This is a genomic window from Methanoregula boonei 6A8 (genome assembly GCF_000017625.1).
Classification (GTDB): domain Archaea; phylum Halobacteriota; class Methanomicrobia; order Methanomicrobiales; family Methanospirillaceae; genus Methanoregula; species Methanoregula boonei.
This window is the reverse complement of record NC_009712.1, coordinates 612108-668178: the sequence shown is the minus strand read 5'-3', so window position 1 is coordinate 668178 and position 56071 is coordinate 612108. Positions and strand designations below refer to the sequence as shown.

Annotated in this window: 61 protein-coding genes and 1 tRNA gene (2 of these 62 only partly in view); 38 read left to right on the top strand and 24 right to left on the bottom strand. The window is 54.3% G+C overall.

Features of this window, described 5'->3' with window-relative positions; genetic code table 11:
- Positions 1–264 carry the 5' portion of a GMP synthase subunit A gene (locus tag MBOO_RS03650; RefSeq protein ID WP_012106244.1) on the bottom strand. The gene continues 291 nt to the left of window position 1, outside the view, so the window shows 264 of its 555 coding nt (coding positions 1–264); its start codon is at positions 262–264; its stop codon lies off the left edge, out of view.
- Between the two features lie 39 nt (positions 265–303).
- Positions 304–1332, bottom strand: coding sequence for a nicotinate mononucleotide-dependent phosphoribosyltransferase CobT (gene cobT, locus MBOO_RS03645; protein WP_012106243.1), 1029 nt, complete (start codon positions 1330–1332; stop codon positions 304–306).
- 82 nt (positions 1333–1414) lie between these two features.
- Here cobT and MBOO_RS03640 point away from each other — a divergent pair, with 82 nt between their 5' ends.
- Together MBOO_RS03640 and cobS are read left to right on the top strand one after the other, a co-directional pair.
- Positions 1415–1849: a phosphatidylglycerophosphatase A gene (locus tag MBOO_RS03640; RefSeq protein ID WP_012106242.1), complete on the top strand. Its 435-nt coding sequence runs from the start codon at positions 1415–1417 to the stop codon at positions 1847–1849.
- Positions 1846–2556 carry an adenosylcobinamide-GDP ribazoletransferase gene (gene cobS, locus MBOO_RS03635; protein WP_012106241.1) on the top strand — a complete coding sequence of 237 codons (711 nt, stop codon included), beginning with the start codon at positions 1846–1848 and terminating at the stop codon, positions 2554–2556. The genes MBOO_RS03640 and cobS overlap by 4 nt, the downstream gene beginning before the upstream one ends.
- 207 nt (positions 2557–2763) lie before the next feature.
- Here the strand turns inward: cobS and MBOO_RS03630 are convergent, their stop codons facing one another.
- Positions 2764–3060, bottom strand: coding sequence for a hypothetical protein (locus tag MBOO_RS03630; RefSeq protein ID WP_048068581.1), 297 nt, complete (start codon positions 3058–3060; stop codon positions 2764–2766).
- A 164-nt stretch (positions 3061–3224) separates the two neighbouring features.
- Between MBOO_RS03630 and tuf the strand changes: the two genes are divergently transcribed.
- From tuf to MBOO_RS03615, 3 genes are read left to right on the top strand one after another with little or no spacing between them, the layout of a single operon-like run.
- The gene (gene tuf / locus MBOO_RS03625; RefSeq protein WP_012106239.1) at positions 3225–4502 is read left to right on the top strand and encodes a translation elongation factor EF-1 subunit alpha; all 1278 of its coding nucleotides are present in this window, start codon (positions 3225–3227) and stop codon (positions 4500–4502) included.
- Positions 4503–4520: 18 nt separating this feature from the next.
- The gene (gene rpsJ / locus MBOO_RS03620; RefSeq protein ID WP_012106238.1) at positions 4521–4829 is read left to right on the top strand and encodes a 30S ribosomal protein S10; all 309 of its coding nucleotides are present in this window, start codon (positions 4521–4523) and stop codon (positions 4827–4829) included.
- An 11-nt stretch (positions 4830–4840) separates the two neighbouring features.
- The gene (locus MBOO_RS03615) at positions 4841–6472 is read left to right on the top strand and encodes a flippase activity-associated protein Agl23 (RefSeq protein WP_012106237.1); all 1632 of its coding nucleotides are present in this window, start codon (positions 4841–4843) and stop codon (positions 6470–6472) included.
- Between the two features lie 455 nt (positions 6473–6927).
- Here the strand turns inward: MBOO_RS03615 and MBOO_RS03610 are convergent, their stop codons facing one another.
- Positions 6928–8079: a hypothetical protein gene (locus tag MBOO_RS03610; protein ID WP_048068252.1), complete on the bottom strand. Its 1152-nt coding sequence runs from the start codon at positions 8077–8079 to the stop codon at positions 6928–6930.
- Positions 8080–8088: 9 nt separating this feature from the next.
- On the bottom strand, positions 8089–9279 hold the full coding sequence (locus MBOO_RS03605; RefSeq protein WP_012106235.1) for a tubulin/FtsZ family protein: 1191 nt from the start codon (positions 9277–9279) through the stop codon (positions 8089–8091).
- Between the two features lie 196 nt (positions 9280–9475).
- Here MBOO_RS03605 and MBOO_RS03600 point away from each other — a divergent pair, with 196 nt between their 5' ends.
- From MBOO_RS03600 to MBOO_RS03535, 14 genes are all read left to right on the top strand, one after another.
- Positions 9476–10705, top strand: a complete 1230-nt coding sequence (locus tag MBOO_RS03600) for an NAD(P)/FAD-dependent oxidoreductase (protein ID WP_012106234.1) — start codon at positions 9476–9478, stop codon at positions 10703–10705.
- On the top strand, positions 10702–11418 hold the full coding sequence (locus tag MBOO_RS03595; RefSeq protein ID WP_012106233.1) for a glycosyltransferase: 717 nt from the start codon (positions 10702–10704) through the stop codon (positions 11416–11418). The genes MBOO_RS03600 and MBOO_RS03595 overlap by 4 nt, the downstream gene beginning before the upstream one ends.
- Positions 11402–12382, top strand: a complete 981-nt coding sequence (locus MBOO_RS03590) for a lysylphosphatidylglycerol synthase transmembrane domain-containing protein (RefSeq protein WP_012106232.1) — start codon at positions 11402–11404, stop codon at positions 12380–12382. Before MBOO_RS03595 ends, MBOO_RS03590 begins: the two co-directional genes overlap by 17 nt.
- Positions 12372–14372 (top strand): DUF2298 domain-containing protein, encoded by a 2001-nt coding sequence (locus MBOO_RS03585; protein ID WP_048068251.1) that lies wholly within the window; start codon positions 12372–12374, stop codon positions 14370–14372. The genes MBOO_RS03590 and MBOO_RS03585 overlap by 11 nt, the downstream gene beginning before the upstream one ends.
- A gap of 152 nt (positions 14373–14524) precedes the next feature.
- Positions 14525–14893 carry a 50S ribosomal protein L7Ae gene (rpl7ae, locus tag MBOO_RS03580; protein ID WP_012106230.1) on the top strand — a complete coding sequence of 123 codons (369 nt, stop codon included), beginning with the start codon at positions 14525–14527 and terminating at the stop codon, positions 14891–14893.
- Positions 14894–14902: 9 nt separating this feature from the next.
- Positions 14903–15112 (top strand): 30S ribosomal protein S28e, encoded by a 210-nt coding sequence (locus tag MBOO_RS03575; RefSeq protein ID WP_012106229.1) that lies wholly within the window; start codon positions 14903–14905, stop codon positions 15110–15112.
- Positions 15113–15117: 5 nt separating this feature from the next.
- Positions 15118–15309, top strand: a complete 192-nt coding sequence (locus MBOO_RS03570; protein WP_012106228.1) for a 50S ribosomal protein L24e — start codon at positions 15118–15120, stop codon at positions 15307–15309.
- Between the two features lie 8 nt (positions 15310–15317).
- Positions 15318–15770, top strand: a complete 453-nt coding sequence (gene ndk / locus MBOO_RS03565) for a nucleoside-diphosphate kinase (RefSeq protein WP_012106227.1) — start codon at positions 15318–15320, stop codon at positions 15768–15770.
- A gap of 51 nt (positions 15771–15821) precedes the next feature.
- Positions 15822–16472 carry a MarC family protein gene (locus MBOO_RS03560; protein WP_012106226.1) on the top strand — a complete coding sequence of 217 codons (651 nt, stop codon included), beginning with the start codon at positions 15822–15824 and terminating at the stop codon, positions 16470–16472.
- Positions 16472–16672: a hypothetical protein gene (locus MBOO_RS03555; protein WP_012106225.1), complete on the top strand. Its 201-nt coding sequence runs from the start codon at positions 16472–16474 to the stop codon at positions 16670–16672. The genes MBOO_RS03560 and MBOO_RS03555 overlap by 1 nt, the downstream gene beginning before the upstream one ends.
- Before the next feature lie 24 nt (positions 16673–16696).
- Positions 16697–17494: a nitrilase-related carbon-nitrogen hydrolase gene (locus MBOO_RS03550; RefSeq protein ID WP_012106224.1), complete on the top strand. Its 798-nt coding sequence runs from the start codon at positions 16697–16699 to the stop codon at positions 17492–17494.
- 54 nt (positions 17495–17548) lie between these two features.
- Positions 17549–18754, top strand: coding sequence for a threonine synthase (gene thrC, locus MBOO_RS03545; protein ID WP_012106223.1), 1206 nt, complete (start codon positions 17549–17551; stop codon positions 18752–18754).
- Positions 18691–19329 carry a DUF5803 family protein gene (locus MBOO_RS03540; RefSeq protein ID WP_232385624.1) on the top strand — a complete coding sequence of 213 codons (639 nt, stop codon included), beginning with the start codon at positions 18691–18693 and terminating at the stop codon, positions 19327–19329. The genes thrC and MBOO_RS03540 overlap by 64 nt, the downstream gene beginning before the upstream one ends.
- Positions 19330–19459: 130 nt before the next feature.
- Positions 19460–19735: an acylphosphatase gene (locus MBOO_RS03535; protein ID WP_012106221.1), complete on the top strand. Its 276-nt coding sequence runs from the start codon at positions 19460–19462 to the stop codon at positions 19733–19735.
- 78 nt (positions 19736–19813) lie between these two features.
- Here the strand turns inward: MBOO_RS03535 and mch are convergent, their stop codons facing one another.
- From mch to MBOO_RS03515, 4 genes are all read right to left on the bottom strand, one after another.
- Positions 19814–20758: a methenyltetrahydromethanopterin cyclohydrolase gene (gene mch, locus MBOO_RS03530; protein ID WP_012106220.1), complete on the bottom strand. Its 945-nt coding sequence runs from the start codon at positions 20756–20758 to the stop codon at positions 19814–19816.
- 69 nt (positions 20759–20827) lie between these two features.
- A complete protein-coding gene (locus MBOO_RS03525) occupies positions 20828–21952 on the bottom strand; it encodes an ORC1-type DNA replication protein (RefSeq protein WP_012106219.1) in 1125 nt (374 codons plus the stop codon).
- Between the two features lie 185 nt (positions 21953–22137).
- Positions 22138–23289, bottom strand: coding sequence for a cofactor-independent phosphoglycerate mutase (locus tag MBOO_RS03520; RefSeq protein ID WP_012106218.1), 1152 nt, complete (start codon positions 23287–23289; stop codon positions 22138–22140).
- Between the two features lie 10 nt (positions 23290–23299).
- Positions 23300–24232: an NAD-dependent epimerase/dehydratase family protein gene (locus tag MBOO_RS03515; RefSeq protein WP_012106217.1), complete on the bottom strand. Its 933-nt coding sequence runs from the start codon at positions 24230–24232 to the stop codon at positions 23300–23302.
- Positions 24233–24271: 39 nt separating this feature from the next.
- On the opposite strand from MBOO_RS03515, the gene MBOO_RS03510 reads away from it, so the two are divergent.
- Genes MBOO_RS03510 through MBOO_RS03490 form a run of 5 tightly spaced genes read left to right on the top strand, consistent with a single transcriptional unit; the run spans position 24272 to position 28057 of the window.
- Entirely contained in the window at positions 24272–25150 is an 879-nt protein-coding gene (locus MBOO_RS03510; RefSeq protein ID WP_012106216.1) for a methanogenesis marker 12 protein, read from the top strand.
- A 43-nt stretch (positions 25151–25193) separates the two neighbouring features.
- The gene (locus MBOO_RS03505; RefSeq protein ID WP_012106215.1) at positions 25194–25739 is read left to right on the top strand and encodes a pyruvate ferredoxin oxidoreductase subunit gamma; all 546 of its coding nucleotides are present in this window, start codon (positions 25194–25196) and stop codon (positions 25737–25739) included.
- Positions 25739–25999, top strand: coding sequence for a 4Fe-4S binding protein (locus MBOO_RS03500; RefSeq protein WP_012106214.1), 261 nt, complete (start codon positions 25739–25741; stop codon positions 25997–25999). The genes MBOO_RS03505 and MBOO_RS03500 overlap by 1 nt, the downstream gene beginning before the upstream one ends.
- On the top strand, positions 26000–27154 hold the full coding sequence (gene porA / locus MBOO_RS03495; RefSeq protein ID WP_012106213.1) for a pyruvate synthase subunit PorA: 1155 nt from the start codon (positions 26000–26002) through the stop codon (positions 27152–27154). It begins immediately after the preceding gene.
- A gap of 3 nt (positions 27155–27157) precedes the next feature.
- On the top strand, positions 27158–28057 hold the full coding sequence (locus MBOO_RS03490; protein ID WP_012106212.1) for a thiamine pyrophosphate-dependent enzyme: 900 nt from the start codon (positions 27158–27160) through the stop codon (positions 28055–28057).
- Between the two features lie 135 nt (positions 28058–28192).
- On the opposite strand, the gene MBOO_RS03485 is transcribed toward MBOO_RS03490, so the two are convergent.
- From MBOO_RS03485 to MBOO_RS03475, 3 genes are all read right to left on the bottom strand, one after another.
- Complete coding sequence (locus tag MBOO_RS03485) at positions 28193–29509, bottom strand: C45 family autoproteolytic acyltransferase/hydolase (RefSeq protein ID WP_012106211.1); 1317 nt, start codon at positions 29507–29509, stop codon at positions 28193–28195.
- Between the two features lie 329 nt (positions 29510–29838).
- Positions 29839–30075, bottom strand: a complete 237-nt coding sequence (locus MBOO_RS03480; RefSeq protein ID WP_012106210.1) for a type II toxin-antitoxin system HicB family antitoxin — start codon at positions 30073–30075, stop codon at positions 29839–29841.
- Between the two features lie 55 nt (positions 30076–30130).
- Positions 30131–30418, bottom strand: a complete 288-nt coding sequence (locus tag MBOO_RS03475; RefSeq protein ID WP_012106209.1) for a nucleotidyltransferase domain-containing protein — start codon at positions 30416–30418, stop codon at positions 30131–30133.
- 223 nt (positions 30419–30641) lie between these two features.
- On the opposite strand from MBOO_RS03475, the gene MBOO_RS03465 reads away from it, so the two are divergent.
- Together MBOO_RS03465 and MBOO_RS03460 are read left to right on the top strand one after the other, a co-directional pair.
- Positions 30642–31019, top strand: coding sequence for a hypothetical protein (locus MBOO_RS03465; protein WP_012106208.1), 378 nt, complete (start codon positions 30642–30644; stop codon positions 31017–31019).
- Between the two features lie 94 nt (positions 31020–31113).
- Positions 31114–31185 (top strand) — tRNA-Val (locus MBOO_RS03460).
- Positions 31186–32441: 1256 nt separating this feature from the next.
- On the opposite strand, the gene MBOO_RS03450 is transcribed toward MBOO_RS03460, so the two are convergent.
- The gene (locus tag MBOO_RS03450) at positions 32442–33047 is read right to left on the bottom strand and encodes an FKBP-type peptidyl-prolyl cis-trans isomerase (protein WP_157677582.1); all 606 of its coding nucleotides are present in this window, start codon (positions 33045–33047) and stop codon (positions 32442–32444) included.
- Positions 33048–33166: 119 nt separating this feature from the next.
- Between MBOO_RS03450 and MBOO_RS03445 the strand changes: the two genes are divergently transcribed.
- Together MBOO_RS03445 and nifB are read left to right on the top strand one after the other, a co-directional pair.
- Entirely contained in the window at positions 33167–34273 is a 1107-nt protein-coding gene (locus MBOO_RS03445) for a hypothetical protein (protein ID WP_012106206.1), read from the top strand.
- Positions 34274–34371: 98 nt separating this feature from the next.
- Positions 34372–35265 (top strand): nitrogenase cofactor biosynthesis protein NifB, encoded by an 894-nt coding sequence (gene nifB / locus MBOO_RS03440; protein WP_012106205.1) that lies wholly within the window; start codon positions 34372–34374, stop codon positions 35263–35265.
- 190 nt (positions 35266–35455) lie between these two features.
- Here the strand turns inward: nifB and MBOO_RS03435 are convergent, their stop codons facing one another.
- Both MBOO_RS03435 and MBOO_RS03430 read right to left on the bottom strand, forming a co-directional pair.
- The gene (locus tag MBOO_RS03435; protein WP_012106204.1) at positions 35456–35953 is read right to left on the bottom strand and encodes a hypothetical protein; all 498 of its coding nucleotides are present in this window, start codon (positions 35951–35953) and stop codon (positions 35456–35458) included.
- A 27-nt stretch (positions 35954–35980) separates the two neighbouring features.
- Positions 35981–36310 carry a hypothetical protein gene (locus tag MBOO_RS03430; protein ID WP_048068580.1) on the bottom strand — a complete coding sequence of 110 codons (330 nt, stop codon included), beginning with the start codon at positions 36308–36310 and terminating at the stop codon, positions 35981–35983.
- A gap of 115 nt (positions 36311–36425) precedes the next feature.
- Between MBOO_RS03430 and MBOO_RS03425 the strand changes: the two genes are divergently transcribed.
- Both MBOO_RS03425 and MBOO_RS03420 read left to right on the top strand, forming a co-directional pair.
- On the top strand, positions 36426–37286 hold the full coding sequence (locus MBOO_RS03425; protein WP_012106202.1) for a DNA-3-methyladenine glycosylase family protein: 861 nt from the start codon (positions 36426–36428) through the stop codon (positions 37284–37286).
- 66 nt (positions 37287–37352) lie between these two features.
- Complete coding sequence (locus MBOO_RS03420) at positions 37353–38291, top strand: DMT family transporter (protein ID WP_012106201.1); 939 nt, start codon at positions 37353–37355, stop codon at positions 38289–38291.
- Positions 38292–38357: 66 nt separating this feature from the next.
- Here MBOO_RS03420 and MBOO_RS03415 read toward each other — a convergent pair whose 3' ends face one another.
- A complete protein-coding gene (locus tag MBOO_RS03415) occupies positions 38358–39584 on the bottom strand; it encodes an adenosylhomocysteinase (protein ID WP_012106200.1) in 1227 nt (408 codons plus the stop codon).
- Between the two features lie 161 nt (positions 39585–39745).
- On the opposite strand from MBOO_RS03415, the gene hisF reads away from it, so the two are divergent.
- Positions 39746–40552 carry an imidazole glycerol phosphate synthase subunit HisF gene (hisF, locus tag MBOO_RS03410; RefSeq protein ID WP_048068248.1) on the top strand — a complete coding sequence of 269 codons (807 nt, stop codon included), beginning with the start codon at positions 39746–39748 and terminating at the stop codon, positions 40550–40552.
- On the opposite strand, the gene pheT is transcribed toward hisF, so the two are convergent.
- The 6 genes from pheT to MBOO_RS03380 form a co-directional block, all read right to left on the bottom strand.
- On the bottom strand, positions 40521–42149 hold the full coding sequence (gene pheT / locus MBOO_RS03405) for a phenylalanine--tRNA ligase subunit beta (protein WP_012106198.1): 1629 nt from the start codon (positions 42147–42149) through the stop codon (positions 40521–40523). The two genes, hisF and pheT, sit on opposite strands and share 32 nt — an antisense overlap.
- A 1-nt stretch (position 42150) precedes the next feature.
- Complete coding sequence (pheS, locus tag MBOO_RS03400) at positions 42151–43647, bottom strand: phenylalanine--tRNA ligase subunit alpha (RefSeq protein WP_012106197.1); 1497 nt, start codon at positions 43645–43647, stop codon at positions 42151–42153.
- A gap of 6 nt (positions 43648–43653) precedes the next feature.
- The gene (locus MBOO_RS03395) at positions 43654–44910 is read right to left on the bottom strand and encodes a tryptophan--tRNA ligase (RefSeq protein ID WP_012106196.1); all 1257 of its coding nucleotides are present in this window, start codon (positions 44908–44910) and stop codon (positions 43654–43656) included.
- A gap of 39 nt (positions 44911–44949) precedes the next feature.
- Positions 44950–45960 carry a tRNA-intron lyase gene (endA, locus tag MBOO_RS03390; RefSeq protein WP_048068247.1) on the bottom strand — a complete coding sequence of 337 codons (1011 nt, stop codon included), beginning with the start codon at positions 45958–45960 and terminating at the stop codon, positions 44950–44952.
- Positions 45961–46258: 298 nt separating this feature from the next.
- Entirely contained in the window at positions 46259–47104 is an 846-nt protein-coding gene (locus MBOO_RS03385) for a deoxyribonuclease IV (RefSeq protein WP_012106194.1), read from the bottom strand.
- A gap of 111 nt (positions 47105–47215) precedes the next feature.
- Positions 47216–48088, bottom strand: a complete 873-nt coding sequence (locus MBOO_RS03380; protein WP_157677581.1) for a hypothetical protein — start codon at positions 48086–48088, stop codon at positions 47216–47218.
- A gap of 136 nt (positions 48089–48224) precedes the next feature.
- On the opposite strand from MBOO_RS03380, the gene MBOO_RS03375 reads away from it, so the two are divergent.
- Both MBOO_RS03375 and MBOO_RS03370 read left to right on the top strand, forming a co-directional pair.
- Complete coding sequence (locus MBOO_RS03375; RefSeq protein WP_012106192.1) at positions 48225–48968, top strand: MBL fold metallo-hydrolase; 744 nt, start codon at positions 48225–48227, stop codon at positions 48966–48968.
- A gap of 144 nt (positions 48969–49112) precedes the next feature.
- Positions 49113–50558, top strand: a complete 1446-nt coding sequence (locus MBOO_RS03370) for an amino acid permease (protein WP_012106191.1) — start codon at positions 49113–49115, stop codon at positions 50556–50558.
- A gap of 38 nt (positions 50559–50596) precedes the next feature.
- Here the strand turns inward: MBOO_RS03370 and MBOO_RS03365 are convergent, their stop codons facing one another.
- A complete protein-coding gene (locus MBOO_RS03365) occupies positions 50597–51169 on the bottom strand; it encodes a flavodoxin family protein (protein ID WP_012106190.1) in 573 nt (190 codons plus the stop codon).
- Between the two features lie 215 nt (positions 51170–51384).
- Between MBOO_RS03365 and MBOO_RS03360 the strand changes: the two genes are divergently transcribed.
- A complete protein-coding gene (locus MBOO_RS03360) occupies positions 51385–52983 on the top strand; it encodes a DEAD/DEAH box helicase (RefSeq protein WP_012106189.1) in 1599 nt (532 codons plus the stop codon).
- Positions 52984–53066: 83 nt separating this feature from the next.
- Entirely contained in the window at positions 53067–53564 is a 498-nt protein-coding gene (locus MBOO_RS03355) for a hypothetical protein (protein WP_012106188.1), read from the top strand.
- Between the two features lie 168 nt (positions 53565–53732).
- Here the strand turns inward: MBOO_RS03355 and MBOO_RS03350 are convergent, their stop codons facing one another.
- The gene (locus tag MBOO_RS03350; RefSeq protein WP_012106187.1) at positions 53733–54188 is read right to left on the bottom strand and encodes a Holliday junction resolvase-like protein; all 456 of its coding nucleotides are present in this window, start codon (positions 54186–54188) and stop codon (positions 53733–53735) included.
- A gap of 228 nt (positions 54189–54416) precedes the next feature.
- On the opposite strand from MBOO_RS03350, the gene MBOO_RS03345 reads away from it, so the two are divergent.
- From MBOO_RS03345 to MBOO_RS03335, 3 genes are all read left to right on the top strand, one after another.
- Positions 54417–54881: a hypothetical protein gene (locus tag MBOO_RS03345; RefSeq protein WP_012106186.1), complete on the top strand. Its 465-nt coding sequence runs from the start codon at positions 54417–54419 to the stop codon at positions 54879–54881.
- Positions 54882–55036: 155 nt separating this feature from the next.
- Positions 55037–55396, top strand: a complete 360-nt coding sequence (locus tag MBOO_RS03340) for a hypothetical protein (RefSeq protein ID WP_232385623.1) — start codon at positions 55037–55039, stop codon at positions 55394–55396.
- 259 nt (positions 55397–55655) lie between these two features.
- On the top strand, positions 55656–56071 hold the 5' portion of the coding sequence (locus tag MBOO_RS03335; RefSeq protein WP_012106184.1) for a YkgJ family cysteine cluster protein. Its footprint extends 316 nt past the window's final position; only the first 416 of its 732 coding nucleotides appear in the window; its start codon is at positions 55656–55658; its stop codon lies off the right edge, out of view.

Genomic DNA, 56071 nt, shown 5'->3' with positions numbered 1-56071 from the left:
CACCCCACCAAATTTTCTCGCAATTATGTGAAGCCCAAGGCATATCCCCAGTACCGGGATTCCAAGATCCAGATACTCCGCACATACCCCTGCCCGCGCAATATCCGGCCCACCTCCAAGGATAATACCCCGGTACTGAGAGGCAATCTCCTCCCTTGGAGTAGTATTGGGGATCAGCACCGCATCGATGTCAAGATCCCGCAGGGCGCGGTGAATCAGATGGTTAAACTGCCCGTAATTATTGACTACACAGATAGGAAGCATTGTTACAGATCCATTGGATAACCGGGGTCTTAAGTCTGTTCAGCGGTAAGCCAGCACAGTATTATAGATCTTATCCTTGATCTGCTCCGGGGTAAATCCCATCACTGAGGCCATGAACATAGCTCCCCCTGCACCGGTCCCTTCTTTGACTTCCCCGGTGCAGTAGCGTGCGAGTCCATCGTGACCAAGCTCACCAAATGTGGGATCAACATAGTAAACGGTTACACCCATCATATCGGCAAGTTCCTGCACGTTTGCCGAACCGTCGTCACGAACATAAACAGTCGTGGCCACAGAAGGCAGGCGACCGTTCATTGCCTTGATCACACCACACACGGCAAGCATCTGGGTTCCTCCGGCGAGCACCAGGGTTCCGGAGTATGTGCTGGCAATACCTACCGCGACCGGGATCATTGGATCGCCGACACGCTGGACAATGGCCAAGGGATCGCGCCGCATTTCCGGGGTGAGGCCGGTAAGGACCTCCCGGCATATCCTCTCTTTTTGGTCACGGGGATTGTCGACAAAACTGCTGCTTACAGCGGCAGGATACCCGAGTGCCCGGAGAACGCAGAGCGCTGTTGTGGTTCCACCGGGCACGCACTCTCCCAGAATCAGCAGGTCTCCCATTCCTGACAGGATCTTCCCAATATTCCTGCCTTGGGAAAAAATCTGGTGGGCCCGGGGGATGGCATCACCGGTCCGGGGATCGTTTCCCACGCTTCCCAAGGCATCCAGGTACGGGACGGTCAGAGGATTATGCAAACCTGCATTGATAAAGACCGGGGCAATACCGGTCAGTTCTATCATAGCACGGGTGATTGTAGCAGGAGTTGGACACCCGGTGGGGGTATTTGGCTTAATATCCGGGTTTGCAATCCGACCGTTTGTGACCAATTCAGCATCAAGATTCGGGGTGAGCAGGGTTTGTTCCGGTGTCGGACCGGCACCGGAAATACCGGGGATGGTTGAGAGCAGTGTATTTCCCAGAATGACACAAAATGCAGGTCTTTTCCCGGAGAAATTGGGTACACCGGTGAGGAATGCCATGGATACTGATAGAATCATCTCTTATCCATCTGCTTTGAAGATATCGTCATCCTGTTTCACAATCCTATAATAGGATCGTACCCCCAGTACATGGCAAGGCATGTTTGAGATCGAAACCCGGCTGGAAAAAAAGGGGATTACCCTTGATGCAATCGTGGATGCTGCCATGGGGCTCTATGTCTCTCATGGGATGCCGGAGGAGCAGGCCGCGGAAGATATCAGGAAAAAAATCCTGAAATACCTTGCAGACCCAAACGTCGCCTCTTTGCTCCTTGGTGCCGTGTTGCTCGAAGAAGAACTCTATGAACACCGGAAAGATTCCGAAATTGCCGAAGATCCGGTTTTTTTATTAAGCGACGAGATCATCGGCATGGCCATTGCCGAATGCATCGGAGGAACCTACGCACGGTTCGAGTTTACACGGTACGACCAGAAGAAACCCGGGATCCTTGCCACGCTCGGACCGTTTCTCGATGATGCCGTGGCAGGCCTGATCGCCGGATGTACCTCCCGCCTGTACAGTGAGTGCGTATGAGGCCGGTTCTTTCGCTTTTGCAGTTTACTACGCTTCTTCCTGTGGGAAAGCCGCTAGATTTTGATCTTTTTGCACGTCACTCATGGATATTTCCGATTGCCGGCTACGTAATTGCCCTTCTGGTTGCCATACCGGTATTTTTCATAAGGGACACGGTGCTTGCCGCGGCAGTAGCCGTTGCCGGGGTGATTCTCTTGTCGGGGGCCCACCATTTTGACGGCCTGCTCGATCTCGGTGACGGACTCATGGCGCAGGGTGACCGCGAAAAACGGACGCGCGCGCTCACAGACCGGTGTGTAGGAGCAGGGGGAATTGCCGCGGGTATTGTCGTCACTCTTCTTCTTTTTGCCGGTCTCCATGCAGCGACGTCCCTGATTTCTGCCCTTATCATAGGCGAGGTTGCGGCAAAATTCTCCATGGCGTTTCTTACAACCTACGGGGCGCCGTTCAAGGAAGGAATGCACAGTTATCTCCACCGGTTTTCAAAGCCTTGGTTTCCCTTCCTTTCACTCTTGCTCTGTATCCCTCTGGTGCTTCTCCCAGTATCTCCCTTCCGGCTCGCAGTTGCCGCTCTCATGATGATCCTCTGCCCGGTCGTGCTTCTTACCATTTCAGAAAGAATTTTCGGCGGAGTCAATGGCGATGTGGTCGGGGCATCAAACGAGATCACCCGGGCACTGGTTGTTGTTGCACTGGCACTGGTCTGAATGTTTTTTCTGATATACGCTGCCCTGCTTGTGCCTTTCCTCTAATGAAACAAAAAAGAGTTATTGGGGGGGGGATAACGTGAAACAACCAAGTAAAACCCGTTACGGTACCCGCTGCAAAATTGTGACTGTGGGCACACAACTACACGGATGAAGAATATCAATACCCGCCTCACTGTTCTGCCCCATAAATAAGGGTGAAAAAGTTCAGTACAGTTTTTCAAAACCCTGACTTGTATCATCATCGCACTCAACGGCAGATCCATCCCTCACCAGTGCATTGAACATCATCCCGGCGGTCATGAGGGTTTCATCGGCAGCACCCTGATGACGCAAATTCCTGAGTGCCTGGATCTGTGGGGATGGCAAGAAGCGTTCGCCCACCTTGATCGCTTGACAATGCCTGCAGTACGCGCATGAACTGTACACTGAGACGCTGCCCATGGCACAGGCAACGGTAACCCGGTTTTTTGCAGTATCGCGCTGGAAAGCAAGGGTTTTCATACCCATGAAAATACTCGGACAAACGATATGAGAATATCGATAAGAATTCTCACCTGAAGAAAGGTGTGCGGAATCGAAATACTTTAAATAGATGCGTCTCATATATGTAATACTCGCATAGACAGACGGTATGCGTATTACCCCATTTTGGGAGGAACAATCAAATGGCAGCTGATAAGCCCCATATGAACCTGGCCGTTATCGGACACATTGACCACGGGAAGTCAACCACCGTTGGCCGCATGATGTTCGAGACGGGTGCAGTACCTGCACACATTATCGAAGCCTACCGCAAGGAGGCTGAATCGAAGGGTAAGGCGACTTTTGAATTTGCATGGGTCATGGATAACCTCAAGGAAGAGCGTGAGAGAGGTATCACCATCGATATCGCACACAAGCGGTTCGACACCCCCAAGTATTATTTCACGGTCGTAGACTGCCCGGGACACAGAGACTTCGTCAAGAACATGATCACCGGCGCGTCACAGGCCGATGCAGCAATTCTTGTCGTTGCAGCCCCTGATGGCGTCATGGAGCAGACCAAGGAACATGTGTTCCTTGCCCGTACTCTTGGCATCACGCAGATTATCATCGCCATCAACAAGATGGATGCAGTCAAATTCGATGAAAAGCGCTTCAACGAAGTCAAGAAGGAACTCTCCGACCTTATCAAGATGGTAGGGTATAAACCGGAAGAGACGCTCTTTATCCCGATAAGCTCGCTTCAGGGTATCAACATCAAGGCAAACAGCCCCGAAACCCCATGGTACAAGGGCCCGGCACTGATTCCTGCACTCGACACATTCAAGGAACCCTCAAAGCCCACCGACAAGCCGCTCCGCTTACCTATCCAGGACAGTTACAGTATCAGCGGTATCGGAACCGTACCGGTCGGCCGTGTTGAGACCGGTATCATGAAAAAGGGCATGAAGGTCTCATTCATGCCGGCAAACAAGGATGGCGAAATCAAGTCCATCGAGATGCACCACGAAGAGATCCCCCAGGCAGTCCCCGGTGACAACGTCGGGTTCAACGTCCGTGGTATCGCAAAGGGTGACATCCGCCGCGGCGATGTCTGTGGCCCTGCCGAGCAGCCCCCGACCGTTGCAGATGAGTTCACGGCGCAGGTCGTTGTTCTCCAGCACCCCAGCGCAATTACCGTTGGTTACACGCCGGTTTTCCACTGCCACACCACCCAGACAGCCTGCACGTTCATCGAGCTCAAGAAGAAACTCGACCCGCGCTCCGGCCAGACCAAGGAAGAAAACCCCACGTTCTTAAAGACCGGAGACGCAGCCATCGTCCAGATCAAGCCCACAAAACCCATGGTCATAGAGAACGTCAAGGAACTCCCACAGCTGGGCAGGTTTGCCGTCCGTGATATGGGCTCAACGATTGCTGCCGGAATGTGCATTGCGATTCAGCCGAAACAGATGAGATAATATTTTTTGGTGATTGTGATGCAAAAAGCCAGAATTCGCCTGACAGGAACAGATTTCAATAAAGTAGAGACGGTCTGTGACAGGATCCGAGAAATAGCCGAACGCACAGGAGTAAATCTGGCTGGACCCATACCACTCCCGACAAAAAGACTCGTTGTACCCATCCGCAAAAGCCCCGATGGGGAGGGGACCGCAACTTTTGACCGCTGGCAGATGCGCGTGCACAAGAGACTGATTGATATTGATGCAGATGAGCGTGCACTCCGCCAGCTGATGCGGATTCAGGTGCCAAAAGATATCGGAATTGAAATTGTACTGGAAAGTTGAAGGGGCGGCACATGGAAAAGGCCGCTTTCTTTTCCGATAAGATAAAACACATTTTTACTTTCGAGAGACTTTTCCTTCTTGTTTTTCTAGTAGCCATAGTCCTCCGGTTCTGGCACTTGGATCTCAAATTGTTCCATCATGATGAGGCCATCCACTCGTGGTTTTCTTTTACCCTCTTGACCAAAGGGACATGGATCTACGATCCCAGCTACCACGGCCCGTTCCTTTACTACATCACCGCCGGGATGTTTTCCCTCTTTGGTGCATCTGATCTGGTGGCAAGGCTTGCCCCGGCACTATTCGGCACCCTGCTCATTCCGCTGGTGTACTGCATTTACCGGCTGGGGTATATCACTAAAGCACAGACACTGGTTGTTGCACTGTTCCTTGCCATATCTCCCGACATGGTCTATTTCTCCCGGTTCCTGCGCCATGATATCTTCATGCTGTTCTTTACGATGCTGCTCCTTGTCGCCCTGCTCTATTATTTCGAGCGGGGACAGTTGAGGTATGTGCTCATCGGGGCGCTTGCTGCAGGAGGGGCACTGTGCTGCAAGGAAGAAATGCCGTTTATCCTGTTGATATTTATCACATTCTTCGGATTTGCCATCTGGAGAAAACGGATCAGCCTGCCACCGCAATGGAAATACGATCTCCTGATCGGACTGCTGGTGATCACAGCGGTACTGGTAGCTTTTTATTCGGCATTCGGGATGCATCCGGAAACGCTGGTCGGGCAGAACTTCCAGGTAAATACCACTGGCTGGTACCAGGCAGTCGATCACTGGGTGTCGATGTCCGATGAACAGCGTCTGGGTGGGCCGTTTTATTTCTATATCCCCCTCTATTTGCTCTACGAAGTACCAATATTCCTTCTGGCAATAGTGGGAACCCTTCAGTTTATCGTAACGGACTCCGGCCTAATCCTCGCAGGAAGACGTCTGAAAAACTGGATTTCGACGCGCCAGTTCGAATTGTCAGTAGGTGATCTTGCTGCAACGAGCCGTGACCAGCTGAAATGTTCCAGAACGGCCTCATATAAATCCGACTTTTTCTTCCAGCTCTGTATCTACTGGATGATCCTGACCATGGCCTTTTATGCCTACGTCGGGGAAAAGGTGCCATGGCTTATCATCCACCAGCTCCTCCCGATGTCTTTTGTTGCTGTGTACAAACTGAACTGGCAGAAGGTTGCCTTTGCGCTTATCGGCTGTCTGTTCCTAGCCCTGATGACCTGGCATGTAGCATTTATTCCAGCAGATATTAATGAGCCCATTGTCCAGGTCCAGAATTCAGAAGATCTAAGAAGCGTCATGGGCATTATTGACAATTCGAGCCATGTAGTTCTCGCATCACAGGATTACTGGCCACTGCCCTGGTATTACCGGGGTGATCGGTGGAACAAGATAACTTTCTACGGCCAGAAAGAAGATATCGCAACTCTTACTGCGGAGCATCCGGACACCATCATCCTCCACGATGCCGAGAGTTATGATTCGATACCGGGGTATGATAAACAGACCTACAAGCTGGATTACTGGTTCTCCTTTTATGATAACCAGGATCGGTTGCTTGACTACTATTTCCACCGGGACGGCACCATGGGGAGCATTAACCTTGACGTGTTCACCCGGGATCGTTAATTTTTACTCGGTTGAAATCCTGACCCCCATATGATATATTTATCCTGTTTTCGATCGGTTTTTTGCAAAAAAAGTGCATATTTACCCTTTTTCCGGATACACCATTTTCAAGATATGCACGCTACCAAATGCTAATATCGGATTTTTGAAGTTAAAAAATGGAAGTGAACGGGAAAACAAGTTGCTACCGGGTAAGATAAAGGATCCGGGGTGCGTGGGAAGATGCAATATGAGAAGGGCTCGGCATTTAATGCAGGTATCTTACGGTCTCCATCTTTACGCATACCATAACTACTTCGATAAGAAAGTGACGCGAAAACGAGGTGTTGCCACCCAAGTCACGGAAAAATTCTTACAGCCTTCCACGATGTAAAGAAATCACTAAAAGTCCCAAGCCAACGGGAGTTTACCTGCTACATAAAAAAAGGGAGTGAGATTGGGGATTTTCACAATCTTCAACCCAGTTCATCCCACCGGGAGCGTTTGCGGTAGATGATAATCCCAACAACAATCAATACCACAACAACTACCCCAACCCCTATGATCAGAACACCTGAGCTGAACACAGAACCAACGCTGGTACCTAGGCCTCCCAAAAGATTAGAGAATGGATTTGCAGCTAATGCTGCCTGAAACGCAAGAGCATCGTTGTAGGACTGGTTTCCCTCGGTATATGCCTGTTCAGCCTTCGAGCGGGCCGATGCATAGTTACCGTTGGTCACAAAGTCATTTGCTGCCGAAATATAACTGACCGCAATTTCCCTTTCAGTTATAACCGTCGACAAACGGGCATCATTCGCCGTACTTGTGTTGCTCTGGAAAAACGCAATCAGTTGATCAACGTTATTAATGGGACCCTGCGCATTTGAGATCTCAGATTCAGCCCAAGATTTATCAAGAAGAGTTTCTCCGTTAGTGATTGCAGATGTGGCCGAATTAATCGCGTTCAACGCATCTGTGTACTGGCTTGATGGCATTGCCTGAGCCTGAGAGATCTGGCTCTGGGCAGAGTTGTACTGAGCCTGTGCTGCAGACGTATCAATACCAAGTGCTGATTTCTCATCGATATCTGCCTTGAGCTGAGCAAGTTGGGTGTTCGCATTTGCAATCGCGGTTGTTACATCATTAGTATTGACGATAAGTGCGGTCTGGGTATAGGGAGTCGCAACCTGATTACCATTTGAATCCTCCTCCCATATAGAGATTAAAGTTTGATTAGAGGTTTGGGTCACTGAGGGAGCAGTACCGGACAATGTCACACCGACTGTGACATCATCTGATGATTTATACTCTAGTAAAAAGCTACTGATGTCAACAGTAGCAGATCCTGACTGGGTAGGTGAAGTCGGGTTTCCGTTTACATTGATGATATAAGACCATTGGGGGTTTTTCAATGCAGTATTCAATATGAGATCGTTCATTGTCGATGAACCACTGGGTTCTTGTACCGTGAATGAAAGACTCACTGCCGTTCCCGGAGTCAATGCACCAGTACTTGGGTTTATCGTCATTGAATTTACTGTATATGCCTCGGATACTGCAGGCAGCAGGAGAACCAGCAGGGCCAAAATGATAATTAACCGTTTCAATCCCATTCCCTTCATCATCAACCTCACTCATTCGAACAACGGTTCGATACCTTCCTCAAACATAGTGGATTTCTTCTCCTTGGATTTAATAACCTCTTCTTTTGTTTCCTTGGCAATATCCAGGAGTTCCTTGATACGGGGTGCATTACCTACGGTTGCAAGCATCACAACTGCAGCAACGTACTCGCTGTTGACCGGATAGTCCCCACCTCTCACTTCAACACCGGCAATATTCTCTTCAACCCAGCTCTTGGCCTTTTCGACACCTTTCCGGTCCATCTCGTCCGGCGGGCCTGCCAAGAGAACAAGTGCACGTTCCGCGGTTGAATAGTCGCAGGGCAGGGTGAGGCGGCCAAGCATCGCCCGCCGGACAAGACCGACAATCTTTGCCGACCGGTCCTCACCCATAAGCACTTCCTCGTTTGCTTCCTTCTTACCCCCGAAGGTATCCTTGATGTTCTTCTGGATACCTCCGAGAAGCCCCCGCTGCTGCTTGGTGCGGGTACTGATCACTTCGCTGATTGCGTACCCCACGGAAGTGATGCCGCCGCCGCGGAGGGTGTTGATGATCTCACTTGAGTCAACGACCATCTCACCAACACCCATCCGGCCAACTTCACCGGCGCGGAAGAGAATAGCAAATCTCCGGACAACTTCGTTATTAAGACGCTCGAATGCACTCTTGACGCTCTCGCCCTCGTTTTTCCATGCACTGTTATCGAAGATGAATGTGTTATCAGCCTCATTAACAAGCGTGGTCAGGCTGCGGGCTGCGTTATAAGAGTAGAGCCGGCCCTCTTCCGGTGCCGGAATAATGCCCAATGCATAGACAGGTTCCCGGTAGATCCGTTTGAGGTGGCGGGCAAGTACCGGGGAACCACCGGATCCGGTTCCTCCCCCCAGTCCTGCGACAATCACAAAAGCATCGATATCATGGGTTCCGCGTGAGTCAACAGCAGAGATGATGCTGTCAATCTCATCAGCAGTAACCCGGGCGCCGGTCACGTTATCAGTACCGACACCGTGGCCTTTGACCATGGTCTGCCCGATGAGGATGCGATCTTTCAATTCAATATGTTTAAGCCCCATCAGATCTGTCCGTGCGGTGTTTACGGCAATCCCCCGGAAACTGTGGGTCCCGAGCTTTTTGTCCTGTTCAATGAACATGTCGACAATTTTGCCCCCCGCTTGACCAAATCCGATGAAAAAGACCCGCATCTCGCTACACCATCCAATGGGCTGACGAGTTAATATTTTCTCTTAATTCTTTTAAGTTCTTTCTCTGTTTTAAGAACTTTAAATTCATCAATACAAAAACTTTCTTACAAATATCGTCACAATTCGTCGCATTTTCTCAGAACGGTTCCGGAGCCTTTTTCACGTGATCCCGAATAAATAATACCGGTATCCCAGCATGAAGATAGGTATACTCGGAGGAGGCCTGACCGGGCTGGTTGCTGCTCATGCGTTAGCCGGAGAGCATGATGTTCTCCTTTTCGAACAGATGCCGTATCTGGGCGGTTGTCTCTCCTCATACCACATCGATGATTACTGGATTGAGCGATATTACCACCATTGCTTTTCCGGCGATAAACAACTGTTTAGTCTCCTTGGAGAACTTGGCCTGCTGGAAAAACTGGAATGGTGGTCAGGGAGTACCGGTTACTTTTCGGGAGACACTCTCTACCCACTCACGACGCCATTACAAATCCTGCGCTGGCCGGAACTTTCCCTCATCGATAAAACAAAACTGGCCCTGTTAACGCACCGTGCAGGGAAAATGGATCCTCTCGCACTCGATGATATCCCGGCTGAAACATTTATCATTGATAATCTGGGCCACCGCATCTATACCTCGTTTTTTGAACCGCTCCTGCGAAGCAAATTCGGAAAGAACCGGAGCAAGGTATCTGCAGCCTGGTTGATCAGCCGTATCGCCATCAGGTCGAACAGGGGAGTACATGGGGAACGTCTTGGCTACCTGAACGGGGGGTTTCACCAGATTATTGACCAATTGGAAAAATCTATCGGAAGTAAAAGAGGGAAGATCAATCTGCAGACCCCGGTCACGTCCCTTTCGAAAAATGGCAACCGATGGAATGTCAATGATGAAATCGTGGATGCAGTCGTTTCCACGATCCCCCCTCAGGAGCTGGGATCCTTGTCCGGCCTTACCCTTCCGGAGATTCCCTATCAGGGCGCGGCCTGTATGACCTTAGGATTCGAACGTGATGTGTGCAGGGGCGTGTATTGGACCAACATGAAAGATGAAGGCCCGTACGGAGCGGTAGTTGCACATACCAATCTGATCCCGCATGAACGGTACGGTGAGCATATCGCGTATCTGGCATCGTATTTCAGTGGCAGTGTTCCTGCGCGGCTCGACCAGAAGATGAAAGAGGATTTCTGTTTGAGATTTGGCCTTGCAGAAAGGGAAATCCACTGGAGCCGGATGGCCATCGATCCCTGGGCGGGCCCGGTGTATACGACGGGATACCGATCCCTGATCCCTGCCTGCGAAAAGCATGGTATCTTCCTTGCAGGCATGTTTTCGGAAGAGAATTATCCGGAACGAAGCATTGAAGGATCTGTCCGGGCAGGCAACCGGATTGCAAAATGCATTCAGGAGAGAACGCACCGATGACAACATCTGAAGTTACCGCAATCATCCCGGTGTTCAATGACCGCACCGCGCTTGAACGTGCAATTCCGGAATCTCTGGCAGTCCTTTCTACGATCACGGATCAGTTCGAAGTGATCGTTGCTGAAGACGGGAGTACCGATGGCAGTGCGGAACTGGTCCGGGAGTATGAAGTACGAGATATACACGTGAAACTCCTGCATTCCCGTGAACGGCTGGGACGGGGAACTGCACTCAACCGGGCAATCAGCCAGGCAAATGGCCCTATTGTCTGTTACTATGATGTCGATCTGGCCACAGACATGCAACACCTCCCACAACTTATCGATGAAATACGAAAAGGTGCAGACATTGCCACGGGATCCCGCCTGCTCCCGGAAAGTGATATTCGCCGGACTGAAAGTCGCGAGATCGCCAGCAGATCCTATAATTTCCTTGTACGGTCTATCCTTGGAAGTAGCCTCTGCGATCACCAATGCGGGTTCAAGGCATTTAATAAGGCTAAAATTCTCCCCGTCCTCCCGAAAATACGGTCGAACCACTGGTTCTGGGATACCGAACTCCTGGTGCGGGCACAGAGGGCAGGATTTAAGGTAACGGAATTTCCTGTCCGATGGCGGGCAGGCAGGGGAACAACGGTACGGGTAAAGGATGTTTTCGGGATGGGCTCATCCATCCTGCGCCTCTGGTGGCAGATCCATGTATCGAAAGATTAGCGCAATCCTGATCCCCACCCTGATCGCTGTCGGGATCATTGCCTATATGCTCTACCATGTCTGGGACGAACTGATCACCGCACTTCAGCACATCGTTCCGGTTTACCTGGTGATTGCAATCCTTGTCTGCCTTACTGCATGGTGGCTGCGTGGCTGGAGATACCACCGGATCCTTCTTGGCCTTAATTACCGGATCGGGGTCACCTTCTCAATGGCGTGTGTCTTTGTCAGCCAGACGGTCAACCTTATTGTCCCCGCGCGCCTGGGGGATTTTGTCAGAATATTTATCCTGAAACACGATTACCAGACTACCTACTCGGAAGGTATCTCATCTATCGTGGTGGAGCGGGTCTTTGATATCATTGCCATAGCGATTCTGGGAGCTGCATCCCTGTTCTTTATCCCCAATCTCCCAAGCTGGCTCAACCTCTATATCTATATCATGATCGCTATCCTTGCGGTTGGATTTGCATTCTTTATCTTCCTGATATTTGTGGGGGAGCTGACCTCCACGAACAAGTACGTCAGATATATCCTGACCATGCTCGATGAGATCAGGAGAGCCTCGCTCTCTCTCAGTTCAATCCTGATTCTCGGAATTTCATCCATGGTGATCTGGATGCTTGACATTCTTGTCTGCAATTCGGTTGCAATGATGTTTGAACAGCAGATACCTTTTGCGGTGATCATCCTTGCTATTGTCCTTGGAAACCTGGTCAAGGCGGTACCCATTACTCCCGGGGGAATCGGGACCTACGAGCTTATCGTATCGGCAACGTTTGCTATTACCGGTGTCTCTCCCGGGGTGGCGTTCCTGATTGCCGTGATCGATGACCTGATCAAGAACCTAGTCACTCTTGCCGGGGGGATTGTTTCCATCTATTACCTCGGGGACTGGGTGATCCCAACCATCAAATCGGCACTCTGGACAAAACTGGACGGAGGGGAAAAACCTGACACCTGAATTCCAGGCCCTGTCCGTTGCAAGCTGGCTCCTTGTCGTAACATTTTTGCAGCTTGCGCTCTACCCCTCCCTGAAAAATAGTCTGCGGCAATACGCCTTCCCGGTTTCTTTTGGCGCGTCACTTGTCCTGTTTACCCTCCTCACCTGGTACTGCGGCCTTGCCAGTCTCCCGGTGCAGATTGGGCTTGTTCCCTTTGCCCTGCTGTTCGGGTATCATCTCTACCGGCGGGATTATGCGTGGAGTGAACTGAAAAAAGAATGGCACTGGGAGCTCATCTTCCTCATCTTCTTCTTTTTGATGCTCACAGTCAGGTTTGTCAACCCGACCATATCCTATGCAGAGAAGTTCATGGACCACGCATTCCTTGCATCCATTATGCGCAGCCCGGTCGTGCCCCCTCTCGATCCCTGGTTTTCCGGGGGGACGATGGATGTCTATTATTATCTGGGTTACTGGATATTCGGCTGCCTGGGGATTGTAAGCGGGGTGCCGTCGAATATTGCGTTTAACCTCTCCCTTCCAACGGTCCTTGGGGTTGCAGCGGTCACGGTGTACGCAATCGGTACGCTCGTGCTCGACCGGTTCCGCTGGCTACCGCTCCTTCTCTTCTTTCTGCCCAATCCCTCATTTATCTACCAGCTTAGTATTGGGAGCAGTATCAGCTCGGCGCTCTGGAACAGTACCCGCACGATCACTAATACCATCAATGAATATCCGCTCTTCTCCTTTACTTGGGGAGATCTCCATGCGCATGTCATCTCCATCTTCAACCAGGTACTGCTGATCTTCCTGCTCCTCTACCTCTATAAATTCTGGGATTCTCTGGAATCGCGGGGAAGATGGCTGCTCTGCGGGCTTGCGGCACTCAGTCTTGGTTCCATGCCCCTAATCAATACCTGGGATGTCCTGATCTATGCCCCGATCACGGTACTGGTTGCAGCGCTGATCATGCGGAAGGGCTGGAGAAAGGGACAAGGGATCCGGACATGGAGTCCGCTTGCCGCAGTTCCACCCCTTGCCATCATCATCTACCTTCCCTTTTACCTGATGCTCAAGACTAACACCGGGGGATTTGCCCTTGTAAGGACACCGTCCGATCCCTTCCAGTTCCTGCTGGTAAATGGCTGGTTTATCGCCATCTTCCTCCTGTTCCTGGTAAAAGAGATCCGGGATCGCCCGTACCTCCTGCTTGTTGCGGCTCCCTTTATCCTGGCCGGGTATACGGCTGCCGCGATTGCCGTTATCCCTCTTATCTATCTCATTGCAAAAAAGGAGCGCAGCATCCCCGATCTTCTGGCCATCTTCGGGCTGGGAATCCTTCTCGTTGTGGAACTGTTCTATCTCAAGGATAACATGGGTGACACGTATTTCCGGATGAACACGGTCTTTAAGTGTTATGTTCCGGCGTGGATCCTTCTGGGGATCAGTTCCCTTGCAATGGTGGGGGGATGGCTTGCCCGGCCGGGACGCATACCAATACTGCCGGTAAGAAAAGGCGCGGCCCTTGCCGTGCTGGTTATCGGGTTCCTCTTTATCGTCCCGTTCCTGGTGCCCCTCGATCTCAGCTATGGGGGCCGGACACTTGACGGGCTGGCCTACCTTGATTCCACACACCCGGGGGACGCCGGGGGAGTTGCATATCTCAGGAACCTGACCGGTAATGAGATCATTGTCGAGGCTGTCGGTGGGGACTACACGTATTACTCCCGGATCTCGTCGTTCACTGGCATCCCAGCGATCCTGGGCCAGCCTTTCCACGAATATATGTGGAGGCAAGATACGACAGGATGGTACAGCACCCGGCCCGGGGATGTCAGGGCAATCTACGAGAATCCCGATCAGACTGTGGCGCTCATGAAAAAATACAATGCGACCCTTCTCTATGTCGGGGACACCGAGAGGGAAACCTATAATGTAAGTCTTCCTTCCACCGGTTTGGAACAAGTGTACTCCGGGGAAGGTACCGAGATTTACCGGCTTAGTGGGTGATGCGTGGCAGCCCGGTTTGATTCCCTGCCGGGCAGTGGTCTCCCCTCACGCTCACAAACCTTTATTTCTCCTCCTGATGAAATGATATGGCTGCATCACTGCTGACTGATGAGTAATGAAGGGGCAAATCGGCTCCTGAATGAGGTGAGTTTATGGCAAAAGGCTACGTAAAAACCGAGGCTCCTGAGGAGCTCCAGAACAAGGCGCTTGAAGCCCTTGAAGTTGCAAGAGACACCGGGAAGATCAAGAAGGGTTCAAACGAGGCAACAAAAGCCATTGAACGCAGCGCCGCACTGCTTGTTTTAATCGGCGCCGATGTGGAGCCCGCAGAGATTGTTATGCACCTGGCCCCCTTATGCGAAGAAAAGAAGATCCCCTACGTCTTCATCAACAAACAAAATGACATCGGTGCCGCAAGCGGTCTTGATGTCGGTTCTGCCGCGGCAGCGATTGTCAAGCCCGGCAAAGCAAAAGAAGTGGTTGAAGATCTCGCAAAGCAGCTGACTGCATTGAAGGCATAAGGTGCATTCATGGCTGACGACGCAACGCCCGCAGAAGTCATCGAGGTTGTCGGTTCCACCGGTATGCACGGGGAAGCGATGCAGGTCAAGTGCCGTATCCTCGACGGCAATAACAAAGGGCGCATCATCACCCGCAACACGGTCGGCCCCATCAGGGAAGGAGATGTTATCATGCTCCTTGAGACCGAACGCGAAGCAAAGAAACTGTCGAGGCGGTGAACCGCATGGTTGAACAGCACATCTGCAGTTTCTGCGGTGAACCGCTTGAGCCGGGCACCGGCAAGATGTTTGTCAAGAGAGACGGTACGATCTTCTATTTCTGCAGCACCAAATGCCAGAACAACCACAAGCTGGGCAGGGTCCCGCGCCGGGTTGAGTGGACAACTGCAGGGCAGAAGGGTACAAACAAGGAGTGAGATCCTCCATGGATCGCACCTTTGTGATGATCAAGCCGGACGGTGTCCAGCGCGGGCAGGTCGGCGGGATCGTCTCCCGGTTTGAGGCAAAAGGTCTCAAGCTCGTGGCAGCCCGGTTCGAGGTATTGCCCGAGAGCCGGGTTATCGAGCAGTACCAGGAACACCTGTCAAAACCGTTCTTCCCGTCACTCAAATCCTATATCAGGGGAGGCCCGTGCTTCCTGATGGTCTGGGAGGGCAGGAATGTGGTTGCCATTGTCAGGAAAATGATCGGTGCCACAAATCCCCAGGAGGCAGCTCCCGGAACCATCCGGGGCGATTTCGGGATAGACATCGGAAGGAACGTGATCCACGCTTCCGATTCTCCCGAGAGTGCCGCACGGGAGATCGGCATCCACTTCAAACCGGCTGAACTGTTCGCATACACCCGGGTTGACGAATCCGTGGTATACGAATACTAAAAACCTCTTTTTACCGGAAACATCTATTAGCCATAAGGTTGGTCTCTCTTTATGGTTGATGAGCTGCTCAGTTTTTCCCTCCTGTGCTTATCGTCCATCATTATTATCATAAACCCCCTGGGAGCCACGCTGACCTATATCTCCCTGACGGGCAATCTGGAGAAAAAAACAAAGGACCAGATCATCAGGGAGGCCTGTACCATCTCCCTTGCGATCCTTGTCATCGTGGGAATTGCAGGCACCATTATTCTCCAGATTTTTGGCATCACGCTTGAAGCATTCCGGATTGCGGGGGGCATCCTGCTTTTTGGGATCGGTATGGAGATGGTATATGCAAAAACATCCCGCACAAAGCTGACGGCAACCGAGAAGTACGAGTCGCAGGACAATGAGGATGTGGCCGTGATGCCCCTTGCCATTCCCATGATCGCCGGCCCCGGGGCGATCACGACAACGATTGTGCTCACCAATGAGGCTTCGGAAATCTCTCCCTATGCCGGGATTTTCATCTTTATTTCAATCGGGATATCTATCGCAATCACCTATTTTATGATGAGGAACGCTGAATATATCATGCGCAAGGTCGGCCAGCGGCAGTACCGGGTGATAAACCGGCTGCTGGGTATGCTGCTCATTGCAATTGCAGTGCAGTTTGTCATCACCGGGATCAAACTTGCGTTTCCCCTAACAGGAGCTTCATAATGTCAGAGTGGGACGGTGCAACCGTGGGTCTTGTCCTTGTGGGTTGCAGCATTATTGCGGCAGGACTCATTATCGCTGCCATGATCCTCGGGATTCTTCATTCATCCACCCAGTTTCTCCTGCTGACCACAATCATGCTTGTCGTGATGGGGGCAGTGCTCATCCTGTACATTGACCGTAAAAGCGGGACGGGGAGCTAAAACGGAAACTCCGGAGATGCCCCGATGCGATGCTGCAGCGCCCAGATAAGCGGAGTCTGGGAAGCCCCGGACGAGACCCTTGAACAAGTAGAAACGTGTTTTTTTCGTGCTGCCCGTGAGGGGGCGGCACTTATCTCGTTTCCCGAGCAGTTTGCCACAGGGTGGGATCCCTGTTCAACAAAAAACACCGGGGGCATCTCCGGGACTGTGGTGAACGGCCTCAGGGAGCTTGCAAAAAAGCACAAAATTGCCGTCATCGGATCGTTTCGCGAGACATGCTTGCCCAAACCACGAAACACGGCAATCGCTATCGATCGCAATGGCACGATCCTTACAACGTACGCGAAGATCCACCTCTTCACACCCGGCCGGGAAGATCAGGCTTTTTCCCCGGGTACCGGGCTTGCAACCTTTGCCCTTGAAGGAGTGCAGATCGGTCTTGCTATCTGTTACGATCTCCGGTTCCCCGAGATCTTCCGGTTATACCGGCAACGTGGTGTCCATGCGGTGATTGTTCCTGCTGCATGGCCCAAAAGCCGGTTGAAACACTGGGAGCTGTTCATCCAGTCCCGTGCAGCGGAGAACCAGATGTACATTGCGGGAGTGAATACCTCCGGGACAAACCCGGTAGATCAGTATGCGGGAGCGTCAATGACCGCAGATCCTCACGGGACCATCATTGCACGGGCAGGTACAGAACAGGAACTGCTGTACTACGAGATCGATCCCTTAATCGTGGAACAGGCCAGAAGGGATTTCCCGGTGGAAAATGACCGGAAGGACGAGCTGTACCGTTCCCTTGGAGAAAACGCCCGCACGTAACGATCTCTTCTCCTGACATGCTTCTATATGTACCCGGAAAACCAATAGGTGACCATGTACCATCTCGTGTGCGTTCACTGCGGTGCCACGTATTCCGCTGACGAGATCCTCTATAACTGTAAAAAATGCGGTCACCTGCTCGCGGTAAAATATCCTCTTGATACAATAACCGTGAAGCGTTCCACCTGGGACGCCCGCCCGCTCTCGGTCTGGCGCTACAAGGAGCTCCTCCCGGTGCATATTGAGCCGGTTTCCCTGCAGGAAGGAGGTACCCCCCTCTACCACTTAAAACGCCTCGGGGAAGAGATGGGGCTGAAGCACCTTTATGCGAAACACGAAGGGATGAACCCGTCGGGCTCTTTTAAGGATCGCGGGATGACCGTGGGCGTCTCCATGGCAATCCAGCTCAAGAAGAAGAGCGTTGCCTGCGCAAGCACCGGGAATACCTCGGCAAGCCTTGCAGTCTATGCCGCAAAAGCCGGGATCCCGGCAGTCGTGCTTCTCCCTGCGGGACACGTTGCTGTCGGAAAGATTGCCCAGGCACTGATGCACGGTGCAAAGGTTATCTCGATCCGGGGCAATTTCGACCGTGCACTCGAGATGGTCCACGATCTCTGCCTCACGCATGGGCTCTACCTCTTAAACTCGATCAATCCCTACCGGCTGGAGGGCCAAAAGACGATCGGGTTTGAGGCAATCGATCAGCTGGGATGCGTCCCCGACAGGATTGTCCTCCCGGTAGGAAACGCTGGAAATATTTCCGCGGTGTACAAAGGGCTGCTGGAACTTGAGGCACTGGACTTTATCAATAGCCTGCCAAAAATGACCGGCATTCAGGCCACCGGTGCAAGCCCTGTCGTCAGGGCAATAAAGGAGAACCTGCCCGTTGTCCAGACCGAGGAGAATCCCGAGACCCTTGCCTCAGCAATCCGGATCGGTGCACCTGTAAATGCAGAGAAGGCGCTTGTTGCAATCCGTAAGACCGGAGGAACAGCCGAATCGGTGACTGATGATGAGATCCTTGCGATGCAGCGCGATCTCGCACGCAAGGAAGGAATCGGCGTGGAACCTGCATCTGCCGCATCAGTGGCCGGCATCCGCAAGCTCGTAGAGATGGGTGCGATCGACCGCGATGAGAAGATTGTCTGTGTGGTGACCGGTCACCTCTTAAAAGACCCGGAAACAGTGATTAAACAATGCGAACCCCCAATCGAGATCGATGCGGACCTGCCCTCGCTGCTCTCTGCGTTGCACTTGTGATCATCCTTGGTGTCCCCCCTGTCGGGGCACTTGATGCCACGTACCAGGTGCTGCCCAACGCTACATCGTATGCCGCCCGGGTTGATATCACCGGTGCGTCGGACTATCTGTTTGCCGATACCGACATGCTGGGAGAGAATGTCCCTGTGAGCGTCACCAATGTGACCCTGATCGCGGAGAATGGCACTCCGGTGGACGTTAACTGGACAAAACCGTGGAACGCCCCCTCGTCAATTTCCTTTCCCAAAGGGAATTACACCGTTGCCTACGTAGCACCGTTAAGCAACAACCAGATTCAGGAATCGTATTTCTCACCATACAACGTGAGCGTGAATCTGCCCGGGGAATACGATGTACGCAACCCGCTCCTTGCGGGGTTGAGTCAGGGTGCAAACGTGACCCGGCTTCCGGACAATTCCACGGTGGTATCCTGGAACCAGACCACCTCTTTTGAGATCCGGTTCTATGACCAGGCCCGGGAAGACCTGCTGTACCTCTTTGCCGAGTTTATGGTAATTCTTGCAACCATCCTGTTACTGCCTTTCTTCCTGACAAGAAAACCGCCGGAAGAATAGCGGGAGCAGGACTCCGGCATAACTACCTTTTTTTTTAGAGAGAAACTATCAGGATCCCTACCGCCGGGAGGAATGCCACCGGAACAAAAACCGCAAAGATTATTGTAATACTGCCCCCAGATCAGGAGCGATGAAGCGGGTTACCGCGGTGGCAACCGGCAACGTGCAGGGGGTGGGATACCGGCATTATATATCCGAATGCGCCCACCATCTCGGGCTGCATGGCTCGGTGCAGAATATGCAGGACGGCTCCGTGCACATGGTTGCAGAAGGATCCCCCGCAGCGCTCGATGATTTTCTCCGGCTGGTATGGGCCCGGGGAGATCCGCGGATCCATGTCGAGAACCTGCAGGTGACCGAGGGAGGGGCCACCGGGGAATTTAAGGGATTCTGGGTTGTGTGGTAATTTTTCCGGACGATACGGAAGTGTACCGGGCATATGCCAAAAAACCAGTCCAAGGACCGGGTGGAAAAAAGAAAAAAATTACTGTAACCCGAATGACTTTAAGGTCACATCAGTATTGACCGCGCCCACACGGTAGACGCTGCCATCGGAAAGTTCGTTGATGATGACTTCCGCGGGAGAGAAGAGCGAGGTATCGATCTTGTAGAAGTCGTACCCTGCTTCCTTGAAGATGTCGTTGAACGGCTTGCCGTAGCCCTTGGATTTGCTGCTCGGGATCTTCTCAAGGTAGTCCTTGATCTCCGGCGCATTCATCGTGAGCTGGATCTGGCCGTGGTAGATGGTTGCATCGTTTGTCACGCCCATCGCACGCTTGGCGCCCCGTACCGGCGGGATTGGGGCTGTGCCTATGGCGGATGCGATCTTCCGGGTGTCAAAGCCAAGTTCGTTTAACTTGTAGATCGCTGTTTCCACGCAGCGGCCCGACACCTGGATCGAGCCGACAATCGAGGAAGTCGGCGCAACCACGGCACAGGTGTTTGCCACATCCACATGGCATTCCTCTGCGATCTTATTCATGACTTCTGCGTTTGGCAGGTGATCGGATTCGAGGCAGATCACAGCGCAGTCATAGTCGTCTTCGTAATCGATCACTTCATAGGTGTGCTTGGGCTTGAGGGAGAGCGCCCGGGCCGGGCCGCTGCCCATCGCAAAATAGTTCCCTACCTTGACCGTCCAGCCGGCTTTCTGTGCGCCGAGGCAGGCAATCGAGGGAAAATCGGTATTTACATCGATGAACGGCTGGGGGAACTCCTTGATCTGTCCCATCCGGAAGTTAACCTCTCCAAGACCGCCCATGCAGATCTCGGTAAATGCCCGCCCTGCTGCATACCCGCCCCGTGTGCTGACTCCGCAGTCAACGATGCGTGCGCCATTGTCGAGCTCGTGGTATACTGCGTTGAACTCCTCCGCCAGATCGGCGAGGTTGTCAAATATTTCAAGTGCCAGTTCGTTAACACTTAACATAGAAAAACCCCTGTCTCATAAGATGAGGGGGCTCAAATAGATAAGATTTTTGAAAATATTCCGTCGGCCTTATAAAAGATATTCCAGCACCCGGGCCGGTTCGTACCGGAGCGTGATCACCCGGGTCCGGCCCTTCCCGTCGCGGTAATGGAGATTGACCAGCCGCATCGCATCCATCTTTTTTACGATCTCGTAGAACCGGGTATACCCGAGCGGCACCTTCTCCTTGATGGACTTGTACACTTCTCCGGCGTTCATCTCGGTACCACCGGCACTTGCTGCGGCCAGCTCCCGGAGAACCCTGCGCTCCTCGTCTTTGAGGGTCCGCAGTGTGTATTCCAGGTGGAGATACTTCGAAACCGCATATGCGCCGCAGATATCCCCCCGCTCGATGCTGCGCCGGGCGGCCCGCTCTGCATTGAGCGCAGCCCGTTTGAGGAGATCGATTCCTACCCGTAGATCGCCGCTTTTCTGGGTCTGCTCCACGACAAGATTGAGCATCTCGTCGCTTAAGACCCCGGTGAAAAAACCCTGCATCACCCGGGCGGTCATAATCTCCCGGACTTCTTCATTACCATACGGCGGGAAATAGATCTCGGTGGGGCGGAGGACCGAGGAGACCCGTGCATCCACTGCCCGCGAGAGGTCCACATCCGGGTCGCTGATAATCACGATCACTCCGATCCTGACACCCTCGTAGGATTCGTGTGCCCGGAGCAGGGTATACAGTACGGTATTGAGCTCGTTCTCGTAGAGAAGGTAATTGGCATCATCGAGGGCTACCAGCAGCACGCATTCCTCCTTCTGGAGCATGCGGGCCACCGCATCAAAGACCTGCTTGAACGACGTTCCCGATGCAGGAGGGAGATGACCCGAGAGTTTCTTGTATATCTGGGAGAGGATGGCAAACTTGGTATTGTCCATCTGGCAGTTGACGTGGACCGGTACCAGTTTCTTTGTAGTCTCCTCGATCTCCTGGAAAAGTTTCTTGATACTGGTGGTTTTGCCGGAACCAGGCAGGCCCTTGCAGATCGTATTGAGGGGACGGCCGCCCCGGAGTCCGGGCTTTATCTGGAACGCGAGTTCGCGCATCTGGGCATCACGGAACTCGAACTGCTCGGGGATATAATCGATCTCAAAAACATCGGGGTCCCTGAACAGGGATTCATCCCACATCAGCAGGTTCTTTTTCATCGCTAGTACTCCATCAACGTTGCAAATGATAACAGCTCTGGTAAACCGGATCAGCCCCTCATCCGCCAAACTTATATCCGCCTGTACAAGAAACGAAGATGCGGATGAGGCAAATGATGAAAGTTACCCCCACTGACATTCGTGATGAAGCAGGGGACTGATGCCACATCGCCTTTTAAAAAAAATTATGCAAAGAGGAATGAGAGGAGCTCAGTTGCCTTCCGTGTCCCAAGCATCCCCGACTGTGCCTCTTTCTCGGAGAACTGTGTGCAGGAATCCGTACCTTTGCCTGTCACTACGAACGGCACCGGTTCACGGGAATGCGTTTTAATCCGGATCGGTGTCGGGTGATCCGGGAGAACCGCAATAATGCCATCAAACTCTGCTCGTATGGCACCGGCCACCCTGTCCACGTTCTCGATGGCCCGGACTTTCTCCTCTATACTCCCTTCGTGCCCGGCCTCATCGGGAGCTTCGATATGGACATAGACAAAATCAAGGCGCCGGATTGCATCGAGTGCATACCGTGCCTTTGCCATATAGTCCGTATCGAAATATCCCGTGGCGCCGGGGACTTTGATGACCTCCATGCCGGCACAGCGGGCAATGCCGTTTAAGAGATCGACGGCCGATATCATGCCTCCCCGGCGATGGTACTTTTCAAAGAAGGAAGGAAAGGCCGGGCGCCGCCCGCCGCTCCACGGCCAGATCTGCGTTGCCGGCAGTTTTCCTGCCCGGACGCGTGCCACGTTTACCGGGTGGCCGGCAAACACCTCGCGGCTCTTTGCCATGGCAGACAGCAGGATATCGGCGTCGCCGTTCCGGGGCAGGTAGGCTGCGATCGGCTGGCCCACGATATCATGAGGTGCGGAGGAGTCAGCTGCCGACCCGTTGGGGACGACAAGGAGGTTGCGGTAACTGACCCCGGCCCGGAGGAGAACACGCGGAACCGCGGGGGCAAGAGACGCAAAAAGTTCCGCTGCTTCTGCACTGCTGATGTGGCCTGCGGAAAAATCCGCCATAATCTCATCCCTGACAGTCACGATGTTGCACCGGTATGCAACATCGGTCGGAGCGAGATCAACGCCCATGCTCAGCGCTTCCAGGGGCCCGCGGCCGGTATAGTACTTTTCCGGCGCATACCCGAGGATAGACATGTTCGCGATATCGCTTCCCGCCTCAAAACCATCAGGAATCGTGTGCAGCATGCCGCACGCACCTTCCTGTGCCATCCGGTCCAGGTTGGGCGTCTTTGCGTACTCTAACGGGGTCTTTCCCCCCAGTTCCGGGATCTGCTCATCTGCCATGCCATCCCCAAGAATAAGGATACACTTCATAAAAATCCCCTTATCCGGATCGGACCAGGTCGCGGGCAGCAAGCCGTACGCTCTCCCGGGATCCAAGTTCGGGCTTCCAGCGCTTGCCTTTGATCCGTTCGATGGACAACTGCATCCGGGGCACATCGCCCACCCAGCCGCGCTCGCCTCCCGTGAATCGGAACTTCACGTCCGGCAGGTGCATCTCCTCGGCCACGATCTCGGCGATGCTCTTTACATCGATCCAGTCCTCGGAACCGATGTTGAAGATATTGACTGTCCCCCGTGTGCGCAGGGCAAAGAGCATGGCGGCAACGCACTCGTGTACTTCAAGATAGGACTTGGCCTGTTTCCCGTCCCCAAGGATCTCAAGTTCGGCCGGGTTTTCCCTGAGTTTCCTGATGAAATCCGTGATAACGCCATGGCCGCTGCGCTCGCCCACGATATTGGCAAACCGGTAGATCCAGGATTTCATGCCAAAGGAATAGCAGTACGAGGAGATCAGCGCCTCGCAGGCCAGCTTGCTTGCCCCGTACACGGATATAGGAAGGAGGGGGGCATAATCCTCCGGCGTGGGAATAACGGTTGCATCGCCATATACGGTGGATGTGGAGGTAAACACGAGCTCCGTGACCTCGTACCGGCGCATTGCCTCAAGAACCCGGTACGTGGCCATGATATTGTTCTGCATTGTGGGATCAGGATTAATGGCGCTCTGCCGGACATCCGGGTCCGCTGCAAGGTGGAAGAGGCGGTCCGCCCCATCGATATGTTCCTGCCAGCCGTCGTCCAGCAGGTCAGCCCGGACAAACCGGGCCGCGCCGTTGTCGATGTGCCGGGCAATACATTCCCGGCGTCCTGCACAGAGCGAGTCGATGACCAGCACCTCGTTACCCTGGGCAACGAGCGTGTCAACCAGATGGGAGCCGATAAACCCGGCCCCGCCTGTCACCACATCAAACATCAATACCTAATATGTAGGTTATGCTATAGGATTACTGCTATGTTCATCGGGATCGATCACGGCACGACCGCCATGCGCTTCTCCTCAGAGACCGGGCAGTTCAAGCTGACGCGCGAGGAGGCCACCGGCTTTTCCGTTGCAGATCTCGGCCGCCTCTGCCCCCCCGAAGAGATCGAGGGGATCGCCCTGTGTTACTCGATGGGCGACAACTTCTCCCGGATTACCGGGATCGACAAGATAAAAAACCGGGGCATTGTCAGCCGCGAGGGTGCGGGCAAGCATGTCGGCGGCGGTACAAAGGTCTTTGACGAGATCAAAAAAAGCGGCCTGCCCACTGTGGTCATCCCCGGCCTGCACCGGGACTCCCCGACCGATCCCCGATTCAAGGCGTACTCCCACCAGTCCAGCCCGGAAAAGATCGGGATTGCATTTGAGGTCTGCCAGGACCTGGGAGACGATGTCGTAGTCTCGGATGCCAGTTCCAACACCGTGACCCTGCTTGTTTCGGCGGGAAAACTGGTCGGGGCATTTGATGCCTGTATCTTTGCCCCCGGCACCCGGCACGGTGCGCTGGATGTCGATGCCATCCGCCGGGTGGATGCGGGAGAATGCACCGCAAACGAGGCCTTCCAGCAGGCCGGGGTGAACTATTCCCTTCCCGATGACGAGTCCCTGCGTATCCGGACCGTGGCCATGTTCTCGGCCATGGAATGCGCGGCACTCCTGCTGCTCAACCCGCGCGCCCAAGTCGCGCTTGCCGGGTCACTTGCCCCCCTTCTTGCCCCTGAAGTTGAATCGCTTCTGGGCACGGATGTGGCCGTTTACGATGAATGGTGCGCATCCCGCGGTCTGGCACGTATTGCCCGCGAAGTCTTTTCCGGGGCAGAAGAGATCCTTGGCCTCGATGTGGATCTCTAGATTTATATCGATTTATCATGTAAAATTACTGAGGGGTTTTTCTTTGAGAGAACTTCGTATCCACGGCAGGGGTGGCCAGGGATCGGTCACCGCTGCGGAACTTATTGCTGTTGCTGCGTTTGAAGGGGGCGTTTTTTCGCAGGCGTTCCCGGCCTTTGGTGTCGAACGGCGCGGTGCCCCGGTGCAGGCATTCGTACGGTTTGACGACCGTAAGATCCGGCTCCGGAGCCAGGTGTACGAACCGGACTATATCATTGTCCAGGACAGCACGCTCATCAAAGACGTGAATGTTTTTTCGGGAGTAAAAAAGGGTGGCATCGTGATTGTCAATACCGAAAAGGCACCGGATTACCAAGTGCCCGAAGGCGTTAAGCTGATCACCATCGATGCGACATCCATTGCGCTCAAGGTGATCGGGCTTCCCATCACCAATACTTCCCTCATGGGAGCATTTGCCGCAGCAACCGGCGAGATCAAGTTCGATGCACTCAGGAATGCACTCTACCACCGGTTCCCAAAAGAGCTCGCGGAGAAGAATATCGAGGCAGCGCGGCAGGCGTTCGAGCACGTGAAGGGGGCGGCGGCATAATGGCGCTTGCAATCGGCTGCCGGGCCCGGCCCGGAAAATCACGGGACAACAAGACCGGTTCGTGGCGGGTCTTCAAGCCCATCTTCGACCACGGCAAGTGTTCCAAGTGCGGGACCTGCCAGATCATCTGCCCCGAAGGTTGCATCACCGAAGATACCGAAGGGTTCTTCGATCCCGATTATGCCTACTGCAAGGGCTGCGGCATGTGCGCAACCGAGTGTCCGAAAGATGCGATCGCAATGAAACAGGAGGAGAAGTAGATGCTTGAAATCACCGAAGGCTCGATGGCTGTCGCCGAGGCGGTCCGGCTCTGCCGCCCGCAGGTCGTCTCCGCGTACCCGATCACCCCCCAGACCCACATCGTCGAAGCGCTCGCCGAGATGGTTGCAAACGGGAAACTTGACGCGGACTACATCACGGTCGAGAGCGAGTTCTCCGCGCTCTCCGCCTGCCTTGGGGCGAGCGCCGCGGGATCCCGGACGTACTCCGCCACCACCTCGCAGGGCCTTGCCCTGATGTACGAGGTCTGCTTCAACGTGGCCGGCATGCGCCTGCCCATTGTTATGACCATTGCCAACCGGGCCATGGGCGCCCCGCTCTCCATCTGGAACGACCAGCAGGACTCGATTTCCCTGCGGGACTCCGGCTGGCTCCAGTTCTATGCCGAGGACAACCAGGAAGCAACCGACCTCCACTATATCGCCTACAAGGTAGCGGAAAACCCCACCGTGCAGCTCCCGGCGATGGTCTGTTTTGACGGATTTATTCTCTCGCATACGTACGAGCCGGTGGACATGATCTCGCAGGAGGATGCGGACAAGTACCTCCCGAAGTTTTCGCCAAAGGAACGGCTCGATGCAGCCGACCCCATCAGTTTCGGGATGTACGCAACGCCCGAGTATTACCTTGAGTTCCGGTACGAGATCGACAAGGCCGTCAAGGAAGCAGCGGTCGCGATCCGGGCAGCAGGGGCCGAGTTCGGGAAGATGTTCGGCCGTGACTACAGCGCTCTTGTCGAGGGCTACCAGCTTGAGGATGCAGAGACCGTGATCGTTGCCATGGGTTCGATCTGCGGTACCGTCAAGGACACCATCGACGAGATGCGAAAAGAAGGAAAGAAAGTCGGGCTTCTGAAGATCCGGGTCTTCCGCCCGTTCCCGTCAGAAGATGTGGCAAAGGCCCTCAAAGGCGCAAAGCACGTTGCCGTGCTCGACAAGAACATCTCGCTTGGCGCGAAAGGTGCCACCGCACTCGAAGTAAAAGACGCACTCTACGGTTCCGGCATCCCGGTGTACGATTACATCATCGGACTTGGCGGAAGAGATGTGCGCAAGAAGGACATCCGCGAGGTTGTCGCGCTTGCCGAAAAAGGTAAGGGAGATCAGTTTATCGGGCTGCGTAAGGAGGTGCTCTAAATCATGGCGGACAAATCCTGCGAACTTTTCGACGCCGGCCACCGGGCCTGCGGAGGATGCGGGGCGGCACTTGCCGCACGGCTCATGCTCAAGGCGGCCGGACCGGAGTCCATTGTCGTCTCTTCAACGGGCTGCATGGAAGTCTTCTCCACGCCGTACCCCGAGACTGCGTGGAAGGTCCCGTGGATACACTCGCTCTTTGAGAACGCTTCGGCAGTTGCCTCCGGGATAGAGTCCTCCCTCAAGAAGCAGGGCAGGAAAGAGAAAGTCATCGTGATGGCCGGCGACGGCGCGACCTTTGATATCGGGATGCTCTGCATCAGCGGCGCGTTCGAACGCGGCCACGATATCACCTACATCTGCTACGATAACGAGGCCTATATGAACACCGGTATCCAGCGGTCCGGTGCAACGCCGTACGATGCGAGTACGACCACGAGCCCGGCAGGCTCCCAGTCCTTCGGGAACAAGCGCCCGAAAAAGGACATGCCAGCGATCCTTGCGGCCCACGGTTCTCCCTATGTGGCAACGGCATCGATTGCCTACCCAAACGACCTGCTCCAGAAAGTGGAAAAGGCGCTCAACACCGTTGGCCCGACCTATGTCCAGATCCATGTACCCTGCTGCACCGGCTGGGGATTCGAAGGCGAGCAGACGATCGCGATTGCAAAACTCGCCATCGAGACCGGCCTCTGGGTGAACTACGAGATGGTGGACGGAAAGGTGACCAAGGCAAAGAAAGTGGTCAGGAAACCCGTCGAGGAGTACCTCAAGACCCAGAAACGGTTCCGCCATCTCTTCAAGCCCAAGAGGCAGGACGCCGAGATCGCGGCGATCCAGGCCTTGGCCGACAAGAATGCCGAGAAGTATGGCATTGATATCAAGATAGCGAAGAAAGAGTAACCTTTTTTTTTGTGAGGATATATGGCGTCGGCTGATTGCGACGATCCGCCATGAACCTGTCAGCACCTTATATGCATATCCTCATCGCTCCCCTCATGCCCGACAGGCTTTCCTGCCGGCATGCGGCTGCCCCTTTTATCTCCGGAGCCAGAAGGTAAATGGTTCGGCATAGACGGTTTCATGCGCCTTCCTGACCGGGTCGTAGCCGGGACCGTCCCTGAGGAAATACTTCACAACCATGGATCGGTCATGGGCATCAGTGACCACGGTCCAGACAGGCCGGAAGATCTCGCCGGTGAAATGAGGGTCCGGCGCAGTGTCCATGTTTGCCTCGACCAGAGCCATGGCATTCCAGACATCATCCGTGGTAAACTTCCCGGCGTGGCCGGCCACGAAATCATGCAGTTTCCTCCTCCTGACCGTGTCATCGTAGGGCTCATCAGGATATTTCGGGACCATTGCGGTGACATCCGGGTGCAGGTGAACTGCATAGTTGGTCAGGGGGACCGGGATATTTTTGTAGTCCGTAAAGACTACCCGGTTCTTCTTCGTGTCGATCTCCACAATGACAGCGTTCCCTGAGGTATCAAAGATCAGGGCATGCATGGCGGCCAGGCCGAATACCGTCATGGTGACTGCCCGGAGTTTCTCTTTTGCTTCGGCAACCGTGGCGCACTGCTCCAGCACCATCCTCATCGCATGGCTGAAGCTGATTGCGGTGCTCTTACCGCCCCCGAGGGGGGCTTCCGGATCCGCGGTGTTCACATCTTCGTCATCCTGCAGGAGCTGAACAACCAGTCCCATCTCATTGATCCCGTCGGTAAACACGTTCGCGAGTTCCGTGCTCCCGAGCACCAGGGTCGCGTAGCCGTTATCGGGGTAAAGTTCCAGCACGTAGGCCTGTCCCAGGAGGTTGGTCATGATCGCTTCCAGGGAATTCTTCGGGAATTTCTTTTTCCCGTCTTTGCCAGGAGCGGCAACCCAGTCGGTGTTCCTCCCGGACGTGGCATGGCCCGACGCCGTCATCGATGGCGGAAGGAAGAGGGCGGAACAGGCCGGGGTCATGACCGTGAGGGGCAGGATCGAGGCATCGACCGAGGTATCGGCGGGGTCGATTCCGTAGGCCCTTTTGATCCCTCTGATCTTTTCCGCCAGACAGGGGTAAACGGACCTGATGTACGCTTCCTTCTCCATTCCCACCGCCGGGCTGGTAAAAGAAAGGAGTTTTACCCCGTATTTTTCCTTTGCAAGCTTCCCCAGCTCGTATCCGATTGCTTCCCAGGTTCCCCCGCGGATGACAATGTGGTCCACATCCCCCCGGGATGCGGTAAGCAGCACGCGACGGGTTACACGGGGGGCTGGGGAGGCCCGGCCCGGGTGTACGCCGGCAACCCCGGCAAAAACCGCCGGGACCATAAGAGAAATGGTCACTAACCCTGTCAGGAGATCCATATGTTCCTGTAACCCGCGGGACTGATGTTCCTTGCGGTGCGGGGGTGCGGGATACGTCACGCACATTTGGTATTTCCATTAGTCTGGCCCGGACGGTTCCGCCACCTTTTCAAGCCCAAGAGGCAGAATGCCGGGATTGCGGCCATTCAAGGCCTTGGCCGACAAGAATGCCGAGAAGTACGGTATTGATAGCAAGAAAACGAAGAAAGAGTAAATTCCTTTTTTGCATCCGGTGAAATTCAAAGAAGAATATATCCCACCTGTCAGAAAAGAAGGGACGAAATATCATAAAAGTTCAGGAAATTGTTCAACAGAAAGATCGGTAACCTTTATGGTGATCCGCCGGGTTCCCCGGGCAATCTCCGGGTGAGGCTATCACGGGCGAGCGCGCTTAAATGCAGTCCGATGGCTTCTGCACTATTTTTCTTCGCCTCTGACTCGGTCTTTCCCTGAGAGACACAGCCCGGGAGTGCCGGTATGGTGACGATAACCCAGCCATCCTCATCCTGTTCAATCGCGATTTCGAAGTCAATTCCTCCTTTTCGTATTTCACTGATTGTTTTCATGTTTATGCCGAGGATACCGTTGGAAGGGCAATCCCCTTCCGGATCGTGACTGCAATCAGGGATTTTTGATCCCGGTATTCTTCCGGAGTAACGTGATTACATCAAGGGGCACTTTGAATTTTTTTACGGTATGCATCTCTGCATCTTTTGTGAGAAGTGCCCGGTCAAAAATATCCCGGTTTTTAAAATCCTCGGAGATTATTGCGATATCAATATCACTTCCCATTGTTGCAGTACCCGTGCTCGATGAGCCGAACAGGATAAGGTTGTTGATGCGGACTCCGTTATTCCGGAGTTGTGTGCCAAAAAAATTTACTGTTTCGAGGACTTTTGCATCAACCATGTCAGGATCTCCTTTGTTTAGGATATGATTTTTTGTGTCTTTGCTTTGGCATATTGTTCAAGGACTTCTTCAAGGTTATGGGGATAGCGTCCGGTTACTCCGATACGGTTGATAACAAACAGCGAAGAAAGAGTAATTTTTTTCTTTTTTGATTCGATAAGGGAAGAGCGTAGCTTCCCAACGGAACCTAAAAAATTATGTAAATAAAGAAAACATCTCATCTATGCCAAATAAGGGTATTGTTCAAACTGAACCTCTTGATAATCTAATCGATCAATGGAATAAAACTATCGAAGAAATTAGTGAAATTCCATTATCACTGAACCGAGCGAATAGATATCGTCATAAATTAGAAGCGGATTTAATAAAGTTCGGCTGGAATGATAATAACTATTCCAAATATACAGAAGAAGAAAAAAATAGAAAGATGGATGAATTGAGAACACGCCTATGCTTAGCAGTTGACAAGAGCATTAATCTCTATGACAGCAGAGAACATGAGAGAGAAATTGACAAACTAAAAAATAAAAAAGGGATTTTTGATAATGCAACGATCACCTTCGAAAATTTCCTGAACTTGTTCAATTTCTCCAAAAAATGACAAAATAATAGAATAAAAAAAATATCCATCAACCCTACTCTAAACCCAATCCCGACACTTTTAATAGATCTCAATCCGACATTAGTAGGTTATCGGGCTCGTGGTCTAGCGGTATGACGTCGCCCTTACACGGCGAAGGTCACCGGTTCGAATCCGGTCGGGCCCATCTCCTCTCTTTTCTCATGCGTGTGCGCGGGATCCCTCTTCTCATGACTTCCGGCGCAAGGTAATCCGGTTCCGGCCTGCTGCACAATGTTCAAAAACGTTCGTAAAGGAGGCGGCCCTTGGGGAAAAAAGTCCGGTTGCGCTGCCCGAGATTTCCAAAAATAGCGAGACGCGATATCGGCCGTTCACAAAATACGTTCGCGAAAGTTGCCGGACTTTTGGAAAAAAATCCGGCCATGATCCGGGGCTTCCGGGAAAAACCTGCTCCTGCCGGGGGTGCTGGTCCGGCTGACCCCCCATCCTCCTGATCAGGGTTACGCTTATCCGGGCCCGTATTGAGCCCGGATGGTCACCTTTTGATCCTATCGGAGCCCGAATTGGGCCCCGTTTAAAAATAAGCCAAAATTAGCCTTATTTTGGCAAACGGACGAAATAAAAAGTTCACGTAAACGCGTTTTGCGGGCCGATCCGGCATAAAACGGGCAATTGGTGGATCCCGGAAAAAAAGGCCGAAAAAAGGCCATTACAGGCCCATTATGGGCATTATATGGGGCTCAAATTTGGCGTATTTTGGCAAATAATCCTATATTTAGGCCCGGATTTATTCCCCAGGGAATCGGACGGTTTTACGGGCGTATTTTGGGGTGGCGGGAAGGCATCGCACGCGGGGGTAGGGGGACGGCAGCCCCCATCCCACCATCCATCTTTCCCTCAATGATCAGATAATTCCGGAAATGTCCTGGTCATGTGCTTGAGGATTCCGGAAAAACTTCGGCTCTGCTGCTGAGGATTTGTAAAAAAGAGCAGGACACGAGCTGAAGATTTTAAAAAATGTGTGGCTCAGCAGCGGAGGATTTTAAAAAATGAGCGGGGCGGGAGCGGAAGATTCCGGAAAATCGGTCATTCGGTTGCCGAGGATTTCAAAAAATGATCGATACGGTTCTGCACCAAAATCAGCCAACCCACGAATAATCATCATATTTTCCGACGGATGGTGAGAGAGACCCGCACATTTGCAGAAAAAAAAGCGAACAAGGAACGAAACATTTCCAAAAAAGAGCACGTTAGGAGCTGAAGATTTTGGAAAATGTTCCACTCAGCTGCTGAAGATTTTCAAAAAAGAGCGCGTCGGGAGCTGAGGATTCCAAAAAATTGGTCATCCCGCTGCTGAGGATTTCTAAAAATGAGCGGGGCGCGTGCGGACAATTCCGGAAAAAGTGCTGCTTTGCAGCCGTAATAAGAACAGGAAAAAAGGTTTTATGGAGTTACCGTTGCCGTGCTGGCGGAACTTGCCTTCTGGATGGAATCGATCTTAATGGCAAACGTCAGGTTCTGGCCGGCAAGCGGGGAGTTTGCGTCAATAGCAACACCTGCATCCGTAACATTGACCACGTAGACAATGTGTTCACTCCCATCCACCGAGCTCCTGAATCCCAGGGGTTCGCCGGGATAATAGGTCTGGTTGGCCGGGAGCTGGCTCGTGGGAACAATCCGCACAAGCGCCGGGTTATAGGCACCATATGCCTGATCGGGAGTAAGGGTCACATTCTTCTGCTCGTTAACCTTCATCCCCCGTACTGCCGCATCAAACCCGGGGATCATCTGGCCGCCGCCGACCGTGAAGGTGAGCGGGGATTTGCCGGCATTGGAATCAAAGACGGTCCCGTTATCGAACGTTCCGGTGTACGTGACATTAATTGTATCCCCAACTGCCACTACCGCCGGGGCAGCAAAATACACAAAATATACCGCAATACAGGCGATGATAATGGCTGCGACCGCCACGATGATTCCCGCAGTCTTATACTGCTGGCTGCGTGCAGCCACCTTCTCCTTTCCCTTGACTTTCTCAGATTTCTTCATAATGCTCCACCCTACCATTGGCCGGTAAACAATATACCCTTGTGTCCCGGATAGGTATAATCAGGCATAGGTGCCGGGCGCCACAAACCTTTGTGTCCGGCAAACGCGGAGGAATCGACATGGACCGTAACGATCCTGCAAAGGGCCAGGGACCCATCACCTCCCTCCACAGGACACTCTGGACAGAGATCCACAAGGAGCGCCAGCGGCACCGCGAATTGTACGCATCGGGTACCTCCGGCAGGATCACCCTCATCATTCTTGGAATGGCGATCCTGATCAATATCCTCCTCTTTGTTTCAAACCCGCTCTACCCCCTGATGTTCACCTCGGCAAGTTTCTTTTTGTTCATGTTCTATTTTGTTACGCTCCTCATCCCTCACAACTTAAAGGAAGCACCGCTCCCCCAGACCGAGATCTCCCGGTACCTCACCCGGCTGCGCGAGAACGGCATCATCGTAAGCACAAAAAAGTTCACCCGCGTCTTTCTCAATGCGTTTTTTATCAACTGCCGCCCGCTCTTCTACGGCTTTGCCCTGATCTTCTCTATCGATATCGTCCTCGTACTCGCAATGGCCTCACGGGGCGTGCTCTCCTTTTCGAGCACCGGTATCGTCCTCTTTGAATCCGTTGCCATCATCCTCTTCTACTTCCTTGTCTGGAGACTGGAACCGTACACCATAGAGTTCTTCTCCGGGGTTTCCGGCGTAAAAGAACACCTGATCAAAAAAAGAGTCCCGGAACCGGTGGTCTCCTCCCTGGTTTTTCTGGGCGCGGGCCTTGCCCTTTTTGGCATCCTCTCAACCCTTGTCCTGCTCCCCGGCATGTCCGTAAACAATATCCTCTCGGTAACGGACTTAAAGCAGCTCAGCCATTTCTTCCTTGCCATCGGCGTGATCCTGGTTACCCAGTACTTCATTATGCGGTACATCCACGGAATCACCAGCCGCGACCTGCTCGCACGGTTTTCACAGGGAAAGGCTGAGTGCCTCTTCCGCCAGATCGAGATCACCGGGCACTCCGGCCTGTCCAATGAGGATACGGCCCGCACCGATGCAGAGACATCTACCCTCTGCCGGGCCGCAGAACTCCTGCTCGAAACGCAGATCTATCAGGTGGACAAAAAAACACTCCTCGGGATGTTTCCCGTCTACATCGTTAACCCCGACTTTTCCCTGGTTCTCTTTTCTTCATCCAGAGAAGACACCGGGACATGCCCCGGATAAGGATCCCTGCCGCTTCCCGGGCCGGGCAGTTCCCTCAGGACACCTACCCCGATTGTACTTTATTTATAGATGGACATCGCATGTACGTCGTACTGCCTATGTCCGACGAACTCAAGACCGCAGACGTGGCCGGGAAAAAGGTCCAGTGGGACCCGGCACAGATGCGCAAGATCCAGGAGCATCCCTGTTTTTCCGAGAAGGCATGCCACACATTCGGGCGCTGCCACATCCCGGTTGCCCCGAAGTGTAATATCCAGTGCAACTACTGTATCCGCGACTTCGACTGCGTCAACGAGAGCCGGCCCGGCGTCACCACCAAAGTCCTCAATCCGGAAGAGGCCATGGAGATGATCGGGAAGGTTGTCAAAAAATACGATTATATCAAGGTCGTTGGCATTGCGGGCCCGGGCGATCCGCTGGCAAACGAGGAAACGTTTGAGACCCTCAAAAGGCTCCATGAAAAATACCCCGGGGTCATCAAGTGCATCAGCACAAACGGCCTGCTCCTGCCGGACAAGATCGACCTGCTCCAGAAATACGATGTGGGCAATATCACCGTAACCCTCAATGCAATCGACCCGGAGATCGGCGCAAAGATCTACCAGTTCATCGATTACAACGGAAAGCGGTATACGGGAATTGAGGCGGCAAAACTACTCCTCTCCCAGCAGCTCAAAGGTATCGAGATGGCCGTGGAGAGAAACATGATCGTGAAGGTGAACACGGTCTACATCCCGGGCATCAACGAGGATCATATCGTTGATATCGCAAAGAAGGTAGGCGGGATGGGAGTATACACCTTCAACATCATCCCCCTGATCGCCCAGTACAAGTTTGCCGATATCGCCCCGCCGACCCCCGAGATGAAGAAAAAGATGCAGGACGCCTGTTCCCAGTACGTCAAACAGATGCGGCACTGCCAGCGCTGCCGGGCCGATGCTATCGGGAAACTCGGCCACGATGTGCAGTCCTGCATGTACGAGAACAAGTAACTCCCGCCTCTTTTTTTTAGCGTTTACGGTTCTGCAAAAGGGACACTTCGTTTTTTACAGACACCCCTGCGTCTCCTTGTCGTATTCAGGTGCCGGAGTAAGCGGGAAAAGGATGAAAGTAAACACCATCGCGGGGAAAAATGTGGGATTTATTCCCAAAAAGGATCCCGGATCCGGTACCAGACCTTTCCTAGGAAGTAAGGCTGAACGTCGGGTACGAGGACTTCTGCGGGCTGGCACCGGCAAGGAGGGTATTGAGTTTGTCAATAAGCGTCTCAAGCGACGGGGGGATATCCGTGTCCTGGGCAGTCACGGTCTTTCCCCCATAGGAGATCGTGTAGGTCATGAGCCCGGGAGACTGGTACGGAGCCGGGTAATTGGCCTGGAGCTGCGAGAAATCGGACTCATTGAAGAGCACCGAAAGGAGCGCGAGAGCCGAATCATTCAGCCGCAGCTCGGTATTGGATGACCCTACTGAGACTGCTGCAACTCCGTTGGTGAAGATCACCAGCCGATCGTTTGCCCCGTTAATTCCCCCGCTCCGGTGGTAATCGATCAGGATCGCCGGGGGAGCGGTCTGGTTGACCGGGATGGTCTTTGTCCCAAGACAGCCGGCACCGGCAAGTACCAGCGCGATAAGGAAAAGGGGAACGATAAACCTCACGTTAATACACATCACCCCGACCATTCAGCCCGGATCCTGTCATTTCCCGGGTTATAATTGCAGTACGTCCGCCTTTTTGGCTTTCCCTGCCGATTTGCGCTCGGGAAGGATCTCCTCAAGTGCCTTTACCAGGCTGTCAGCCTTTTCGTTATTGAAGAGGGCCCGAAACGCGGCAAGTTCTGCGGCATTCATGATCATGATCCCCTTCTTCTTCATCGGCAGCCCGTTCTCCCCGAGGGGATTGACATCGATCGCAAGGGATGCCGGGCGGTTTTTGGTTGCAGGGAGCCGGATTATGGACACACCGGGAAGCGTGGTCTGCTTGCGTTCCCAGTCCGCGCCTTCCTCGATAAAGGCCTTGAGGGTTTCTGTTAGTTCCATGAAAAGAACTTTCAGCCGGAATATTAAAAGGCTATCCGTCCGCTGCGAAACTGGGTGCGGGGCCCTGCCATAGTCTAAAAGGGTCAAAAGCAGATATCTGAAAAGGACATTTTCCATGCCGCGGATTACGCTTGGCAACGATGAGCCATTCTCCCTTGACCAGACACTCGGATGCGGGCAGGTCTTTCGCTGGAATCACTCACCGGACGGGAGCTGGACCGGGGTCGCAAGCGGGAAGGTGATCCGGTGCCGGCAGAAAGGACGAACCCTCTCCTTTACCGGCGTGGACGAACCGTTTATCCGGCACTATTTCTCTTTTGATCTTGACCTTTTGGCCATCCTCGAATCCGTTGATCGCGACCCGTTCATCCACGCGGCAATCGGGCAGTGCCGGGGCCTGCGCCTTATCCGGCAGCCCCCGTGGGAGTGCCTCTGTTCGTACATCTGCGCCACCAATACCAACATCCCTGCGATCCGGCGCCGGGTTGCGACCCTTGCACAGCAGTTCGGCGATGCAATACAAGAGGGTGAAAACACATTCTTTTCGTTCCCCGACCCGTCACGGATCTCCTGCACCGGGACAGCATCCGCTCTTGCAGAATGCGGGCTCGGGTACCGCGAACCGTATGTTTTTAAGACTGCCTGCGATACCACCGCACACGAAACATGGGCAGAGAACATAGCGGCCCTGCCATACGAGGAGGCCCGCCGTGAACTTATGAAGTTCTCCGGTATCGGCCCCAAGGCAGCGGACTGCGTCCTGCTCTTTAGCTTCCAGACGTTCGAGGCATTCCCGGTCGATGTCTGGATCCGGCGGATCATGCGCGAGCATTACCTGCCGGAGCTCCCGCCGGATACTGCGCTGACCACACGGGAGTACGATGCCATACGAACCTTTGCCCGGAAGCATTTTGGCCCGTACTGCGGGATAGCACAGGAATATATCTACGCGGCACGGGAAGGTTCAAAGACCTGATTTGTCCCATATATCAGAAAACCCGGTGCTCCCTGCCCGCGCACCGTACCAAAAATACCCGATACCATGAACTGTTTCTCTCTTCCCCACCTGCCAAAACCGCTCCTTGCGATCACCGGAGCCACCCTGCTTTTTGGGACGGCAACGCCACTTTTAAAGATCCTTGTTGACGGGATGTCACCCCTGCTCCTGCTCACCATCCTTGCGTTCGGGTCCGGGGCGGGGATCCTCTGCTGGCGAATAGCCCGGGGCCACCGCCCCGCGGGGAGCCTGCCCCCGGCCAACAAGAGGGAACGCTGGCTCCTTGCCGGAACTGTGATTGTCGGCGGCTTCATTGCCCCTGTCACCCAGTGTTTTGCCCTTACCATTACCCCGGCGGCAACCGCGGCGCTTCTCCTCAACTTCGAGATCGTGGCAACCGTCCTGCTCGCATTCTGGGTCTTCCACGAACCGGCGGACAAACGGATCGGTTTTGCCCTTGTCCTCATCTTTGCCGGGAGCATCATCCTTGGCTGGAACGGAGAGAGCGTGCTCGGTATTTCCCTGGGGGCGCTCGGGATCATCCTGTCAGGGTTATTCTGGGGCGTGGACAACAACTGCATGGCGCATATCACGGCCTATTCCCCCGAGCTCATTGGACTGTACAAGGTGATCTTCGGGGGAAGCATTGCTGCCGTGCTCGTTATCGTACTCGGGGAACCCCTGCCGGGAATCAGCCTGATCGTCCTTGCCCTCCTCACCGGCTTCTTCTCGTTTGGCTTCGGGCTTATCCTCTTTATCGTGGCCCTGCGGGACATGGGAGCGGCACGGGCAGGGGCGATCTACTCGGCAGCTCCCTTTATCGGCTGCATTGCCTCGCTCTTTATCTTCTCTGATGCCCTTGGCAGCCAGTTCTGGCTTGCGGTGCCACTCTTTGCCGCAGGGGCGCTGATCGTGATCCACGAACAATGGAAACTGGGGTGCACTGCCGACATTGGGGATGAACCGGCAGGGAAAAGCAGATAGGAACAGGGTAGGGGAAATCCTGACGGGATAAGCAAATAAAAAAAAAGTTTTGGGAGAACGGGGAGTTTACGTCCCGATATCCCAGCTGCACTGGTACTTTTTCTGGGCTGCAGAGAGCTCATCGATGGAAAGGCCAAGCGACGCGAGCTTCAGCCGGGCCACCTGCTCATCGATCTCCTGCGGGACGTCGTACACACCGCCTTTGAGGGAGTCTCCCTGCTCCGCAATATACCGGGCGCAGAGTGCCTGGAGGGCGAAACTAAGGTCCATCACCTCGATCGGGTGACCCATACCCTTTGGTGTGGCAAGGTTCACAAGCCGGCCTTCGGCAAGCACGTGGACCGGTTTTCCCTTGAGGATGTAGGTGATGATCCCGTCGCGCTCAACGGTCGAGTCCGCGTGTTTTGCCAGCCACGCAATATCGATCTCCACGTTGAAGTGGCCGGCGTTTGCAAGGATCGCACCGGCTTTGAGCTTCCCGAAGTGATCCTTCCCGATCACGCTGGTGTTGCCCGTGGTCGTGACAAAGATGTCACCAATCTCTGCTGCCTGGTCCATGGTCATGACATGGTACCCGTCCATGTGCGCTTCGAGGGCCCGGCGGGGGTCAACCTCGGTGACCACGACTTTTGCACCCAGGCCGTGGGCTTTCTGTGCAAGGCCCCGCCCGCAGTAGCCATAGCCGGCAACGACTAAATATTTCCCGGCAATAAGCGTATTTGTCGTGATCATGATCGAGGAGAGGGCACTCTCGCCGGTTCCGTGCACATTGTCAAAAAACCGCTTCATGGGCGTATCGTTGACCGCCACTACCGGGAACTCGAGTTTCTTCTCGGCCGCCATTGCCCGGAGCCGGTGGATACCGGTAGTTGTCTCCTCGCAGCCGCCGATCACTTTCTTCAGGAGTTCGCGGCGCTTGGTGTGCAGGTAGTGGATGAGGTCCATCCCGTCGTCAATGGTAATCGACGGGGCCGCATCGAGCACCTGTTCGATTGCCGCATAGTACTCATCAACGGTGCACCCGCGCTTTGCATAGCAGTGCACGTTTTTTACCTCGTTCAACGCCGCCGCCACATCGTCCTGCGTGGAGAGCGGGTTGCAGCCGGTGATGTAAACCTTTGCGCCTCCCGCGGCAAGGGTCTGGACGAGATTTGCGGTCTTGGCCTCGACATGGAGGGCCATGCCGATCGTCATGCCCTTGAACGGTTTGTCCTTCTCGAACTGCTTTTTTATCGAGGCAAGCACGGGCATGTACTGTGCCGCCCAGTCAATCTTGAGCTTCCCGGTACTCATGAAAACACCTGTGCGGTACCCTGCCTTGCAGCGGGGACCACCTATCACTTACCCTGTACATAATGCAACAATGGCACATAAACTTCCCCGCAAAAACCGGGTCGCAGACAGGCAGATAGGTAGATAGGTAGATAGGGATGCGAGGAGAAACCGGAAATGACATGGTGCTCACGCGACGGATCATCCCCTGCCTTGACTTAAAGGACGGCCGGGTGGTGAAAGGGACCAACTTCCTTGGGCTCCGGGATGCAGGCGACCCGGTGGAGCTTGCGGGGCGCTACAACGAGCAGGGAGCTGACGAGGTGGTGTTCCTCGATATCACCGCTTCAAAAGAAAAAAGGGGTATCATTATCGAGCTTATCCAGCGTGCGGCAGACCAGCTTTTCCTGCCGCTTACGGTAGGGGGCGGCCTGCGGACACTTGACGATATCCAGCAGATCCTCCGGGCCGGCGCGGATAAGGTGAGCCTGAACACGAGCGCCGTCCACGACCCGTCAATTATCACCAAAGGTGCGGAGTCGTTCGGGACGCAGTGTATCGTGGTTGCCATGGACGTGCGCCGGAACTTCACCCTGAACCCGGAGGCAGTGCCGGTCCGGCTCTGCGATGGGACAACCTGCTGGTACGAGGTAGTCATCTACGGCGGGAGCAAGCCGACCGGGATCGACGCGGTGCGCTGGGCAAAAGAGGCCGAGGAGCGGGGCGCAGGCGAAATCCTGTTAACCAGCATGGAGACCGACGGAACGAAAAACGGCTTTGATATCGCAGTCACCCGGGCGATCTCGGAAGCGGCCAACATTCCGGTGATCGCAAGCGGCGGGGTCGGGACGCTCGAACATTTTTATGAGGGGTTTACCCGGGGAAAAGCGGATGCCTGCCTCGCGGCAAGCGTTTTCCATTATGGCGAGATGAGCGTCCGCGATGTAAAAGAGTACCTTAAGGGGAAGGGTATCCCGGTACGGCTCTGAGATCGAGCTCGAATGCGGCCACCGGCTGTTCCAGTTCGAACGCCGTGAGCACGGCGGGATGGATCTCGCCAAACACTCCTGCTTTTTTCCCGCCGACAATGATATCCGCCCGCCTTCCTTCGATAAATGCAGCGTCGTCCGACACTTCTGCGCTGTAGGCAACCCCTAACTCGCGGAGCACCGCGTCTGCATGGGCGTAGGCTTCAGAAAAGTCCGCACCCGCGTGGGTGCTGACAAACGCAAGGCGCTGGGTGGTGAGGAGATCGGCGATCACATCACCGGTGGCAAAGAGCCGCTGCGGGAGTTCCCGGTGCCGGTTGACCTGCAGCATCTCCAGGAGAAGCGGCACAATATCGGTCCTGACCACAGTGTATTCCTCGCTGATCGGGTGCATGAGACGGAGCGTCGCCGGTTCGCCGGGCCGCTGCATCCGGTCGCAGAGTACACGCTCGTTTGTCAGCGTAAAAGGCATCATCTCCAGGTACCCGAGGCCGGCAAGGATAGCCCGCGCCTGGCCGGCGATCCGGTTGGCCGGGTGCTCTTTCCCGATGGAGAACGTGGGCGGTACTTCGACGGCAAAGTTTTCGTACCCGTAGGCTATCGCAACATCCTCGAAGAGATCCCAGTCATGCATAATATCGGCCCGGTAGCAGGGTACCTGCACCCGGACCTGATCCGGCCCGGCCGGCTCCGCGCCAAACCGCATCTTTTCGAGCAGTTCCGCCATCTGCGGGGCGGTCAGATCGACCCCGATGAGCGCGGAGCATTCCCGGACGCTGACCGTGCGCACCGCGGGAGCCAGATCGGGGAAAGGAGCGCCATTTATCTCCACGCTCTCGATGGTCGCCCCAGCCTCGGCAAGAGCAGTACAGATGATGTTTGCCGCCACATTGACCGCCCGCTGGTCGGTGCCGGTCACATCAAGAAGGATATTTTTTGTCGCGGTCGTCACCCGGGTCCGCTCGCCATTGATGATCGGCGGGAACGAGCAGACATGATCCTCATTGTCAACGATCAGGGGAAATAGCGGGAAGTCTTTTACGATCTTTGCATAGTCCCTGCCCTTCGGGTGTTTTTCGAGAATGCCGTCAAGGGTGAGCTCGTCAGTGAAATCGAGCGGGACAAACTTCCTCACCCGGGGGGAGGCAACATAATGGAACGGTGGAGTGATGGTGTCGAGGTCGTGGATGCCGATGGCAACCTTGCTCCTCCCTCTCCCGACTGCCCAGTGCAGGGCTTCCTGGAGCGCCATGACCGAGAGGATAGACTCGTCGTCGAAGGAAACATTCCGGATGACCGCCGAAGCAAGGCAGGGCCGGATCGCGGCAAGCTTCGAATCTATCGTGAAGCGGATCCCGGAGGGTTTCACCATGTAGCGTGGCAGGCCGGTTTCGATCCCTAAAAATCCCCGCATGGCCCGGGCTGCACCTTCGACTGAGAAGAGATCGGGGCGGTTGGGGAAGAACTCCACGTCCGCGTGGTCCTCCTCCAGGCGTTCGACCTCGGAACCGATCATCGGGAGGCGTTTGAGGATTGTCTCCCGGTCGGTGCCGGTGAGCCGTTCGAGGTACTTGTAGGAAAGGCTGATGATCGCCATGTTACGCCTTCCTCCCCGCTGCGGCCGGGGCATGCACGGGGCTGTTTCGTATCCATTCAAGATCGCTCAGGTACAGCTGCCGCAGGTCCTTGAGGCCCAGCCGGAGCATGGCCACCCGGCTCACGCCAAGCCCCCACGCGAGCACCGGACATTTTACGCCCCACGGGTCAGTGACCTCCTGCCGGAAGACACCTGCCCCGCCCATCTCCACCCAGCCAAGGCCGTCCACCCAGATCTCGGGCTCGACCGAGGGCTCCGTGTAGGGGAAGAACCCGGGCCGGAACCGGACATCGGAGAAGCCCATCCGCTGGTAGAACTCTTTTAAAAAGCCCAGCAGGTGACGGAAGGTAACATCCTTGTCCATCACGATTCCTTCAAGCTGCTCGAATTCGGGAGTATGGGTGGGGTCGATCGCCTCGCGGCGGTACACCCTGCCGATGCAGAACGCCTTGACCGGTGGTTCCGGGTGAGCGGCGAGGTACTGGATCGAGAGGCTGGTCGTGTGGGTACGGAGCACGCACTGCTTTGCTTTTCCGGGGTTCCACTTCCCGCCCCAGCCGGTAGACGAGGTATTGCCGCCATGCTCGTGCATGTCGCGGAGGCACTCCCATCCTTCGGGAAGCGGTGCATCCTCTTTGAGGTAGAACGTGTCCTGCATCTCGCGGGCCGGGTGGTCCTGCGGCTGGAAGAGGGCATCAAAGTTCCAGAACGCGCTCTGGACGATCTCCCCGTGCATCTCGGTAAAGCCCATCTCAAGGAGGATCTGCCGCATCTCGTCGATGAGCCGCTGGTACGGGTGGGACTTGCCCGGGTAAACCGTCTTGGGCAATTTTTTGATGTCGTACTTCCGCAGGCTCGCGTTCTTCCATGAACCGGAGAGGATCTGGTCCCGGGTGAGGGTGCCGATCTCTTCTCGGATGTCAAGACCGGCATTTACGCGGAGTGTTCCTTCGGATGTGATTGTGAGAAGGTTTTGAACGGTTTCGGACTCCCGAGCTATCCCTCGTTTGACAAACTCCTTGATGCTTTGATTGTAATCTTCCCCGAATTTAAGAGCGGGATCCGCGTGTAATTTGCCAGTTTCATCAAAACAGAGAAGGATGCTATTTTCTTTTTCCGTCGAAGCATTCGGCACTTTAACAACATAAGTGCCGTTGAGCTGTATGAGCCCTCTCTTTCGCAATTGACCAAAACCGATCTTAAATGCATCATTTTTCTGGAGATCTGTAAGCGTTGTGCCTGTTTTGATTGCATCGAGAATCTGAGTTTCGGGAAGCTGATCGGATTTGCGGTATTTTATTCCTTCTTCGGTCAAAGTGGGAATTTTCTTGACAATTCTTTCGACCTTCGCAAGCCCCTTGTCTTCAGCAAGGTGCCCCCACTGGACAACCGCCTCGGGGGTCGCATTCAGGAGAGATGCGAGATGTTCCGCATCGGCCTTCTTCTCCTTTGCCAGCGCAGCAAGCAGCCGTTTCTCGTTTAAGGTCAGTTCCGCCATCGCCTTTCACACCTCAATCGTCTCTGCCGCCACGTCCATCTTCTCCCGGAAATCCTTTAAAAATGCCACGACGCGCTCCGCGGTCTCCTTCTTGCACTGCCCGCAGGTGATCTCGCCCGACCGGCACTTCCGGTGAAGTTCCGCGAGTTTTGCATCGTCGGTGATCATATGGAACATGTTGAGGAGATAAAGCGTGCACTTCTCCGGTTCGCCGCCAAGGCGCCGCTGCTCTTCAAGCGTCATCCGGCCTCCGGTTAGGGCGCTCATCACCTTCTTTCGCACGGCTGCCTCGGGTTCGTAGAATGAGATGAGGCTCTCGGGAATGCTCGACGACATCTTGCCACCGGTGAGCCCGGGCAGGAAGATATGATATGTGGATGAAGGCGTGTAGAACGCATACCCGCCGCATGCCCGCTCGATATCCCGGACCTTTGTGCTCACATCGGCACAGGCAGCGCCTTTGATGTCCACGTGGCCCTCGTATTTTTTTGCGTGCGGGAACGCTTTTTTCACCGCATCGAGCGCAGCCTCGGGAGCGTTCTTTGAGCGCACGCTGACGTAATCCTCGCGTTCCTCAACCGTGAACATCCGGAACTTGTGGGCGATTCCCCGGGTAAGCCGGATATGGGGATCCTGATCTATCCCCACGGGTACAAGCGTCGGGGCAGGTTCACGCTCTACCTGCGGGTACAGGATGTCGGCAACCTGCGTGATCACGCTGTCCGCGTGGGCAAGGGCTGTCTCCGGGGTAAAGCCGTAGATCGCGGTAAGTTCGGAGAAATTTACCTTGGTTGCCGCTTCAAACGCAAGGTCCTTGAGCCGGGAGTTTTTGCTCTGGAAGTATGTCTGCCCTTCAAAACCCAGTGCATACAGGCATGAAAGGTATTCCTTACCATATTCCCGGCATTTCTCCCACGACAGGCCTCGGACTGCATACGCTTCGCGGTCAGCAATCGTCACATACCCGTTTGCGCCCTGCTGCACATGCCAGACTACTTCCCTCATGAGCATCAGGTGCCCGAGATGCGGGTGGCCGCTGGGCATGAACCCGGTGAGAAGATGAAAGGGCGTGTGGTTCCGGATTGCCCGGGCAATCGGGAGATAGTCGCGCTGGCCGACCACGATCCCCCGGCGCATGAAGTACGGGACCTCAGGCAGCTCAGGCAGTACCGGCGCAATCGGGTCAATACCGAACTCGGCAAAGGTCTTCTCGACATCGAGCGTCGGGGTGCTCGACCACGGGTTGATCTGCGGCTCTGTCATGATATAAACGCTCTTTTTGCACGTTGTTAAAGCACGGGATTATAACTTGATCCGCGCAAATTCGACGAACTGGATACCGGTAGTATGTACACAGCCAAACAACATCTTCTTTTTGACGCTATGCGCCATCCTCACTGACCGTGAAACCACGCTGATAGGCATGACGGCTTCCTTTTCAATGGCATGCACCAGGAGATCGGAATGCACGTTCTTCCCGCAGTAGACACGGAAGTGGTGGCCGAACTTGTAACCGGTCCGGGGCGTGAAATCGTGCCGGCGCAACTCGGCGTACACTTTTTCCTTTGCGGCAAGTTCCGGATCCGACTCCGAGGCGTATGCGAAATAATCTGCCGTGCTGATGAAAGCCCCGTCCCTTTTTGCCTTGAGGACCCCGCAATCCATGAGATAGAGCAGCTCTACCGGGGCAAGCATGAGCCGTTCGTCATCAAGCCGCTTCCCAAACCCGGCTCGTTCAAGATCCGATTGCAGGGGTACCCGGATCATGGCAGATCTTCCCACGAGAACAGATTCTGCCTTTGCAATAGGGGGCGCATGGACTGATGCATCGGCGAGTTTCTGGAGCTTGATCTCGTAATAGGTGAGCTCCTCCTCGTCGTCTACAACCGCGAGCACGTACTGCTTGCGCATGTTCCTTGATGTGACCACCTCTTCTATGAGTTTGGTGAACCGGACCGGATCCCGTTCCGAGAGGACCCGCACCAGGTAGAGCGACTCGCCGGTCCCGGGTTTCTCCCCGCGCCGGAATACGCGGAAATCATGGGGCCCGGTCTGGACTACGTACCCGCGTTCGCGCAGATCGCGGTACACAAGGAAACTGCGCAGGAAATTGCGCTGATCCGCATACTCGGCAAGGAGCGAATCGAAGGTATACCCGGGAACATCGAGTTTCTGGCGATGAAGAAGGTAGAGAGCTTCCTGCGGCGCGAGGCGGATCCCCTCGCCCTCGGGGCGCCCGTACCCGCTCTGGTCATAGAGAGTCCGCCCGTCCTTTCCGGTCAGCACCGAGGTGCCGTCAAATATCGCCTTCACTGCAGGAACTATTGGGAGTACAGTATAATAAGGACGTAGGGGGGACACCCGGCCGCGCGGAATGATGACCGGCGGAGAGCCTCATACTATCGGTTTTTGGGACGTAGGAGGCGCAATATTTCATAAGAATTACGTTTGCCTTGTCCGACATTATTATGATTATAAAAAGCTAATATTTTTAGCCATATTGTATCCTTTAGGTATGTCGCTGTTGCACGTCCCCCGGATCCTCTACCCGACCGGGAAGATTAAAGCACTGCCGTAAGGCATGCAGATGGTTCCCGGTACCGGGAATTTTTTAGGCGGCCAGTTCACGGACCTTTGCGATATTGCCGCGATCATCCCTTCGTTCGTCCACCGGTGTTTCGCAGACAAGCGGGAGGCGCGCAAAGACCGGGTTGTGCAGGATGTGCCGGAATCCGTCTTCACTAATAAACCCCATCCCGATGTGCTCGTGCCGGTCTAGGCCGCTCCCGAGATCACCTTTGGTGTCGTTGAGATGGATAACGCGAAGACGGGAAATCCCGACCTGCTCATCGAACTGTGCAAGGGTGGAGGTAATTCCCTCCCTGGTCCGCAGCTCGTAACCCGCGGCAAACGCGTGGCAGGTATCGAAACAGACTCCGATCCTTTTCTCATCGGAAAGCCCCGCAAGTATCGCACCGATGTGCTCGAAACTGCTGCCAACGCTGTTCTTCTCCCCGGCGGTATTCTCTAAAAGCAGCATTGTTCCCGATTCCGATGAGGCAAGGACGGTATTTATGGCTTTTATGACCCGGGCCCTGCCACCCGCAATCCCGTCCCCAAGATGGTGGCCGAGATGGGTGACCAGGTAGGGAATGCCCAGCCTGTTGCACCGGTCAAGCTCGGCATTCAGAGTCTGGACGGACTTTTCCCAGATCTCCGTTTTTGGCGAGGCCAGATTCGGAAGATAGGGCATATGGTCAACCGGGAGGAGGCCGGTGGCTGCGATCTTCTTTTTGTAGAGATCACAATCTCCCTCGGACAGGGGTTTGTATCCCCATCCCCGGGGATTACGGGAGAACATCTGGAAAACGTCGCAGCCTGCATCTTTTGCCCGGTCAACCGCGAGATCGAGCGAGCCGGCAATGGAGACATGCACGCCAACTTTTACCGGTGCCATGGATTAATCGTGCTCCTGTAGGGGGATCATCGTACCTGATTAAGGATTGCGGCTTCTCGGCACATGGAAGTTGTGATCGGACAAAAAAGAAAGAGCGTGATCCGCAGGGTTCTAGTCCCTGCGGCGCCGGCCGGCAATACAGAGAGCGGCAATGCCCAGCCCAAGAGCACTCAAGGCCGCAAAGGGGAGGGCAGACTGGGGGGTGGTTGCTGCCACAGGAGCATACGATTCTGTCGCGGCCGGTGTACCTGATCCCGGATTCGTTGCCGTGACAGAAAGCGGGGGAACCACGTGCACGATATAATCGGAGATTGGCTGGACACCACCGATAAGGCCGGTATTCCCGGGGCAGGATGAAGAGAGAGCCTGTCCCCTTACCAAGGTGACGTTCACGCTCGATGCATCGTTCCTGCCGTTGAAAAAGAGCGACTGGCCGGCACTGAGGGTCTGCTGCGCCACGGTTATGTTCCCGCTCGCGATCGTCACGTTCGAGGAAGTCGCCGTGCAGGTCGTGCCGGTGCAGGAAGAGCAGTTGGGGGAGGTGATTTCGCTTACGGCGTAATCTCCGATGAGCTGAACAGGGAGACTCCCGATATCGCCAATTTCATCGGTTGCCTCATCCGCAGATGTCCCGGATCCGTAAAGTTTCGCAAGCGAAATCCAGGTCCCGCCCGTTCCGCCAAGGCTGACGGCCACAGCCTGATTCCCGTTGGCAAAAACGGTAAATGCAGCCGGATCGGGGACGGTACCAGAAATGGTCGTAACGTTGAGCGGCGTCCACGAGCAGACAGGGGCTGATGTGCCATTACCATAATCACATCCATACTGGGACGGGGAGGCAAGGGTCAGGGTATTGTTTACAGGAGAAAGATCAGACACCGTACCTTTAACCGTAACTTCAAGGACAACCGCACCGGCCGGGATAACGCATGCAGCGAGAATAAGCAGGGCAGCACACAGGACAAGACATACGTGGTTTTTCATGAGAAGTTCCTCCGGGGCCATTTGCACCGGACCTGATTTTACTATCCGCCGGGTGGGATAAAAATCCCGTTCATCTGTTCCGGTAAAAATGAGAGTACCTGCCATCTTGATGAGGGAAGAGGGTTAACTTCCGTTCATGCAGGTCACCTTCCTTGGGACAAACGGCTGGTATGATTCTCTCACGGGAAATACCGTATCCGCGCTGATCACGGCACGGGATTACGATATCATCCTTGACGCGGGGAACGGGATTGCAAAAGCCGACCGGTACATGACGCAGGACAAACCGGCCTTTTTGTTTCTCAGCCACTTCCACCTCGACCATACCGAAGGTCTTCACACGCTGGTAAAATTCCGGTTCAAAAAAGGCCTCTCCATCTGCGGGGGAGTGGGGACAACCGCAGACCTTGCAGGACTCCTCCGCGAACCCTACACGGTACCGCTTGACCGGGTCCCCTTTGCCGTCACCGTAAAAGAACTAAAGGAAGGCGTGCATGAACTCCCCTTTAAGGTAACCTGCCTGCCCCTTGTCCACCCGGTGCCCTGCACGGGGTACCGGTTCGAGATCGATAACAAGGTAGTGACCTACTGCACGGATACAGGACTCTGCGACAATGCAGTCTCACTCGCGCGTGATGCCGATCTTCTTATTACGGAGTGCGGGTTAAAACCGGGGGAGAAAAGTCCGCTCTGGCCCCATATGAACCCGGAGGATGCAATTGAGGTTGCCCGGCGGGCCGGGGCAAAACGTCTGGCGCTGACGCATTTTGGGGCAGAGGTATATAAGACGCTGGAGGAACGCCGGGCGTTAAAGGCGCAGTTCGAAAAGGAATGCCCGGGACTTCTGGTATCGGAAGACGATCTGACTATAGAGGTCTAAAAAAACCTCGTAACCTGATGCCTGCCGCCAAGACCGCGTTGTTTTTTTAGAGGGGACGGAGGTCGGAAATCTCCTTTTGTATCTGTTCCCGTTACGGATTCCGTTTCTTCTATTAACCCGGACGCAGATCACTCAGGTAGACCTATGGATCTACGGGCGCTTATCCCGAAGGGTACCCAGGCCTTCAGGACCAAGACCATTGACAAACTCATGGAGTGTACCAGCGGCGAGCATGCGCTCAGGAAAGTGCTTTCGCCCCTCGATCTCACGCTCATGGGCATTGGCGCCATTATCGGTACCGGTATCTTTGTCATCACCGGGGTAGTCGCAGCCAATTATTCCGGCCCGGCCCTGGTCATTTCCTTTGTCATCGCCGGTATTGTCTGTGCTTTTGCAGCCCTTGCGTACGCGGAGTTTGCCGCAATGGTCCCGGTTGCCGGAAGCGCATACACGTACAGCTACGCGTCGCTTGGTGAGATCTGGGCCTGGATCATCGGGTGGGACCTGATCCTCGAATACGCGGTCTCGATAGCGGCAGTTGCAGTCGGCTGGTCGGGATATGTCACCAGCCTTGCAGCAGGGGCCGGGATCACGTTACCTGCAATGCTTGTGAATCCCCCCGGGACCAGTGGGGGACTTGTCAATATCCCGGCAATGGTAATCATCGGCCTTGTAACGCTCCTGCTCATCATCGGGGTACGTGAGAGTGCCCGGGTGACCACAGTAATCGTCGCCATAAAACTGGGGGTAATCCTCCTTTTCCTGTACCTGGCCTTTGGTCACATCCAGCCGGCCAACTGGGTGCCATTCATGCCGTTTGGCTGGAACGGGGTTATCACCGGGGCCGCAATCGTCTTTTTTGCCTACATCGGGTTCGATGCAGTCTCAACCGCGGCAGAAGAGGTTCAAAACCCAACAAGGGATGTGCCCCTCGGGATTCTCTCTTCACTTGCCATTGCGACAGTACTCTATATTGCGGTCTCCGCTGTGCTCACCGGGATAGTTCCGTACTCGCTCTTTGCCGGGACAAGCGCGCCGGTTGCATTTGCCCTTGAACAGATCGGGATCTCATGGGGATCGGCGCTCATCTCAGTCGGGGCAATCTGCGGCATCACTTCGGTTATCATTGTCCTCCTGTACGGCCAGACCCGGATCTTCTTTGCCATGTCCCGTGACGGGTTGCTTCCCGGGATATTCCGGCAGATCCACCCGGTATACCGGACACCGGTCAAGGTTACCCTTCTTGTCGGCACGGTCACGGCACTCCTTGCCGGATTCCTTCCGCTCACCACAATAGCCGAGCTAGTGAACATCGGGACGCTTGCCGCATTCATCATCGTGTCTCTGGGTGTGATCGTGCTCCGGTACACGAAACCGTCGTTTCCACGGCCTTTCCGGTGCCCGCTTGTCCCCCTCGTCCCAATTCTCTGCATTCTTTCCTGCGGACTCCTGATCCTCGCACTCCCGCTCGTCACTCACCTGCGCTTTGTGCTCTGGCTCACCGTCGGCCTCGTAATCTATGTCATCTACAGCCGGCACCATAGCAGGATCAACGACAACACGAGTGCGCTTGAATGCTGGAAAGGATAAGCAGCCGGGACATTCCCGGGGATGCAATGCCAAAAAAGTTATTTATTAAGTTTTTTCATGGCCCATGCCATGTTTTCGCCCAGCACCTTCATGGTCTCAAGCCCTTCATTGTCTTTTTCCACATCGCCAGGTGCAAGGCCAATCCCTACGTTCCAGTAGCATGAGCCCGGGACTACCATCTGGCTGATGAAGAAGAAGTGATTGATCGTATCAAACGTGTGAATTGCCCCGCCCCGGCGGACTGCCACAACCGCTGCCCCTACCTTGCGGCGGAACATGCTGCCGTTTGCCATGGCAACAAAACCGGACCTGTCGATCAGGGCTTTCATCTCCGCAGTCACATCAGAGAAGTACGTCGGGGAGGCAAGGATGATCCCCTCTGCCTCATCCATCTTTGCAATACACTCGTTTGCAAAATCTTCGATCACACAGCGGCGGTCCTTCTTCTCCATGCATTTCATGCAGGCCGTGCACCCGTGAACTTTCTTTCCCGCAAGCTGCACGATCTCGGTTTCAATTCCAGATTTTTCGAGTTCCTTAAACACTTCCCGCACAAGAATTGCCGTGTTCCCGTCCTTGCGGGCACTCCCGTTAAATGCAACAACTTTCATGGATCTCTCCGTAAATCTGAGAATACTTCCCGTTGGCATCACCCGCTCATAATACCGTTAGTAGCCCCGGAGATACTTGAGGATCCTGAAGGAAACTCACGGACCGGGAAGACCCGGGGAAACGAGCAAGCGTTAAAAATTCGAAATCCGGCTTCATCCGGATCGCAGAACAGGGGTACCATCTTAAGAGCCCACGCGCCAAATAGTCGTGCGATATGAATACAAGATTGCAGTTTTCCGATCTCTCCCTCTCAAAAGAGATCGCGAAAGCCATAGAAAATATGGGCTTTGAAGAGCCCACCCCCATCCAGGCACTTGCCATTCCCCTTATCCAGGCCGGCCGCGATGTGACCGCGCAGGCACAGACCGGTACCGGAAAGACCTCCGCGTTTGGCATCCCCGTTATAGAAAATATCGATGCTTCACAACGGGTCGTGCAGGTCATCGTTCTGTGCCCCACCCGGGAACTCGCCATCCAGATCGCCGAGGAATTTTCCCATCTCCTCGCCTACCTCCCAAAAATCTCCGTTCTCCCGGTCTATGGCGGCCAGCCCATAGAACGCCAGCTCAAGGCCCTTGCAAACGGTGTCCACATTGTGATTGGCACTCCCGGGCGTGTGATGGATCACCTCAAGCGCCGTACCCTCTCACTTGACCATGTCTCGATGGTTGTGCTCGACGAGGCGGACCAGATGCTTGACATGGGATTCCGGGACGATATCGAGCTCATTTTAAAGCGCGTACCCCAGAAACGCCAGACGCTTCTCTTCTCTGCAACGCTCCCCAAGCCGATCATCGAGATCTCAAAAAGGTTCCAGAACCGTCCCGAATTTGTCCGGGTCGAGTACCAGGAGCTCACCGTTCCTGCGATCGAGCAGTCCTATATTGAAGTCAGGGACCGGGACAAGCTCGATTCTCTCTGCCGGGTGATCGATGTCGTTGACCCGCAGCTTGCTATCATTTTCTGCAACACAAAACGGGGCGCAGAAGACCTTGCCGGCCGCATCCGGGCACGGGGTTACCGCGCAGAAGAGCTCCACGGGGATATGAAACAGTCCCAGCGCGACCGGGTCATGGGAGGGTTCCGGAAGGGTACCATCGATATCCTGATCGCAACCGATGTTGCTGCGCGCGGAATAGATGTCGAAGATGTGGACATGGTGATCAACTATGATGTCCCGCAGGACGTTGATTACTACATCCACCGGATTGGCAGGACGGGGAGGGCAGGAAAGAGCGGGCGGGCGATCACCTTTGTTACGTCCCGCGATTTCACCAAGCTCCGCGAGATCCAGAAATACATAAAAGTCCAGATCCCCAGAAAACCCCTGCCCACGGCTGACGATGTGGTCGAGCAAAAAACAAAGACTATACTCGAAGAGGTACGCGAGACCATCCAGAAGGGAGGTACCGAGCCGTATGCCCGGATTGTTGAGCAGGAGAGCGAAGGGGATCTCACCACGCTTGAGATCGCTGCAGCCCTTTTAAAAATACGCCTGGAACAGGGAAGCGATTCCCATACCGAGCACGCGGTTCCGAAGGATTTCGGGGATACCGGTGCAGAATCAGGCATGGTAAGATTTTTCCTGGGTATCGGCCGCGACCACAAGGTGGCACCCAAGGATATTGTCGGGGCCATTGCCGGGGAAACAGGTATCCCGGGAAAATACATCGGCGCAATAAGGATCCTCGATACATATTCCTTTGTCGAAGTACCCCGGGAGTATGCGGGTGAGGTCTATACGATTATGAAAGAGCGGACGATCCGGGGACTCTCCACGGCAATAGAGCCGGCACAGGGCCGGCACCCGTAACCGGGAAAAAACAGGATCTTTTTTTTTATAAACATAAGGGAAACGGCACAATCCTCAATATCTCGCAAACCGAACCCTTTTGCATGAATGCAAAGATGATCCTTGGTGGCATCGTATTCCTGATGCTTTTGCTTATCGTTGCCGGCTGTACCCAGCCGACCGCACCGCAGGCAACCCCGGCCCCCACAGCCGAGGCGACTACCCCGGTGCCGGTAGCCACGACCACAGCGGTTCCGACAACCTTTGTCCCCGCCACACCGGGACCCACCCAGACACTGCAGGCAAACTGGGCTGTCCAGGTTCAGGTAAACAGTAATGGAAAGGCCATCGATCCGGAGGTAGTTTACACCTTCAATGGCGGCATGGGCATGAATTTAATTCCGGAAATCGATGTCCAGCTCACCCGCTCCGATGGTACTGTGGAGAACGGCAATTTTACACAGCCTATGTCCGTAGGCCAGACCGTCAGTCTCCCGGGCACTACCGGGAATAATGACCGGGCAGAAGTCTGGGTGATCACTCCTCAGGGCGACCGGGTTAAGATATACGATCAGTATGTCCCCTTCCGATCTTACAACTAATCTTTTTTTTATCCCCTGTATTGCGAGAGGTAATCTGACTCCCGATTCGCAAGAGACCAAAAGCATCAGAGGTATCATTCCTTCTTGATGCGATTTGGCGATCCTATAGATAGACGAGGATGTTCTTTATTGGTCCTTCAACGTGCGCTATTTATCCGGAACTTCCGGTCATTCATCCTCCAGATGAAGGGTCTGCCAGGTAACCGCCTTTTCCTCCACGGCTTTCTTTATCACCCGCTGGGTACGGGAGAGGGTCGCACTTCCCTGTTTCACATCCATAAAGATAATCCGGATATCCGATCCTTTTTCATCGGCAACCGATGAAAGGCCATCAAAAATAATGTAATCTACAGGAGATCCGATGAACCGGGCATCGGCAGGAAGATACCCAAATGAGGGCAGCAGGGGTGCCATCTGCTCGGCAATCCTGCCTTTCAGGGTGAAACGGGAGCGGTTGACAGAGTCTTTGCGGATCTCGGCGGCAGATTCTGCTTTCCAGCGTTCAAGATCGGCACGGTACCGGGCCTCGACTGTCCGAAACTGCGCTCTCATAAAAAGCAGGCCGAGGAAAAAACCGATAACCAGCGCGACACTTACGTATTCAAGGATATCTTCAAGCGCCATGCACAAAGGTACAGGGTCGGCTCTTTAGGCAGTACTGCATGCAGGGTGAAAATGAAGATCCGATACCTCCCGGTCGTGATCCGAACGTCTGCCCCCGTTGCAACCCTATCCTGACTTCCCTGAGGCAAGGACTGATTTGGCGACCCGGGGAAACTATGGAGGAAAAACCCGTACCCCCAAACCACAATTCTTTTTTCCCGCAAGGGATGACTTAGAGACTGTATCGTTATGCAGAAAAATCCAGCCAGAAAATACCAGGTGGTCGAGGAAGCAGAGATCGACCTCGTCCTCAGGTCCAGGGACAGCCGCGAATTTTATGAGCAGTACCTCAAGGTATTCCCGGACACAAAAAAAGGTCTCGACAGCATCAGCAAGATATGGAAACGGCGGAGCGAATTTGCAAAAAAAAGGCAGCTGACCCTTCCCCAGGCAGAAACCGGAACCGCAGCCACACGGGAGATTCAGTCCCTCATTGCCGATCAGACAAAAATTATGACAGATATTGCGGCGCTCACCAGAGAAAATCTTGAAATAAGCAGGCAGATTCTCCAGGCACTCGAACACCAGAACCGGCTCATGACCGGGCATCCTGATGAGAAAGCCAAAGATCCGGTTCACCCGGAACATCTCCAGAAACCCCCGGTCCAGAAGAAGATCCCCGAGAAGCAGACGCCCATAATGGTAGGTTCCTGATATACCACCATTTTTTTTTTAGAGCCGTTGTTTCCCGCGCGTATCTTTTTTTAATTCCGGTTTCCCGCGGGAACTCATATATATGCAGTTTTTTTGGGAAATATCCTGCGCAAATGCGATTAATTTTTCAGGGAGGCCCCGGCGAATGTTTTGTAGTGTATATTGCGGACAACATCGACCTCCGCGATAACCCTATTCTTATATATAGATCAAGACAAAATTTCTTAAATATGCCACGAGGACGCCCAAAAGGTTCCAGAAACCTGAGTGCTTACGAACGCGGGAAAGTAAAGAGAATACGGGAACTCCTCTCCCAGAAAGGGATCGGCGATTTTGATCGACTCAGGGATAACCAGGTTCTGAATACTATCTATGTTAACACGGACGGCGAAATATTTGTAAAATACGGCCTGGAAACCGCTGGAGCAGAAGAAAAAGCCCCAAGGAGCCGTGCCAGCGAGAAAATAATTGCAAAACTGGAAAAAAATATTGCTCTCTTACGGGATGTTCTCTAAAACCATCCAAAAAAATTTATGGGAAATATATTCAGGAATCTTCGAAGTTTATTGGATTATTATTCCGGTATCATTCCCCTGATTTATCACTCCTGCAATTTCCGAGCGCTCCCGTGAAGTTAGTGAGGGACAGACCGGCTGCACGAACCATTATCTGAGAAGACCGTGTGTGCAGCAGATCCTCGTGGAAAGCACCTGCGATCAAAAAGAAATAGCATAAAAGTCATATCTCCGGCATCCCAACCCATGCATAGACCGGGTGGTTATCGTATCTCTTGTTCCTATCCCGTACCGCATCGCTGCACTTACTGCTGAAAAAAATGCCCTCTTTAGTTACCCCCCTGACCGTCTTTCAGGTATCATCCGGGATGTAGGCTTCCGGTGCACATACTGTGCGAAATGCTGTACCCGGGCATTCAACGGTCACGTCTTCCTGCTGGAGCAGGAGGTAGCCACGGCACGTGCAATCGATCCTGATGCACTCGAACCCGCCCCGGATCCCGAGTTCTGCGACCAGCACGGTACATTCTATGTCTCCGGCTATGCCCTGAAAGTCAAAGACGATAAAGAGGGATCCTGCTGGTTCCTTGAAAATGGCAGGTGCACAATCTATGACCGGAGGTTTGCCATATGCCGTATCTACCCATACATGCTCCACCGGGAGCCGGATGAAGA

Coding starts and splice junctions, on each gene's coding strand:
- cobT (WP_012106243.1), bottom strand. CDS start 1,332: ATGATTCTATCAGTATCCATGGCATTCCTCACCGGTGTACCCAATTTC.
- MBOO_RS03640 (WP_012106242.1), top strand. CDS start 1,415: ATGTTTGAGATCGAAACCCGGCTGGAAAAAAAGGGGATTACCCTTGAT.
- cobS (WP_012106241.1), top strand. CDS start 1,846: ATGAGGCCGGTTCTTTCGCTTTTGCAGTTTACTACGCTTCTTCCTGTG.
- MBOO_RS03630 (WP_048068581.1), bottom strand. CDS start 3,060: ATGAAAACCCTTGCTTTCCAGCGCGATACTGCAAAAAACCGGGTTACC.
- tuf (WP_012106239.1), top strand. CDS start 3,225: ATGGCAGCTGATAAGCCCCATATGAACCTGGCCGTTATCGGACACATT.
- rpsJ (WP_012106238.1), top strand. CDS start 4,521: ATGCAAAAAGCCAGAATTCGCCTGACAGGAACAGATTTCAATAAAGTA.
- MBOO_RS03615 (WP_012106237.1), top strand. CDS start 4,841: ATGGAAAAGGCCGCTTTCTTTTCCGATAAGATAAAACACATTTTTACT.
- MBOO_RS03610 (WP_048068252.1), bottom strand. CDS start 8,079: ATGATGAAGGGAATGGGATTGAAACGGTTAATTATCATTTTGGCCCTG.
- MBOO_RS03605 (WP_012106235.1), bottom strand. CDS start 9,279: ATGCGGGTCTTTTTCATCGGATTTGGTCAAGCGGGGGGCAAAATTGTC.
- MBOO_RS03600 (WP_012106234.1), top strand. CDS start 9,476: ATGAAGATAGGTATACTCGGAGGAGGCCTGACCGGGCTGGTTGCTGCT.
- MBOO_RS03595 (WP_012106233.1), top strand. CDS start 10,702: ATGACAACATCTGAAGTTACCGCAATCATCCCGGTGTTCAATGACCGC.
- MBOO_RS03590 (WP_012106232.1), top strand. CDS start 11,402: ATGTATCGAAAGATTAGCGCAATCCTGATCCCCACCCTGATCGCTGTC.
- rpl7ae (WP_012106230.1), top strand. CDS start 14,525: ATGGCAAAAGGCTACGTAAAAACCGAGGCTCCTGAGGAGCTCCAGAAC.
- MBOO_RS03575 (WP_012106229.1), top strand. CDS start 14,903: ATGGCTGACGACGCAACGCCCGCAGAAGTCATCGAGGTTGTCGGTTCC.
- MBOO_RS03570 (WP_012106228.1), top strand. CDS start 15,118: ATGGTTGAACAGCACATCTGCAGTTTCTGCGGTGAACCGCTTGAGCCG.
- ndk (WP_012106227.1), top strand. CDS start 15,318: ATGGATCGCACCTTTGTGATGATCAAGCCGGACGGTGTCCAGCGCGGG.
- MBOO_RS03560 (WP_012106226.1), top strand. CDS start 15,822: ATGGTTGATGAGCTGCTCAGTTTTTCCCTCCTGTGCTTATCGTCCATC.
- MBOO_RS03555 (WP_012106225.1), top strand. CDS start 16,472: ATGTCAGAGTGGGACGGTGCAACCGTGGGTCTTGTCCTTGTGGGTTGC.
- MBOO_RS03550 (WP_012106224.1), top strand. CDS start 16,697: ATGCGATGCTGCAGCGCCCAGATAAGCGGAGTCTGGGAAGCCCCGGAC.
- thrC (WP_012106223.1), top strand. CDS start 17,549: ATGTACCATCTCGTGTGCGTTCACTGCGGTGCCACGTATTCCGCTGAC.
- MBOO_RS03540 (WP_232385624.1), top strand. CDS start 18,691: ATGCGAACCCCCAATCGAGATCGATGCGGACCTGCCCTCGCTGCTCTC.
- MBOO_RS03535 (WP_012106221.1), top strand. CDS start 19,460: ATGAAGCGGGTTACCGCGGTGGCAACCGGCAACGTGCAGGGGGTGGGA.
- mch (WP_012106220.1), bottom strand. CDS start 20,758: ATGTTAAGTGTTAACGAACTGGCACTTGAAATATTTGACAACCTCGCC.
- MBOO_RS03525 (WP_012106219.1), bottom strand. CDS start 21,952: ATGAAAAAGAACCTGCTGATGTGGGATGAATCCCTGTTCAGGGACCCC.
- MBOO_RS03520 (WP_012106218.1), bottom strand. CDS start 23,289: ATGAAGTGTATCCTTATTCTTGGGGATGGCATGGCAGATGAGCAGATC.
- MBOO_RS03515 (WP_012106217.1), bottom strand. CDS start 24,232: ATGTTTGATGTGGTGACAGGCGGGGCCGGGTTTATCGGCTCCCATCTG.
- MBOO_RS03510 (WP_012106216.1), top strand. CDS start 24,272: ATGTTCATCGGGATCGATCACGGCACGACCGCCATGCGCTTCTCCTCA.
- MBOO_RS03500 (WP_012106214.1), top strand. CDS start 25,739: ATGGCGCTTGCAATCGGCTGCCGGGCCCGGCCCGGAAAATCACGGGAC.
- porA (WP_012106213.1), top strand. CDS start 26,000: ATGCTTGAAATCACCGAAGGCTCGATGGCTGTCGCCGAGGCGGTCCGG.
- MBOO_RS03490 (WP_012106212.1), top strand. CDS start 27,158: ATGGCGGACAAATCCTGCGAACTTTTCGACGCCGGCCACCGGGCCTGC.
- MBOO_RS03485 (WP_012106211.1), bottom strand. CDS start 29,509: ATGGATCTCCTGACAGGGTTAGTGACCATTTCTCTTATGGTCCCGGCG.
- MBOO_RS03480 (WP_012106210.1), bottom strand. CDS start 30,075: ATGAAAACAATCAGTGAAATACGAAAAGGAGGAATTGACTTCGAAATC.
- MBOO_RS03475 (WP_012106209.1), bottom strand. CDS start 30,418: ATGGTTGATGCAAAAGTCCTCGAAACAGTAAATTTTTTTGGCACACAA.
- MBOO_RS03465 (WP_012106208.1), top strand. CDS start 30,642: ATGCCAAATAAGGGTATTGTTCAAACTGAACCTCTTGATAATCTAATC.
- MBOO_RS03450 (WP_157677582.1), bottom strand. CDS start 33,047: ATGAAGAAATCTGAGAAAGTCAAGGGAAAGGAGAAGGTGGCTGCACGC.
- MBOO_RS03445 (WP_012106206.1), top strand. CDS start 33,167: ATGGACCGTAACGATCCTGCAAAGGGCCAGGGACCCATCACCTCCCTC.
- nifB (WP_012106205.1), top strand. CDS start 34,372: ATGTCCGACGAACTCAAGACCGCAGACGTGGCCGGGAAAAAGGTCCAG.
- MBOO_RS03435 (WP_012106204.1), bottom strand. CDS start 35,953: ATGGTCGGGGTGATGTGTATTAACGTGAGGTTTATCGTTCCCCTTTTC.
- MBOO_RS03430 (WP_048068580.1), bottom strand. CDS start 36,310: ATGGAACTAACAGAAACCCTCAAGGCCTTTATCGAGGAAGGCGCGGAC.
- MBOO_RS03425 (WP_012106202.1), top strand. CDS start 36,426: ATGCCGCGGATTACGCTTGGCAACGATGAGCCATTCTCCCTTGACCAG.
- MBOO_RS03420 (WP_012106201.1), top strand. CDS start 37,353: ATGAACTGTTTCTCTCTTCCCCACCTGCCAAAACCGCTCCTTGCGATC.
- MBOO_RS03415 (WP_012106200.1), bottom strand. CDS start 39,584: ATGAGTACCGGGAAGCTCAAGATTGACTGGGCGGCACAGTACATGCCC.
- hisF (WP_048068248.1), top strand. CDS start 39,746: ATGGTGCTCACGCGACGGATCATCCCCTGCCTTGACTTAAAGGACGGC.
- pheT (WP_012106198.1), bottom strand. CDS start 42,149: ATGGCGATCATCAGCCTTTCCTACAAGTACCTCGAACGGCTCACCGGC.
- pheS (WP_012106197.1), bottom strand. CDS start 43,647: ATGGCGGAACTGACCTTAAACGAGAAACGGCTGCTTGCTGCGCTGGCA.
- MBOO_RS03395 (WP_012106196.1), bottom strand. CDS start 44,910: ATGACAGAGCCGCAGATCAACCCGTGGTCGAGCACCCCGACGCTCGAT.
- MBOO_RS03385 (WP_012106194.1), bottom strand. CDS start 47,104: ATGGCACCGGTAAAAGTTGGCGTGCATGTCTCCATTGCCGGCTCGCTC.
- MBOO_RS03380 (WP_157677581.1), bottom strand. CDS start 48,088: ATGAAAAACCACGTATGTCTTGTCCTGTGTGCTGCCCTGCTTATTCTC.
- MBOO_RS03375 (WP_012106192.1), top strand. CDS start 48,225: ATGCAGGTCACCTTCCTTGGGACAAACGGCTGGTATGATTCTCTCACG.
- MBOO_RS03370 (WP_012106191.1), top strand. CDS start 49,113: ATGGATCTACGGGCGCTTATCCCGAAGGGTACCCAGGCCTTCAGGACC.
- MBOO_RS03365 (WP_012106190.1), bottom strand. CDS start 51,169: ATGAAAGTTGTTGCATTTAACGGGAGTGCCCGCAAGGACGGGAACACG.
- MBOO_RS03360 (WP_012106189.1), top strand. CDS start 51,385: ATGAATACAAGATTGCAGTTTTCCGATCTCTCCCTCTCAAAAGAGATC.
- MBOO_RS03355 (WP_012106188.1), top strand. CDS start 53,067: ATGAATGCAAAGATGATCCTTGGTGGCATCGTATTCCTGATGCTTTTG.
- MBOO_RS03350 (WP_012106187.1), bottom strand. CDS start 54,188: ATGGCGCTTGAAGATATCCTTGAATACGTAAGTGTCGCGCTGGTTATC.
- MBOO_RS03345 (WP_012106186.1), top strand. CDS start 54,417: ATGCAGAAAAATCCAGCCAGAAAATACCAGGTGGTCGAGGAAGCAGAG.